Source organism: Kitasatospora sp. MBT63 (assembly GCF_000710465.2).
GTDB lineage: Bacteria > Actinomycetota > Actinomycetes > Streptomycetales > Streptomycetaceae > Kitasatospora.
Genome location: NZ_JAIZ01000132.1, coordinates 1 through 40,568 on the forward strand (window position 1 = coordinate 1; position 40,568 = coordinate 40,568).

The 40,568-nt window shown below is 69.2% G+C and carries 30 protein-coding genes and 1 pseudogene; 12 read left to right on the forward strand and 19 right to left on the reverse strand.

Going from position 1 to position 40,568, the window contains the following annotated elements; translation table 11 throughout:
• Window positions 1-206: pseudogene (locus tag AA75_RS51400) on the forward strand (hypothetical protein); the annotation flags it as partial.
• A 211-nt stretch (window positions 207-417) separates the two neighbouring features.
• On the opposite strand, the gene htpG reads toward AA75_RS51400, so the two are convergent.
• The 6 genes from htpG to AA75_RS08770 form a co-directional block, all read right to left on the reverse strand.
• Window positions 418-2,334 (reverse strand): molecular chaperone HtpG, encoded by a 1,917-nt coding sequence (gene htpG / locus AA75_RS08745; RefSeq protein ID WP_033819263.1) that lies wholly within the window; start codon window positions 2,332-2,334, stop codon window positions 418-420.
• A 55-nt stretch (window positions 2,335-2,389) separates the two neighbouring features.
• Window positions 2,390-3,466: a branched-chain amino acid ABC transporter permease gene (locus AA75_RS08750; RefSeq protein ID WP_199520289.1), complete on the reverse strand. Its 1,077-nt coding sequence runs from the start codon at window positions 3,464-3,466 to the stop codon at window positions 2,390-2,392.
• Window positions 3,463-4,341 (reverse strand): branched-chain amino acid ABC transporter permease, encoded by an 879-nt coding sequence (locus AA75_RS08755; RefSeq protein ID WP_033819264.1) that lies wholly within the window; start codon window positions 4,339-4,341, stop codon window positions 3,463-3,465. The genes AA75_RS08750 and AA75_RS08755 overlap by 4 nt, the downstream gene beginning before the upstream one ends.
• Window positions 4,341-5,063 (reverse strand): ABC transporter ATP-binding protein, encoded by a 723-nt coding sequence (locus AA75_RS08760; protein WP_051812022.1) that lies wholly within the window; start codon window positions 5,061-5,063, stop codon window positions 4,341-4,343. Before AA75_RS08760 ends, AA75_RS08755 begins: the two co-directional genes overlap by 1 nt.
• On the reverse strand, window positions 5,056-5,826 hold the full coding sequence (locus AA75_RS08765) for an ABC transporter ATP-binding protein (RefSeq protein WP_206743434.1): 771 nt from the start codon (window positions 5,824-5,826) through the stop codon (window positions 5,056-5,058). Before AA75_RS08765 ends, AA75_RS08760 begins: the two co-directional genes overlap by 8 nt.
• A gap of 248 nt (window positions 5,827-6,074) precedes the next feature.
• Window positions 6,075-8,276: a hypothetical protein gene (locus tag AA75_RS08770; protein ID WP_149038025.1), complete on the reverse strand. Its 2,202-nt coding sequence runs from the start codon at window positions 8,274-8,276 to the stop codon at window positions 6,075-6,077.
• 402 nt (window positions 8,277-8,678) lie between these two features.
• On the opposite strand from AA75_RS08770, the gene AA75_RS08775 reads away from it, so the two are divergent.
• Window positions 8,679-9,167 carry a carboxymuconolactone decarboxylase family protein gene (locus AA75_RS08775; protein ID WP_033819268.1) on the forward strand — a complete coding sequence of 163 codons (489 nt, stop codon included), beginning with the start codon at window positions 8,679-8,681 and terminating at the stop codon, window positions 9,165-9,167.
• 103 nt (window positions 9,168-9,270) lie between these two features.
• Window positions 9,271-9,780, forward strand: coding sequence for an SRPBCC family protein (locus tag AA75_RS08780; protein ID WP_033819269.1), 510 nt, complete (start codon window positions 9,271-9,273; stop codon window positions 9,778-9,780).
• Between the two features lie 19 nt (window positions 9,781-9,799).
• On the opposite strand, the gene AA75_RS08785 is transcribed toward AA75_RS08780, so the two are convergent.
• Window positions 9,800-11,869, reverse strand: a complete 2,070-nt coding sequence (locus AA75_RS08785; protein ID WP_149038026.1) for an ATP-binding protein — start codon at window positions 11,867-11,869, stop codon at window positions 9,800-9,802.
• A 399-nt stretch (window positions 11,870-12,268) separates the two neighbouring features.
• On the opposite strand from AA75_RS08785, the gene AA75_RS08790 reads away from it, so the two are divergent.
• Window positions 12,269-12,679, forward strand: coding sequence for a hypothetical protein (locus tag AA75_RS08790; RefSeq protein ID WP_033819270.1), 411 nt, complete (start codon window positions 12,269-12,271; stop codon window positions 12,677-12,679).
• Between the two features lie 136 nt (window positions 12,680-12,815).
• Here AA75_RS08790 and AA75_RS08795 read toward each other — a convergent pair whose 3' ends face one another.
• Window positions 12,816-13,043 (reverse strand): DUF6296 family protein, encoded by a 228-nt coding sequence (locus AA75_RS08795; RefSeq protein WP_033819271.1) that lies wholly within the window; start codon window positions 13,041-13,043, stop codon window positions 12,816-12,818.
• 347 nt (window positions 13,044-13,390) lie between these two features.
• Here AA75_RS08795 and AA75_RS45330 point away from each other — a divergent pair, with 347 nt between their 5' ends.
• Window positions 13,391-15,283 (forward strand): lamin tail domain-containing protein, encoded by a 1,893-nt coding sequence (locus AA75_RS45330; protein ID WP_082526357.1) that lies wholly within the window; start codon window positions 13,391-13,393, stop codon window positions 15,281-15,283.
• A 152-nt stretch (window positions 15,284-15,435) separates the two neighbouring features.
• Here the strand turns inward: AA75_RS45330 and AA75_RS45335 are convergent, their stop codons facing one another.
• Entirely contained in the window at window positions 15,436-15,834 is a 399-nt protein-coding gene (locus AA75_RS45335) for an Hpt domain-containing protein (protein ID WP_051812024.1), read from the reverse strand.
• 413 nt (window positions 15,835-16,247) lie between these two features.
• Here AA75_RS45335 and AA75_RS08810 point away from each other — a divergent pair, with 413 nt between their 5' ends.
• From AA75_RS08810 to AA75_RS08825, 4 genes are all read left to right on the forward strand, one after another.
• Window positions 16,248-17,273: a substrate-binding domain-containing protein gene (locus tag AA75_RS08810; RefSeq protein ID WP_149038028.1), complete on the forward strand. Its 1,026-nt coding sequence runs from the start codon at window positions 16,248-16,250 to the stop codon at window positions 17,271-17,273.
• Window positions 17,273-18,844, forward strand: a complete 1,572-nt coding sequence (locus AA75_RS08815) for an ATP-binding cassette domain-containing protein (RefSeq protein ID WP_033819273.1) — start codon at window positions 17,273-17,275, stop codon at window positions 18,842-18,844. The genes AA75_RS08810 and AA75_RS08815 overlap by 1 nt, the downstream gene beginning before the upstream one ends.
• Window positions 18,844-19,890 carry an ABC transporter permease gene (locus AA75_RS08820; protein WP_051812026.1) on the forward strand — a complete coding sequence of 349 codons (1,047 nt, stop codon included), beginning with the start codon at window positions 18,844-18,846 and terminating at the stop codon, window positions 19,888-19,890. The genes AA75_RS08815 and AA75_RS08820 overlap by 1 nt, the downstream gene beginning before the upstream one ends.
• Before the next feature lie 175 nt (window positions 19,891-20,065).
• Window positions 20,066-20,695 carry a hypothetical protein gene (locus tag AA75_RS08825; RefSeq protein WP_149038029.1) on the forward strand — a complete coding sequence of 210 codons (630 nt, stop codon included), beginning with the start codon at window positions 20,066-20,068 and terminating at the stop codon, window positions 20,693-20,695.
• 68 nt (window positions 20,696-20,763) lie between these two features.
• Here the strand turns inward: AA75_RS08825 and AA75_RS08830 are convergent, their stop codons facing one another.
• From AA75_RS08830 to AA75_RS08855, 6 genes are all read right to left on the reverse strand, one after another.
• On the reverse strand, window positions 20,764-23,877 hold the full coding sequence (locus tag AA75_RS08830) for a peptidase domain-containing ABC transporter (RefSeq protein WP_033819275.1): 3,114 nt from the start codon (window positions 23,875-23,877) through the stop codon (window positions 20,764-20,766).
• Window positions 23,864-24,820, reverse strand: coding sequence for a hypothetical protein (locus AA75_RS49140; RefSeq protein ID WP_158515468.1), 957 nt, complete (start codon window positions 24,818-24,820; stop codon window positions 23,864-23,866). The genes AA75_RS08830 and AA75_RS49140 overlap by 14 nt, the downstream gene beginning before the upstream one ends.
• A 613-nt stretch (window positions 24,821-25,433) precedes the next feature.
• The gene (locus tag AA75_RS08840) at window positions 25,434-25,880 is read right to left on the reverse strand and encodes a HEAT repeat domain-containing protein (RefSeq protein WP_033819277.1); all 447 of its coding nucleotides are present in this window, start codon (window positions 25,878-25,880) and stop codon (window positions 25,434-25,436) included.
• The gene (locus AA75_RS08845; RefSeq protein ID WP_033819278.1) at window positions 25,880-27,685 is read right to left on the reverse strand and encodes a glycoside hydrolase family 15 protein; all 1,806 of its coding nucleotides are present in this window, start codon (window positions 27,683-27,685) and stop codon (window positions 25,880-25,882) included. The genes AA75_RS08840 and AA75_RS08845 overlap by 1 nt, the downstream gene beginning before the upstream one ends.
• A gap of 213 nt (window positions 27,686-27,898) precedes the next feature.
• Window positions 27,899-28,957 (reverse strand): adenylate/guanylate cyclase domain-containing protein, encoded by a 1,059-nt coding sequence (locus tag AA75_RS08850; RefSeq protein ID WP_033819279.1) that lies wholly within the window; start codon window positions 28,955-28,957, stop codon window positions 27,899-27,901.
• 31 nt (window positions 28,958-28,988) lie between these two features.
• A complete protein-coding gene (locus AA75_RS08855) occupies window positions 28,989-31,010 on the reverse strand; it encodes a cyclic nucleotide-binding domain-containing protein (protein ID WP_033819280.1) in 2,022 nt (673 codons plus the stop codon).
• Between the two features lie 258 nt (window positions 31,011-31,268).
• Here AA75_RS08855 and AA75_RS08860 point away from each other — a divergent pair, with 258 nt between their 5' ends.
• The 3 genes from AA75_RS08860 to AA75_RS08870 are packed head-to-tail and all read left to right on the forward strand — an operon-like array spanning window position 31,269 to window position 35,733.
• Entirely contained in the window at window positions 31,269-31,814 is a 546-nt protein-coding gene (locus tag AA75_RS08860; RefSeq protein ID WP_033819281.1) for a heme NO-binding domain-containing protein, read from the forward strand.
• 47 nt (window positions 31,815-31,861) lie between these two features.
• Window positions 31,862-34,123 (forward strand): response regulator, encoded by a 2,262-nt coding sequence (locus AA75_RS08865; RefSeq protein ID WP_051812027.1) that lies wholly within the window; start codon window positions 31,862-31,864, stop codon window positions 34,121-34,123.
• A complete protein-coding gene (locus tag AA75_RS08870) occupies window positions 34,120-35,733 on the forward strand; it encodes a cyclic nucleotide-binding and patatin-like phospholipase domain-containing protein (RefSeq protein ID WP_033819282.1) in 1,614 nt (537 codons plus the stop codon). Before AA75_RS08865 ends, AA75_RS08870 begins: the two co-directional genes overlap by 4 nt.
• A 10-nt stretch (window positions 35,734-35,743) precedes the next feature.
• Here the strand turns inward: AA75_RS08870 and AA75_RS08875 are convergent, their stop codons facing one another.
• From AA75_RS08875 to AA75_RS08890, 4 genes are all read right to left on the reverse strand, one after another.
• Window positions 35,744-37,768: a hypothetical protein gene (locus tag AA75_RS08875; RefSeq protein ID WP_033819283.1), complete on the reverse strand. Its 2,025-nt coding sequence runs from the start codon at window positions 37,766-37,768 to the stop codon at window positions 35,744-35,746.
• A 48-nt stretch (window positions 37,769-37,816) separates the two neighbouring features.
• Entirely contained in the window at window positions 37,817-38,743 is a 927-nt protein-coding gene (locus tag AA75_RS08880) for a hypothetical protein (RefSeq protein ID WP_033819284.1), read from the reverse strand.
• Window positions 38,744-38,961: 218 nt separating this feature from the next.
• On the reverse strand, window positions 38,962-39,189 hold the full coding sequence (locus tag AA75_RS08885) for a hypothetical protein (RefSeq protein WP_033819285.1): 228 nt from the start codon (window positions 39,187-39,189) through the stop codon (window positions 38,962-38,964).
• Window positions 39,190-39,291: 102 nt separating this feature from the next.
• On the reverse strand, window positions 39,292-40,332 hold the full coding sequence (locus AA75_RS08890) for a GlxA family transcriptional regulator (protein ID WP_051812030.1): 1,041 nt from the start codon (window positions 40,330-40,332) through the stop codon (window positions 39,292-39,294).
• Between the last annotated feature and the right edge of the window lie 236 nt (window positions 40,333-40,568).

A 40,568-nucleotide genomic window follows, 5' to 3' on the forward strand; every position in this document is an offset into this window, starting at 1 on the left:
TGGGCATGTCCCTGCGTACCACCCGCCGCCACATCGCGGACATCATGGAAGAACTCGACGCCGCCAGCCGCTTCCAGGCCGGATACCGGTTCGCCGTTCAGGGCGGCGGCGGTGCCGACAGCCCCGGACAGGCGACAGAGACCCGGCCGGCACCGGTGCCGGTCCCTTCGCGAGCCGGTGCCCCGGCGGGTTCCCGCTCCACCTGAACCGCCCCGCGCCGCCCGACTCCCGCCCCGCCGTCCTTCGACGCTGCCGGCTCGAGCGCCTTCTTCCCGGGGACGTAAGGACGGATTTTCACCGGGCTGAGCGCACCGGCCGGGGACCTCGTCGCGGCAGGCCTGGTCACGCGCGGCAGGTCCGATGGGTCGGGGTGCGGCACGCCGGGTGGTCCGGATCGCGCGGGCCGCACCCCGGCCGTCACAGGGAACGAGTCAGGCGGTCGGTGAGGAGACGGGTGAAACGGGCGGGATCGGGGAGCTCGCCGCCCTCGGCGAGCAGCGCGCCGCCGTAGACCAGTTCGGCGATCTCGGCGAGCGCGGGGTCGTCGGCGTCGGCCTCGTGGGCCGAACGCAGCGCGGTGATCAGCGGGTGCGTCGGGTTGAGCTCCAGGATCCGCTTGACCGGGGGCATCTGCTGCCCCATCGCCCGGTACATCTTCTCCAGTGTCGGGGTCATGTCGTGCGCGTCGCCGACGATGCACGCCGCGGAGGTGGTCAGCCGCGTGGACAGGCGGACCTCCTTGACCTGCTCGGACAGCGCGGTGGTCAGCCACGGCAGCAGGGCCGCGAAGTCCGCTTCGCGCCTGGCCTTCTCGGAGTCGGCGTCCTGGCCGCCGTCATCGCTCCCGTCAAGGTCGACCTGGCCCTTGGCGATGGACTGCAGACGGTGGCCGTCGTACGCCGGGACCTGCTCGACCCAGACCTCGTCGACCGGATCGGTGAGGAGCAGGACCTCGTACCCCTTGGCGGCGAAGGCCTCCATGTGCGGAGAGTTCTCCACCATCTGGCGGGTCTCGCCGGTCAGGTAGTAGATCGCGTCCTGGCCGTCCTTCATACGCCCGACGTACTCGCGCAGGGTGGTGGTCTTCTCCGGGTCGTGGGTCGAGGCCGCCGAGACGAGGTCCAGCAGCGCCTCGGTGTTGTCGCGGTCCTCGATCAGGCCTTCCTTCAACGCCCGGCCGAACTGGTCCCACAGCTTCGTGTAACGCTCGGTGTCCTTGGCCTGCATGTCCTTGACCGCGCCGAGGACCTTCTTGACCAGGCGCCGGCGTACGCCGCGGATCTGACGGTCGTGCTGCAGGATCTCGCGGGAGATGTTCAGCGACAGGTCGTGGGCGTCCACGACTCCCTTGACGAAGCGCAGGTAGTTCGGCATCAGCGCTTCGCAGTCGTCCATGATGAACACCCGCTTGACGTACAGCTGCACACCGCGCTTGGTCTCCCGGGAGAACAGGTCGAACGGTGCCTGGGAGGGGATGAACAGCAGCGCCTCGTACTCGAAGGTGCCTTCGGCGCGCATGTGGATGGTCTCGGCCGGGTCGAGCCAGTCGTGGCTGACCTGCTTGTAGAACTCGTGGTACTCGTCCTCGGTCACCTCGGTGCGCGGCCTGGCCCAGAGCGCCTTCATGGAGTTGAGCGTGTCGACTCCGTGGGTGGTGGCGCCGTCGGCGTCGGTGCGCTCGGACTTCATCCGGATGGGCCAGCGGATGAAGTCCGAGTACTGCTTGACGATCTGGCGGATCTTCCACTCGGCCAGGTAGTCGGCCAGGCCGTCCTCGGTGTCGGCGGGCTTGAGGTGCAGGGTGACCGCGGTGCCCTGCGGCAGACCGTCGACAGCCTGGACGGTGTAGGTGCCCGCGCCGTCGGACTCCCACCGGGTGCCCGCGTCGGTTCCGGCCCGCCGGGTGTCCACGCTGACCTTGTCCGCGACCATGAAAGCGGAGTAGAAGCCGACGCCGAACTGCCCGATCAGGCTCTCCGCGGTCGCGGCGTCCTGGGACTCCTTGATCTTCTCCAGCAGCCCGGCGGTGCCGGACTTGGCGATCGTGCCGATCAGCTCCACGAGGTCGTCGCGGCTCATGCCGATCCCGTTGTCACGGACGGTCAGCGTGCGGGCGTCCGGGTCGGCCTCCAACGTGATGTGCAGGTCGGAGGTGTCGGCCCCGAGCTGGGAGTCGGTCAGCGACTGCAGCCGTAGCTTGTCCAGCGCGTCCGAGGCGTTCGAGATCAGCTCGCGCAGGAAGATGTCCTTGTTCGAGTAGATCGAGTGAATCACCAACCTGAGCAACTGCCGGGTCTCGGCCTGGAATTCAAGCGTTTCGACACTGCTGCCCACCCTGGGGTCTCCCTCTTCTGGTCGGGACGTCGGGACGTGATGAAGGATAGGCCCGTCAGCGGCCGGATCCCCGACCGGCCCCGTCACCCGGTGGACGGGACCGGCGGACGAGTGCGGGGATGCGCGAGGAGATCCACCGGTAACCCTGGTGGAGGCCGCCCGGGAACGTCATCATCACGACGATGAGGACCACGCCGTAGACGGCCCCCGGCAGGTTGTTGGCCACGTCGATCGGCAGACGGCTGCCGGACGACAGGTCCGACGTCACGGACGAGACCACGACGAGCAGCAGCGACCCCCACACCGCGCCTGCCAGACTGCCGAGCCCGCCCAGGATGGCGGCGGCGAGCAGCCCGAACGACAGGTTCAGGCTGAAGGCTCCCGGTGATGCGAGCGAGGTGACCCATGCCAGCAGACCGCCGCCGAGCCCGCCGCACGCCGCGGCGACGACGAAGGCCAGCAGCCGTACCCGGGCGACGTTGACCCCGCTGAGAGCCGCGGCCGCCTCGTCGTCGCGGGCGGCCCGCATCGACCGGCCGTATCTGCTGCGACCCAGGTTGGCCAGGAACCAGAGCGTGACGACGGCGCAGAAGCCCGTGACCCATGCCTGCCATCGGGGGGTCGAGAAGTCGGCCCCCAGCACCGCCGGTGGCGGCGAAGCGAGCACCGACAGCCCGTTCGAGCCCTCCAGGATCCCGCTCAGGCCCCGGACGTTGACCAGCGCGGGAAGCGCGACCGCCAGGGCCAGGGTCAAGGTGGCGAGATACAGACCGCGCAGGCGGGCGGTCGCGAGCCCGAGAAGCAGCCCCACACAGGCGGCCACCACCAGTGCGGACAGCAGTGCTGCGGCCAGGTTCCAGTGCTGATGATTGATCACCAGCGCGGTGGTGTAGGCGCCGATCGCCATGAAGGCGCCCTGACCGACCGAGATCTGGCCGCCCGGCCCGGCCAGGAAGGTGAGTCCCGCGGTCGCGCACACCAGGTAGGACAGCTCCGCCAGTTGGAAGTTGCGGTAGGACGGGAGGACGGCGCTGACCACGAGGACCAGCGCCAGGCCGGCGAGGGCGGCCAGGCCGTGGCGGACCACCGTGAGGCGCAGCGCGCGTGCGGCCGTGACCCGGAGGCGTTTCACACTCTCCTCCCGGTCGCCGGTCCGAAGAGTCCCGACGGGCGGGCCATCAGGGCCACCAGCAGTACGGCGCATGCCCCGAGCGAGGTGACCTCGGAGCCCGCGTAACCGGACACGTAGCTGAGGGTGCAGCCCAGCAGCAGCCCGCCGACGACGGAGCCGACCGGGCTCTCCAGCCCGCCGATGATGGCGGCGGTGAACCCGTAGACCAGCACGGTGTCGAATTGATCCGGCCCCAGGAAGACCACGGGGGCGATCAGCACGCCGGCCAGCGCGCCGATCAGTCCGGCGAGCGCCCAGCCGATGGTCAGGGTCGCCCCGACCCGTACGCCGAGCAGGCGGGCGAGCTCGGGGGAGTAGGCGCCGGCCCGCATGCGCAGCCCCAGGGCGGTACGGCGGAACAGCAGCACCAGGGCGGTCATCGTGAAAGCCACCATGCCGATCGTGAACAGGTCGTTGGGTGAGAGCAGGAGCCGGACGCCGCCGACGGAGTAGCCCCGGAGACTGAAGGGCACGGGGTAGGCGCGGGGTGTGCTGCCCCAGATCATCGATGCCAGTGCGTTGATCAGGACGATCAGCCCCAGGGCGACGACGGCGGCGTTCAGTTCGGGCCCGTTCTCCACCGGCCGGATGAAGACCCGCTCGACGAGGGTTCCCAGGACCAGTCCCGCCGCCAGGGCGCAGCCCAGTGCGAGCCAGTACGACCCGGTGCGGTCCTGGACCGTCCAGCCCACGAAGGTCGTGAGCATCATCATGGCGCCCTGGGCGAAGTTGATGACCCGGGTGGCTCGGAAGATCATGACCAGGGCCAGGGCGATGGTCGCAAAGATCATTCCATCGGTGATTCCGGCGAGTGTGAGGTTGAGGAACCTGACCATCAGAACCCCAGGTAGGCGTGGCGGAGCCGCTGCATCGACCGGGGGTCGGCGGCCAGGGCGGAGGCGTCCTCGTCGATGACGACCCTTCCTAGATTGAGCACCACGACCCGGTCCGCGATGGACAGCGCGCTCCGGGCGTTCTGTTCGACCAGCAGCACGGTGCGTCCGGAGTCCTCGTGGATCCGGCGCAGGACGGCCATGATGTGGGCCACCGCGCGGGGAGCCAGGCCGAGGGACGGCTCGTCGAGGAGGATGAGCCGTGGACGGCTCATCAGGGCCGTTCCGATGGCGAGCAGTTGGCGCTCACCGCCGGAGAGCGAGGCGGCGACGTCACGGCGGCGCTGCGACAGAACCGGGAACATGTCGTACACCTGGTCGAGGTCTTCCTTGCGTCCGGCCGGTGGCTTCGGGGAGATCAGTGAGCCGAGCCGGAGATTCTCGGCCACGGTCAGCTCGACGATGACGCCCTGACCCGACGGGAGGTGTGCGATGCCGAGGCCGGCGATGTCCTCGACCCGGCGTCGGTCGATCCGGTGGCCCGCGAAGGAGATGGATCCGGAGGCGGGGCGCGCCAGTCCGCTGACGGCGCGCAGTAACGTGGTCTTGCCCGCTCCGTTGGCACCGAGGACGGTCGTGATGGAGCCCAGCGGCGCCCGGAGGGTGACGTGGTCGAGGGCCCGGACCGACCCGTAGTCCACCGTCAGGTCGTCGATCTCAAGCATCCGGGCCGGTCTCCCCACCGAGGTAGGCCGCGATCACCGCGGGGTTGCTGCGGATCTCGTCCGGGGTGCCCCGGGCGATCTCCCGGCCGAAGTCGAGAACCACCACGTCCTGGCAGACCGACATGACAAAGTCCATGTGGTGCTCGACCAGGACGATCGAGATGGCCAACTCGGGCAGAATTTCGGCGAGTTCGCTGATCTCGCGAGCGGAGAGCCCGGCCGCCGGCTCGTCGAGCAGCAGTAGTTCCGGCCGGTTCAGCAGGGCGCGGGCCAGTACCGTGCGTTTCCGGGAGCCGTGGTCCACGGCGTGGACGGGCCGGTCGGCCAGTTCGGCGATGCCGAAGGCCTCGAGGCGTTCCATCGCCCTTTCCCGCTGCGTCTGCTCCTCGTGATCGGCCCGGGGCAGGGCGAGGAAAGCGGAGAGCAGACCGGTCCGGGCCTGTGTGGTGGCGCCGACGAGCACGTTCTCCAGAACGGTGAGCTCGGGGAACAGGCCGAGACCCTGGAGCGTACGGGCGATGCCGAGTTCGGCCACCTGGTGCGGGCGGTGGCTGCGCAGTACCCGCCCTTTCCACCGGACCGTGCCCGCCTCCGGCCGGACGAAGCCGCAGACCACGTTGAACAGGGTGGTCTTGCCTGCGCCGTTCGGGCCGATCACCCCCATCACCCGGCCTGCGGGCACGGACAGGTCCACCCCGTCGAGGGCGACGACACCGCCGAACCGTACGGTCACTCCGGAGATCTCCATGAGCGGATCGGCCACGGCCGTACCCCCGAACCCCTGCGCGATGACATGGCCTGCTCCGATCCGCTCACCTGCGAAGCCGATCGGGCCGGCGGGACAGTAGCAGTAAGGATTGCACCTTCAATGCGTATTTGTGGTGACTTGGTGGCTCGGAGTGCTTCCGTGCCGTTCGCCGGGATCCGGGTGGCGCCTGGCATCGGTGGGGCTCGGCTCCCGCCGACGGCTCGGGGCTCACCGGGATCGAGCGGTGAAGGAAGGCACCGAGTTCAGGACCGTGCCAGCTCTGCGGCCGCTACGACCCTTCCGCGAAGAGGCGCAAGGCCCGCCTGGCCTATTTCGATATGGCGCCTGGTGTTCGTGAGGTCGGTTCCCAGGCCCGCGATCAACATGAGTGAGGTTTCCAGGGCGAATCTGTACGGACTGTGGGGCCCATTGTAGTCGCCGATTATCTCGGTAGAGGCATCGCATTCACTCTGGGCCCTGGTGAGTTCGCCTGCGGCCTTGGCCAGCCTTTTCAGGGATTGATCGAGCAGGTTTTCAATTTCTCTCGGAAGGTCGGGCGGAAAGCCCCCGTCGCCGGGCGCGGGGTGCCCGATCTTGGAAATCTTGGATGTCATCCTCGCGCAAAATCGAAGATGGCCCGAGGCGGCCGTCAGCGCGTTCCTGATGAAGTTCAGTCGATCCGTGATGTCCGCTCGAATGCTGTCGCTTCCGATCCCGTCGACAGACTGGTAGATCTTGTCCAGTGAGCCCAGGAGCGTGGCCGGACCGGGGTTACCTCCCTCGCTGCTCCCGATACCCTTGCGAGCAGAGAGCAGGGCTTCTTTGTACAAGGCGTTGAATTGCTTCAGATCTCCCAGCACTGCTTCGGAGAAACGCCGCTGCCGATCCATTGCAATCTCCGTGGCCGACCCCGCCGGATCCTTGGACCCGACGTCCTGATGGGTGCCTCCCGGACTCTTTTTCTCGGGATCCGCATATCCGTCGGAGATCGGCGGAAGGGGGGCTTCGCTCCGGACGGTCTGCTTTTTTGTGCCCGCGTCTGAAAGTGCCTGGCCGACCGCGGCGGCGTTGATCCCGTCGCCCCATAGCTCGATGTTCTCCTTGTTGATACGGATCCTCCCGAGAGGTGCTACGGAGAGGATGGTGCGGAGTTCATCCCACGGCGGCTCCGTCGAATCGTCCGGGAAGGCCTCATTTATGATGACCAATCCCTGGAACTGGCGTACCGCCATGGTGGTCGGCTTCGGCGCCATGGCGAGCACTCTGCGGTTCACCCGCGTGGTCTCCTTGAGCATGTCCTTGATATTTTTGTGCTCTTTTGCGTAATCCGCATCGAAGATCTTGTCCTGGTCGCGCTCAGGGGCCAGCCGGATATCCAACGTAAGAAGCCCTTCGAGGAGCCTGAGGTTCTTCGGGCCGAACCCGTATGGAACTTCGAGCCACGACCTGGACTTTCCGGGCAATTTTCCCTTCTTCTTCATCCTGCGGATCTGAAAATCGTGGGCGACGCCAGAAGTCCCTGCGGCCAACTGGAGCATACCGAGGTACGGGGACATTCTCGATCCCTTGATGCATGCGATTCCCAGGCCGACATATAGCCACCCGATGAGCGGTGAATCACCGGGCTTCAGCTCTGCTATGACCCGACGGCTCTCGCTATTGAACGCCTCGTCAGCGAGAATGATTTCCGCTCGATATGAGAGTGTCAATTCCGACCGGGCAGGGTTCTGGACGGAGCAGCTCACGGTCGCCGTGAAGTAGCTGTTTCTGGAACTCTTCTCGACCTCACGCCGGAAGGCGACTTTTCCCTCGCTCACGCCCGCTTCGACGATCATCGAACACATCTGGCGGCGCACGGCCGCCAGTGTTTTCATCAGAAATGGAATTTCATCGCCCCTGAATGATCTCGCAAGTGACCCGTTGCCTGTGCTTATGGAGCAGTTGATGACAGGTTCCTGCTTGGAAATCCTCTGCTCTACGTCATCCAGCGTCAAATACTCGGTTTCCGATCCGGAATCGTCATCCATCCGTCCGCCCGTCATGGCGTCAGCTTCAAGTGAATACGGTGGATCCGGGTCGGGCGACCGGTGGAAGTCGGAGCCGTTCGGTCTCCGGTAGGCCGAGCAGGCCGCTTTCCACCAGATCTCATCGGTCGGAAGTCCGCTCAGTCTGCTGTCGGAGTTCATGAGACCGTGGATGGTCGTCGATCGCATTTGCGCCAGCTGCAACCAATGGTACATTCCCATTCCGCGCTGTCTGCCTGCAAGGAATCCGGCAAGGTCGGAAATGGATGCCTCGCTCGCCTTTCCCCCATATTCTAGAAAGTCGCGGATAATGGCCTCGTCGTCGTCGGTCCAGGTGCGCCAGTGGGTTGTTGCAGCCAGTACTTCGTGCCACCATTGATGACACTCGACTCCCGTCCAGGGCGCAGCGTCGAGATCTTTTCCCAGCTGCATGTCCTGCACTGTCCGAGATTCCTTCGCAGCGCACCAGAGCCAGTTCCGGGCATCTGGGGAGTCCGGCCAGTCCGGCTGCTTGACGGCAGGGTCATCCGCACTCGTCAGGACTGTTGTCAGTCCGCGCTCGTCGTCAACCGTCCAAGTCATTTTTCAGCTCCAGCGGAGGGGCAGCCGTGGCACTGGAATCCTGCCGGTGGCACGGCGTCCGGTACCGCCCGATCGGACAGGAAATGGTGAAGACTCGGGCCGCCATCGGGCACCGCCGACCTCGTTCCGTCGACGGCCGGCCTTCGGACGGGGCGGTGCCGGGGCGGCCCTTCGCCGGGGCCGGAGGTGATAAAACAGTTTTCCTTTAAACCACTATGATGGGGGCGTGGCGCGTCACAGCACACAGTCGAGGGAGTTCAGGTGACCGAAGCGGCGACAACCCCGTCCGGCAGACGTGTCAACATCGACAAGCAGGCCCCGCAGGCCTTCCGAGCCCTGCTCGCCACCGCCGAGACCGTCCGCAGGATCGCAGCCGAGGCCGGGATCGACCGGCGGCTGACCGAACTCGTCAATCTGAGGGTCTCCCAGCTCAACGGCTGCGCCTACTGCCTGGACGTGCACACCGGAGCCGCCCTGAAGGCCGGCGAGAGCGCCCGGCGGCTCGGAGTGCTGGCGGCCTGGCGCGAGACGGAGGTGTTCACGGTCCGCGAGCGGGCGGCCCTCGCGCTGGCCGAGGCGACCACCCACCCCGCCGACGCGGTGGCGCAGGAGGCCGCGTACGGCGCCGCCCGGCAGGTGTTCACGGCGGACGAGATCTCCGCGGTGATCTGGGTGGCCATCGCCATCAACGCGTTCAACCGGGTCTCCATCCTCAGCAGGCACCCGGTCCGGCCGGGTGCCACCCGCTGAGGCCGGGCGGCCTCCGACCGGCCCGGCACCGAGCCGTGGGGCCGCCGACGACAGGCCGGGTCCGGGCAGTGGCCCCGGCGGCCGGGACAAGGAGATCCAGTTGATGCCTCGTAGATTCACGGTGTCCGACAGTGTTGTCATCCGGGTCGGCCCGCACGAGGTCTACCGCCATGTCGCGGATCCTTCCCGGATGCGCGAATGGAGCCCCGAGAACACCGGGGCCACCGTCCACGGGAATGCCGAACGCATCGGTGTCGGCACCGTGTTCGACGGCACGAACAGGCGTGGGCCCGTCCGCTGGACCACGCGCTGCATCGTCACGGCGGCGGAGCAGGACCGGTTGTTCGGCTTCCGGGTGTGTGCGATCGGTATCCGCAAGCCGCGCCTGCCCGTTCGGATGGCCGGCTGGGAGTACCGTTTCGAGGCGGTCCCGGAGGGCACCCGGGTGACCGAGACCTGGACCGACGAGCGGCGCAGGTGGCCCGGAGCCGTCGTCCAGGTGTACGACCGGATCGCCACACGGGGATCCACCTTCGCGGAATTCCAGGTGGGAAACATCCGCAGCACCCTGCACAACCTCAAGGCCGCCCTTGAGCGGTCCGACGTCGCTTGAAAGCCTCCCGCCGGAGGGGTCAGCCCACCTCGCTCTCCTGTCGCCACAGGAGTTCCGTCAGTCTCTCCAGCCCGGCCGCCAGATGGCGGCGGTAGGTGCTCATCGGCAGCCCGAGCAGGTCGGCGGCGCGCTGCTGGCTCCCGGCGGGCTGGAGATAGGTGTGGTGCAGCGCCCGGTAGGCACGTCGGTCCAAGGGGGAGGCCTCCAGTTGCGCAGCTGCCCCCAGGATCACACGGCGCAGCGTCGCGGCGGTGTTCCCTCCGTCGTCGCCTGCCGTTCGGGTGACGACCAGGCGTGAGCGCAGCAGATCGGCGCGGGCGAGACCGTCGGCGCGTCCCAGCCCCCGCAGAGCCTGCCGGATACCGGCGGCGAATTCCTCGTGGGACAACAGGCGGGTGGCCTGCGGGGGCGGTGGGGCGGTCACCGACCAGGGGTCGGCTGCGGACTGGCGGGGGCTGAGCAGGTTCAGCCAGCTGAGCGGCGGGGTCCGCCGCCAGTCGTGGACGAACACGCCGAAGTGGCGGCCGCCCACGGTGAAGTCGGCCGCGGGCGCCCGGGCGAAGTCGACGTAGGCGCAGGCCTCCTCCCACCGCTGCGGGTCGGCGAACGGGAGAAGGGTCAGCGCGGGCGGCCGGTGGACGAGATAGTCGTGGGTCAGCCGCAGCGTGATCAGGAGTTGGACCTCGGATGCGTCCTGGTAGTGCTCCGCACTCATCCAGTACCGCACCAGCAGGGCCTTCTCACCCTCGCGCAGGTCGCCGCCGGATCCGTCGAGCAGCCAGGCCCTGGCGGCGGCGGCCGCCGGGTCGGCGGGTTCGGCCGGGCCGGCTTCGCGGCCGAGGGTGAGGGTGGTGCTGTACCCGGCCGGTGGACCGCCCGGTTCACGTACCACGCTGGTGGTGGCGGCCGGATCGGTGCTCCAGGCGGTGAGCAGGTCGGCCGAGGGAACGCCTTCGTGGCGCCGGGTCATCGCGTACAGCGCCGGCAGGTCCCGCTCGGCGGCGGGTAGTACGGTCAGCCGTTCCCAGCCCAGGGGCTGGAGGCTGCGGCGGGCGGCGGTGCCGTCGAGCAGCGGGGCCAGCAGCGCTGCGACGGATTGGTTCTCGCGGTGGAGGAAGGCGAAGTCGGTGAGCACCGACCGCTGCCGGGTGGTGTCCCCGCGGTCGAAGAACTGCTGGTAGTAGGCGGCCGCGCGCTTGTTGAGCGCGGCTCGTCGGTCGGGGTCGCGCCAGCGCAGTTCGGCGTCCAGGGCGCGGCGGACGAGGTCGTGCGGGGACAGGCCCCGCGAGCCGCAGTGGACGGCGGACAGACCGCGGAGCCAGTCGAACAGATCACGTGCGTCGGGCACGTCGAGCAGCTCGGCGAGCAGCGGCTCGGTGGTCACCAGAACCTGGGCACAGGCCTCCAGCGCGCCCCGGTGCGCCGCGGAGGGCACGGTCTCCAGCAGTCGTGCCAGCAGCCCGTGCACCACGCTGGGCGAGTCCGTCAGCCGGAGCAGGCCACTGCCGGTCTGCCGCCACAGGTCGGCGGCCAGCGCCAGCGCGAGGGGATGCCCGCCGGTGGCCTCCACCACGGGGCCGTGGTTCCGGTCGGGTACACCGTGCCGCCGCAGCAGTTCGCCGCTCTCGGTCCGGTCGAAGTGGCCCAGCCGCACCGGGTGCAGCAGTCCGTGCCAGGCCGGATCGGTACGCCATTCCAGGGGCGGTTCGGCCCGGCTGGCGAGCACCACCAGGGCGTCCGGCCGCAGAGCGGGCAGCAGGTGCTCGCTGATGATCGCGGGATCCTCGACGACCGGGTCGGCGGCGTCCAGGAGAAGAAGGAGGGCCGGTGTCCCGGCCAGCGAGGCCAGGTACCCGTCGTCGCCGAGTTCGCGGGGCAGCGGCCACGCGGTGGTGCGTCCGGCGGCGGCACCCTGCCGGGCGAAGTGGTGCAGGAGCGTGCTCTTGCCGACCCCGCCCGGTCCGTGGATGTGGACGACCGCTCCGGCCGGCCGCCCGAGCAGCTCCGCGAAGACCGCGTTCTCGGTCCGTCGGCCCACGAACCCCCGGTCACGCCCGTTCACCAGCCGGTCGGCCAGCCGTTCCGCCAACACCTCACCCCGCCCCATCCGGCACATGACCGCAGCTCCGGCAAAGACCGCAGCCAGTCTCCGGGGGCGCGCGGAGGGGAGTCAACCGGCGCGCGGGCGCACACCCGCCCTCGTGGGCCTCGGAGGTTCCGGCCGTTGCACGGGGGACCCGCCGGCGGCCGCCGGGGCCGGCGCGGCGGCTCCGCGATCTTGTCCCGGGTGGTCGGCCGGTGAGCGCCGTGAGCGGGAAACGGCCTGGAACCGGGCAGATGATGGACTGTCAGGTGGATGGAGCCCGTCGATACCTTCAGGACGTCGCAAGGCCCACGGGCCGACCGGCACCGGACAGGCCCGACGATCTCGCGCCGACAGGCCGCGCGCGGAGTTCCAGGGTCACGGAAGCATCGGAGAGGACATCTCATGGCACTCACCCACGCCCGCCGGCGCAGCACGCGCATCGCCACCGCACTCACCGTGGCGGCGGCCAGCTCGCTGGCCCTGCTGGCCACCGCCGGTACCGCCTCCGCCAACCAGTTCTACGGCGGCACCCTCCACCCCGGTGAGCAGCGCTGCGTGCAGCAGTACGCGGGGTACCAGGTCCGCGGGGACGGGCAGGCCACTGGACAGGGCGCCAAGTTCAAGATCCAGTACAACGGTGTCACGGTGCCCGGAACCGGATCGACCGGTCTGGTCAGCGCCTGGGCCGCCGAACTGCGCAGCAGCTACGGCACCTTCCCCGGCCCCGGCTACTACACGGCCTGCGTCACCAACAACGGCACGGCCGACACCAACGTCCGGCTGCAGCTGCGGACCGACGGCGAGTTCAGCTGAGACACGCCCGTCCGCGTCGCCGGCCGGCGACGCGGACGGGCATCGGCAGGGCCGCCACCCGCCGCGGTCCCGCCGATCGCGCACCGATCCTGCGTCAGACCGGGGCCTGCCACCGCGACTCCACCGCGCGGGCCGGTCAGGGCAGGAGTACGGCATGCAGGCACCGGTGCTGACCGCCGGAGGGCGTCAGGACCAGCGCTGTCTCTCCGGTGATCTCCACCGTCAGGCTCCCGGCGGCATCCGCGCAGATGAGTCCGCCCCCGTCGCCGAGGGCACCGGTGGTGTGGACGGTGATCACTTCCGGGGCGGCATGGGTTCCGGGGGCGCTGGGGACGGTGATTGCGAAGCGCTGGACGTCGGCCATGTGGATCGGCCTCCTCCGTGAGCCGGACCCGGCCCGGATCCATGCTGCGGATCGCCCGGTGGCTCCATGGTAACCACCGGGCCGGGTGACGGCGGAGGCGGCCGGACGGGTCCGAAGGTGCAGACACCACCCGGTGTGCCGCGGCGACTTCGAGGGTGCCCACGCGCTGCATGGTGGTGACGTACGCCCGGCGTTCCGGTGGCCAGCAGGTCGCATTCAGCCGCCGTACACGCCGTTTCAAGGTCTCACCAGCAGAGTTGCGCTCCGTGCCTACCTCACTCTCGCGTACCGGCGTCGCCTCGGTGTGCGCCGGGGCTCTGACGTTCTCAGGGCTCGTCCTCACAGGGATGGTCGCCGCACAGCCCGCGGCCGCCGCAAACCCCACCGGCTACCAGAACGTTCGGATCAACGAGGTCACCTCCTCGAACAACGACACCGTCGAGCTGTACAACGCCGGCTCGACCGCGGTGAGCATCAGCGGCTGGAAGATGTCCGACGACGGCTTCTCACCCCAGTCGTTCAGCCCGTCCGCCACCACGATCCCGGCCGGCGGCTTCGTCACCTTCAACTCGCCCAAAGGCCTCGGCGACGCGGACAAGCTGGTGATCTACACCGCCGGCGGCACACTGGTCGACCGCGTCGAGTGGGCCACCGACAAGGCGAAGCCGGCGATGGCGCGCTGCGGCGGCGACGGCACGGGGACATGGGTGACCACCACCGCGGCGACCACCTTCGGCGCCCCGAACAGCGCCGGCTGCCCGGCGTCGCCACCGGCGGCGAGCCGGGTGCGGATCAACGAGGTCACCTCGAACGGCGCCGACACCGTGGAGCTGTACAACGGCGGTACGAGCGCGGTCGGCATCGGGTCGTGGAAGTACGTCGACGGCGACACCGGCCACTCCCCGGTCTCGATCTCCTCCTCCTCACCGAGCGCCGGCAGCATCCCCGCGGGCGGCTACCTCACGTTCGACTCCACCCTCGGCCTGGGCGACAACGACTCGCTCCTGCTCCTCGACGGCAGCGGCAACACCGTCGACTCGGTGACCTGGACGACCGACGGTGCCAAGCCGTCGGACGAGCGCTGTGCCGACGGCACCGGCTGGTTCCGGACCTCCGTGACCGCGACGCCCGGCAGCGCGAACTCCTGCTCGGGCAGCGGCGGTGGCGGTGGCGGGCAGACCGGCCACCTGCTGGGCGGCGGCGGCTCGCTCACCGGCGGCTGCACCCCCGAGGCCGCCACCGGTACCGGTAGCGCCCCGGCGGGCACGGCGGCGTGGCCGGGCGGCCTGGACGTCACCATCGCCGACGACGTCTGCGCCTTCACCACGTCCACCGGCCCCGAGGGACGCGACGTGAGTGGCCTGGCATTCGACCCGGCGACCCCGTCGGTGCTGTGGGCCGCCAAGAACAAGAACTGGCTCTACAAGCTGGTCAAGAGCGGCAGCACATGGATCCCGGACCCCTCCTGGAGTGCGACCGGCAAGCAGATCCGCTTCGCGGGCGGCTCCGGCCAGCCCGACGCCGAAGGACTGACGGTCGGCGGCAACGGCCACATCTACGTGACCTCCGAGCGGGACAACACCGACAACACGGCGCCCAAGGACACCGTCATGGAGTTCGACCCGGCTGCCACCGGATCGACCCTCACTCCGGTCCGCCAGTGGGACATGACCTCGCAGTTCCCCCAGCTCGACACCGGTAGCAAGGACGACGCCAACCTGGGCTTCGAGGGCGTCGGCTACGTGCCCGACGGCTGGCTGACCGCGAACCACTGGACCGACCCGCTCACCGGCGCCGCCTACGACCCGGCCGCCTACCCGCTGCACGGATCGGGCCTGTTCTTCGCAGGCCTGGAGTGGGACGGCACCCTGCACGTGTACGGCCTGAACTCCGACGGCACGTTCACCACCTTCGGCGCGATCGCGACCGGCAAGGTCTCCGTGACGGACGTGATGTTCGACGCCGGCACCCAGCGCCTCGTCGCGAGCTGCGACAACACCTGCGGCGAGACGCACACCTTCATGAAGATCAACGCCGCCGGTGCGATCGTCCCGGACGTCACCTACACCAACCCGGCCGTCATGCCGGCCGACAACCTGGAGGGATTCGCGCTCGCGCCGACCTCGACCTGTGCCGACGGCTCCCGCGAGGCGGTCTGGTCCGACGACGGCATCTACGGCTTCGGCCCCGGGAGCACCTCCTACGGGCACGCCCTCTACAGCGGCACCTTCCCCTGCTGAGCCCGCCACCGCACGGCTACGAGGCTCCCGGCAGCCGAGGTCACGACCGACCTCGCCGACTGCCGGGAGCCTCGTCGTGCTCGGCCCGGGCCGCAGCCGTACACGCCGACCCGGTGCGGAGGCCGTGAGGTCCGGCAGACGACCAGCCTGCGTCAAGCGCCTCCACGGGCAGGCGGGCCGAGCTCTGCGGCCAGGGCGGCTCGCTGCTCCTCGAGAGCGGACCTGGCGGTCGGACGGTACGCCAGGATCTGCCGGGCCAGCGCACCCACACGTGGCTGGGCCACATCCCCGGACGTGGCGAGCATCTCCAGCTCCGCGCACAGCGAGGCCAGTTGCTCCAGCCCGAAGGTGCGGCAGTTGGATTTCAGGGTGTGGGCGGCCCGGCGCGCGGAGTCCGCATCCGCATGCCGGACACCCTGCTGGATCTCTTCGACGAGAGTGGTGAGCTCGCCCAGGAAGGCGTCCACCAGGTCGATGGCGGACTCGGTGTCGAGTGCGTCGGCGAGCATTCTGATCGCTTCGGGGGCGATGACGGGTTGCGGGGTGGCCATGGATTCTCCACGAGGTCGTCGGCGGGCCCGGGCCGACCTCGGGTTCCGGTGGCTCGGCGCGCCACCGCGCCGTTCTGCTGCCCCCAAGTCTGAGGTGCGGGCCCCGGGTCCGCATTCACCGGTCGGGTAGTTCGTGGTCCCCCCAGACACTGCCCCCCCGGGTGCACGATCGCGCCGAACTCGCGGGGTGATGTGCGTCACAGTACTCATCACCCCTTGATAACGCGGGGGAAGCACAAGAGGCGTGGAGAGTGACGATGCGGCGGCTCCTTCGGACCAATGGCAGACACGGCAAGATGCTTCTCCCGGCCGGCGTTCTCTGCGCCCTCCTCGCCGTCGGCGGATGCCAGAGCGGGGGTTCCGGCCAGGCGGGAGGATCCGGCTCGGCCGGCACGAGCCTGTCGGCCGCCGAGATGACCGCAGACCTGGCCCGCAACGCCAAATCCATCACGGAGTACCCGGCCGTCCCGCCGCTGGACGGCGGAGTCGCGGCCCTGAAAGGCAAATCCGTCTGGTACATCCCCATCGGATCCAGCATCCCGATCGCGAACGCCGTCGGCTCCGCGATGGATTCGGCGCTCGCCACCGCCGGCGTCGAGATGCACGTCTGCGACGGACGACTGCTGCCCGACACGATATCCGCGTGCATGTCCCAGGCCGTCGCCCAGCACGCCGACGCCGTGGTCACGGGCTTCATCGACTACTCACTCGTACCGACGGCCTTCGACGGCCTGGTGTCCAACAACATCAAGGTGCTGGTCGCAGGCGAAGCCCCGAGCGGAGGACGCACGTCATCCCCGCAGCTGGCCTTCTACGACGCGACGCCGTCCTTCGTGCACGCGGAACACCTCGCGCTGGAATCGGTCGTCTCCGGCAGCGCCGGCAAGGCCAAGATCCTCTACATCGGGATCACCAACTCCTCGCTGACCCGGAACATCGCCAAGGACGCCAAGGACTACCTCGCCCGGCAATGCGCGGGCTGCACCGTCAACTCGGTCGACTACGCCACCGCCGAGATCGCCAAACTGCCCTCACGGGTCAGCGCCGCGCTCCTGCAGTACCCGGACACCGACCACGTGGTGGTCGAACTCGACTCGGGCGCCAACGCCACCATCCAGGGCATCCAGGCCGCGGGCTTCTCGGACAAGGTCCAACTGGTCTCGGTCAGCGGCAACCTCGACGCACTCCAGCGGGTGAAGGCCGGGGACCAGCCGATCGACGTGGGCCTGAGCCCCGTCCACATCGGCTGGTCCTACGCCGACGGAGTCCTGCGGATGCTGGCCGGAAAGCCGGTGGCAGCGGTATCGACCCCGCCACGGGTCTTCACCAAGGACAACATCAACACGCTGACACTGACCGACCAGGCGTACGCGACCAACGTCTGGTACGGCACGGACGCCTACCAGGACACCTTCCACCGGGCCTGGGGACTGTCCTGATGGCCGCTGCTCCCGGCGCCCCCGCCCCGAGACTCGAAGTGCGCGGCCTGTCCAAGACCTTCGCCTCGGTGCGGGTCCTGCAGGACGTCCACCTCGACATCGCACCCGGTGAGATCCACGGGCTCGCCGGACACAACGGGTCCGGCAAGTCGACACTGGTGAAGATCCTCGCCGGCGTCCACGCGCCGGACCCCGGCGCCTGCATCAAGCTCGACGGCCACCCACTCCGCCTCCCGGTCCGTCCCGGCCAGGCCCACGCGGCCGGCCTCGGCGTCGTGCACCAGGACCTCGGACTGCTGGACGAACTGAGCGTCGCCGACAACATCTGTGTCGGAGGCTTCCCGGTCCGGCGCTGGACCAGAAGCATCGACCGCGCTGCCCGCGACCGTCTTGCCGAGCAGGCCCTGGCCCGCCTCGGCGTCCGCGCCGACCCGTGCCGGCGGGTCGCTTCGCTGCCCGCCGCACACCAGGCCGCGGTCGCGACGGCACGAGCGGTCCGCGACCACCGCCCCGGCAGCGGCCTGCTGGTCCTGGACGAGTCCACCCGGGCCTTCACCGGACCCGACCGGGAGCACATCCACGCCTTCCTCCACAGGATCTCCGAGGAAGGCGGCTCGGTGCTGCTGGTGAGCCACAGCCTGCCCGAACTGCTGCGCACGGCGGACCGTATCAGCGTGCTGCGCGACGGCCGGCTCGTCGCGACCGGCCGGCCGACGGCCGGTCTGACGGAAGCCGAGCTCGCGCACTTGATGCTGGGGCGGCGCGACGTCCTGGCCACCGATCCGCCGGAGCGGACCGTGGCGCCCGGCACACCCGGGGCCGCACAGGTCCGGGTGGCTGCGCTCGACGGCGGCCGGATCCACGGGGTCGCACTGACGGTGGGCCGGGGAGAGATCGTCGGGGTCGGCGGGGTGCCCGGAAGCGGGTTCGAGGACATCCCGCGTCTGCTGGCAGGGGCGATCAGGGCGCGCAGCGGCGAACTGACCGTCGGGGACCGGCGACTGGACCTGACCCGGGCGAACGTGCGGGCCTGCCTGCGAGCGGGCGTGGTCCTCGTCCCGGAGCGCCGCGACCTCGAAGGACTGGCCTATGACATCGACGTCCGCGACAACATCTGCCTTCCCTCACTGCACGGCCGCGGCCGCCCGGGATTCTTCAGCCTCAAGCGGCAGAGCGACCTCAGTACGCAGGCCCTGCAGGGGCTCGACATCCGCCCGGCGAACCCCGACCGCTTCACGGTCGGCATGCTCAGCGGCGGCAACCAGCAGAAGGTGCTGCTCGCAAAGTGGTTCGCCACGACGCCCGAGCTGCTGATCCTCCACGAGCCGAGCCAGGGCGTCGACGTGGGGGCGCGCAGCGACATCCTGCGGGCCCTGCGCAAGGTGGCCGACGCCGGGACCTCCGTACTGGTCGTCAGCGGCGAGCCCGAGATCCTGGCGAGGCTCTGCGACCGGGTGCTGGTCCACCGTCCCGATGACGGCGGGCTGACCCAGCTCGACGCGCCCGGTGACGTCGAGGCCGCCCTGGAACGGCTGCACTCCACCGGATCCACGGCACAGGAGACCACCTGATGGCGCGCAGCCCCCGCGCCGCGGACCGCGTCGACGGCGCCGCCCGGTCCGGACCGGACCGGGGTCCGGCCGCGAACGGGCTGTCGATCAAGATGGGCGGTCTCGCGGCACGCTACGGCCTGCTGGCCATCTGGGCTCTCATGATCATCGTTTACGGCTGTCTTATCCCCGACCGGTTCCTCGCCCTCTCGACCCTGCAGACCATCGTGGGCACGCAGTCGTCGCTGCTGTTCCTCTCCGTCGCGGTCCTGTGCCCGCTGCTGGTCGGCGAGTTCGACCTGTCCTCCGCCTCCGTGATGGGCCTCGCCGCGACGCTCGTCCCGGTGGTGGCCGAGCGGACCGACGTCTGGACGGCCTGCGCGGTCGCCATCGCGGCGAGCGGACTGTGCGGTGTGCTCAACGCCCTCCTCGTCGTCCGCCTCGGCGTCCCGTCGTTGATCGTCACACTCGGCAGCGGAAGCCTCTACCTCGGGCTCGCCGAAGCCCTGTCACCGTCCGGTGCGGTGTCCCTCCAGGACAAGCGGCTGTCCCACCTCGTGACGACGAAGATCGCGGGACTGCCGCTGTCGTTCTTCTACTGCCTCGTCCTGTGCGCGGCCATGACCTATGTGCTGACCTGGACCCCGCTGGGACGCAGCATCGTGTTCGTCAGATCGAACCGGGAGGTGGCCCGGCTGGCCGGCGTCAACGTGGGGGCGCTGCGCGCCACGGGCTACACGCTCGGCAGCGTGATCGCCGGCCTGTCCGGTGTCGTCCTGGTCGGCACGGTGGGCGGCTTCGACCCCAGTGGCAGCCCCGCGTACCTGCTGCCGGCGTTCGCGGCCGCGTTCCTGGGTACCGCCGTGGTCGATCCCGGCAGGTTCAATCCCATGGGTACGCTCCTGGGCGTCTACTTCATGGCGACCGGAATCATCGGGCTGCAGCTTCTCGGCTACACCGGCTGGGTCCAGGAGGCCTTCTACGGAGCGGGCCTCATGGTCGCCGCCGTGTTCACCACTCTGCTCAACCGCACCGGCGGCGGCCCGGCCCGGTCGCTGACGGCCTGATTCCGGCGCACATCACGGCCGGGAATGTGCCCGAGCGGGCAGCCCATCGAGGCAATGGAACTGCTCGATAGGATACGCGCCGACGATGATCCCGGGTCACGCGGGAGCGATAGTCGGTGTCGAACGTGGATTATCCGAGAATTTGACCCCAAGGGAAAGCGTGCAGGTGGCGTCGGTGGAAATTGACTACGTTGGCATGTATAAGATAATGGATGACCTGGTCACCGAGAGGCGGTCGCTCCAGCTGGCTCGCGACAAGCTGAACTCGGTGACATCTGTCCGGGAGAACATCGAGGAAGACCTGTGGTCGGCGTTCGGCATGCCCGAGAGCGGTAATGACAGAATCACGCGCCAAGGGTCGCCCGAGGTCCTCGAAGCGGCCAGTGTTCTGGGGTACATGTACGAGTCCATCGATGAGGTCGTCGACAGGGTCGAGACCGCGCTGGGAATGCTCGAAGAGGCTACCCTCGAATATGAGAACCTGAAGAACATCGGCAGGTCTATGAATGTTCGAACCGTCTGGCTGGAGTTCATCCTCAGTGGTGCATCCAGCGGAGGGGCCGGATCGTTCTGGGGGTTTCTGGCGATGGCGTCGAGCCTCATCGACCCGGCTGTCAACAATGCTTCGTCGATATATTCAATGGCTGCCAAGGCTCCTAATGGCGGCACTTTCGCCGAGTCCCGGGCAAGGGATATCTGGAACAAGCTGACCGGCCAGAAGGCGGAGATCGAACGAATCTCCGCCAGGGTTGAGGCCGTCTACCTCGCGCTGAGGGACTGGGAGGAGAAGAACCCGAAGCACTGACTCGTCCCGGGCCGGTGCCCGCCGCCGTCACCTGCCGTCGTGAAGACCGTGAGCCGGCCCGGGTGCCGCTACAGCCCCAGTTGCTGGCTCAGGAGGTAGTAGTAGAGCCCCTGATTGGCCATCAGTTCGTCATGGGTGCCCTGCTCGACCACGCGGCCCTGTTCGAGCACGACGATCCGATCGGCATTGCGTACCGTCGAGAGCCGGTGGGCGATGACGATCGAGGCGCGGCCCTCGAACAGCCTGGCCATGTTGTCCTGGACGGCGTGCTCGGACTCGCTGTCGAGCGAGCTGGTCGCCTCATCGAAGATCAACACCGGTGGGCGCGGGTAGACCGCGCGAGCGATCGCGATGCGCTGGCGCTGACCGCCGGAGAGCAGCAGACCGCTCTCCCCGATCTTCGTCTCGTAGCCGAGCGGCAGCCGTTGGATGAAGTCGTGGGCGGCCGCGATGCGTGCCGCCCAGGCGACCCGATCCATGTCCGGCTCGTCCTGGCCGAAGGCGATGTTCCGGGCGATCGTGTCCTCGAACAGGTGGTTCTCCTGGAGTACGAAGCCGATGTGGCGCCGTAGGTCGCGGTGGTCCAGCTCGTACAGGTCGGTCTCGTCGTAGGTGATCGTGCCGCTCGTCGGTTCGAGGAGACCGGCGAGGCACTTGATCAGGGTCGTCTTGCCGGAACCGCTGCGACCGACGATCGCGACGGTCTGACCGGGCCTGACGTCGAGATCGACGTGCTCCAGGATCGGCGGACCCCCCGGCCCGCCGTAGCTGAAGCCGACGTCGTGGAACCTGATCCGCCCGTCCAGCACCGGCACCGCCCGCAGGCGGCTGTGGTCCTCGCCCTGTTCGGGCTCGTGTTCGGTGATGTCGGTCAGACGACCGAGCAGGATGCCCGAGTACTGCAGCTGGTCCCACAGCGCCACCAGGAACACGATCGGCCCGTTGGCGAGCAGCACGAGCGAGTTGAAGGACACCAGGCCGCCGATGGTGAGGCCGCCGTTGAGCACCTCGAGTGCGCCGATCCACAGGAACAGCGCCAGCGAGACGAACGACACGAGCTGGACCGAGCCCTCGTAGAGCATCATCGTGAAATCGGCCCTGAACAGCCGGCGCGCCAACTCCTTGAACTGCGTGAGCATCAGCCCCCGCAGCGCCTGTTCGGCGCCCATCGCCTTGACGGTCTCGATGCCCCTGATCGCGTCGATCTGGCGTGACTGGTAGCGGCCGTACGACTCCTCGAGGCTGTCGAACAGGGGCTTGATACGGCGGGTGGAGTACCGCATCAGACCGGCGTACACGGGCACACCGGCGGCGTAGACGAGCGCCAGCACAGGGTTGAACACGAACATCAGCGCCAGGGCCGCGATGACCTGGGTCGCCGCGGTCAGGGCCTCCACGCCGGTTTGGACGATCAGCTGCCGCACCTGCCGCACGCCGTCCAGACGCCTCCCGATGTCCCCGATCCGGCGCGAATTGAAGTAGCTCATCGGCAGCGCCAGCAGCCGCCCGGTCAGGAAGTCGAGCGCGGCCGTGTCGATCCGGACGGTCATCCGACTCAGGATGTAGCGCTGGACGACCGTGGCGGCGGTCGCGACCACGATCGCCGCGAGCATCCCGAGGACGATCATGTTCAGCAACCCGTAGTCCCGGTCGGCGAGCACACGGTCGACGACCACCGCCGACAGGACGGGGATGAACAACCGCGTCGCGGCACCGACGAACGACAGGCCCAGCGCCCGCAGCAGGGTCCCCCGGTGCGGCCCGAACAACTGCAGGAACCAGCGCGCGCTCGGTTGCGCCTCCGGCTGCTCCCGGAACCCCTCGCCGGGCGCGAACAGTGCGGCGAACCCCGACCAGTTCTCGAGGAACTCCTCCATCCGGACCCGGCGGAGACCGACCGCGGGGTCGGCGATCCGGGCGTACTTGGCGTTGCTGTCGTACAGCACGACCCAGTGGTTGCCCCGGTAGTGGACGACCGCCGGCAGCGGCAGCTGATCCAGGCGGGTCTTGGAGGCCTTCAGGGTGGCGCTCGTCAGCCCCAGGGCCTCGGCGCCGTGCGCGAGGCCGTTCAGGCTGGTGCCGTCGGGCCCGGTCCGGACCGCGTCGCGCACGGCGCCGAGGCGCACCTTGCGCCCGAAGTACCGGCAGACCATGGCGAGACAGGCGGCCCCGCAGTCGGCCTCGTCGATCTGCCAGACATGCGGGAAGCGCCTGATCCGCCGCTCGGGCCGGGTGAACCGGTCCTCCAGGTCATGCTGCTCGTCCACCTCGACATCCGGCCCGGAGCCCTCGGCCCGCTGCCGCTGTTCCGTCGTCCCGGCCGGCAGCAACTCCTCCGAGAAGTCGGGCGGCACCCTCGCCCGGTCGCGATAGTGACGGCCGGCGACCTGCTCGGCGACCCGCTCCCGGAACTCGGGCAACTCCACGAGCAACTCGCCGAACACGGCGGGTTCGAGTTCGAGCAGCTCGACGTCGCCGGTCGCCTCCACGGTCGCGGTACGGGGGACCGAATCGAACAGCGAGACCTCTCCGAAGACGTCCCCCGTCCGCAGCAGGCCCGCCTCGCGCTCCTCGCCGGACTGCTCCATCCGCACGCGCAGCACGCCGTCGAGGACGACGTACATCCCGCCGGGCGGGTCACCCTGCCTGACGACGGCCTCACCCGCGGAGAACCTCAGCGGACGGAGCCTCGCTATCAGGCGGCCGAGCGCGGTGACGGAGAGGTCGGCGAACACGTGGTGGACGCGCAGCAGGTCGCGCACGCGGTGCTCGCGAACCTGCTGTTCGAGCCCGGTCCGCACCGACGGATGGGCACGCACCAGCGCGGCGAACACCGAACTGTCGAGCCGCAGAGCGCTGACCTCGCTGCTCGCCCTGATCGTCGAGGAGCGCGTGGTGTTCTCCAGCAGTGAGACCTCGCCGAACGAATCACCCGGCCCGAGGGTGTTCAACGGCACCTCTTCACCGTGCTCGCCCCGCTTGACCGCGCGGGCGGTCCCCTCGGCGAGCACCCAGTAGCCGTCGGCCGGGTCACCCTCGCGCACGATCACGGCTCCGAACCCGAACCTGACCGGCTCGAAGCTGTCCGCCACGAGTTCGCGCACCTCCGGTGCCAGGTTCGCGAGCAGCGGGATCCCACCCAGCGGCCCGCGTGCGGCACGCGCCTCGCTAGGGGAGCTCATCGAAGACCACCCGCTCGGCGACCTCGCCCAGCCGGGCGCGCTCCAGAGCGCACTCGCGAGCGCGCTGCGCCAGCTCCGGGTCGTCGAACGAGGGCGGATGCTTCTCGAGCACCTCGACGAGCAGGTGATCCGGCCCGTACGGAAGCGGCCCGAGCAGCTGCCCCACACGCGCGCCGAGCAGCTTCGAGCGCAGTGGCTCATCGACGTGCCGGAGCTCGACCCGCCGACGCTCGATCGAGGCTCCCGCTTCGATCGCCACGTCTTCGAGGGGCCGTCCGTCCATCCTCACGCACAGAGCCGCCTCCCGGGCGACGTGCTCGCCCTTGCACGTCAGCTGCCGCACGTGCACCCGGGTCCACTCCACCTGGCGCCGTTCGAGCTCACGCCGGGCCTCGGTGTCGTCGATGCGGGACGAGAACCGCGCGTACGCGAGCTCGAGCGGGGCCAGTACATCCCCGCGCAGCGGGGCCTGCACCGCAGGAAGGCCGACTACGTCCGCCACCGCCAGGTACGCGGCCAGCCGCCGTCCCACCCGCTCGAGCGCGCCGGAGCACACGGCATGGGTCCAGGTCGCCCGCCGGATCTCATCGGGACCGGCGTCCGTCTCCCTGGCCGCCCGCTCGTCGGACAGCACCGTGCCGCGGATGTAGTCGAGCCAGCTCGGCACGTCCAGCCCGCGAAGCGCGAGCCAGCCGTGGAGCTCGTCGGCGGAGAGCAGCCGGCGCTCGTAGCGGAACCGGCGTGCTCCTTCGTCGAACCTCGCCTCCCCGAGGCTCACACCGACCGCACGAGCGTGCCCGACCGCCCGCAACGCCGCACCCGCCGCTCCTTCCGCCTCGCCCCACTCGCCCCAGACCTGCGCGGCCGCGACGAGGTCGGCCCAGGTGAACGTCCGGCCGTCGATGATCGTGAATGCCCTGTGGCGGAGTACTTCAGGTCCCACGTGCGCCCCTCTCAGCCACGGACCCGTTCCATCCCCCCAGACACGCATGCCCCCCAACGGCACCATGCCCTCCGGACTTCGGGGAGGGCACGGTCGAGCCGTCGAACGAACCATCGTCCGGCTCACCGGCCGCCGACGGCGCCACTGCTGTTGGAGCTACGGCAGATGAGGGAAGGGTCCCTTCGGCAGCTTAGGGATTGACCCCGGCGAGTCCACCGCCCTATTACTGCCACCCTTCACATCCTCAGCAGATCCTTCCTCCGGCGCGAGATCCGGCTGCATATCGACAGACTTCTGGATTTCCTTGCTCTCTTCGCGATCCTTCATGGTTCGACCCCAATCTAGGGAGGAAGTTGATGAGCTCCAGTCTCTCCCGGCCGATCTGCAATGGCAATTGACAACATGCCAAGCGTTCGTCGGCCTGACCCAGCCGGAACTGCCAACTTGAGCGGGGCTTTGAGGAGTTCCGGTCGAACGGGAATATCGATCGGGCGAATACGGCGGCAGCCGTGCAGCAGAACAGGCCCTACCGGCCGCTCGAACGGGCATTGTGTGACGGCATCACAGTCCCGGGTCGGGGCCCATTTCGGCCATTCTCGCGGGTGACTGTGGTTCACCGGTTCTGCCGAGAAGAATCTGCGGCGAGCCGGTCGCAGGCTATCGCGGCTTCCGCCCGCACACTGGGGGCGCTGTCGTCCAGCAGACGACGGACGACCGCGTCGACCTCGCCGTCGGCGGTGGGCAGGTCGAGCCGTCCCAGCATCCACACGGCCAGGCTCCTGACGAAGTCCGCGGGATCGCCGCACTCCCGGAGGAGGGCGCTCCGCGCGGTTCCGTCACCCGGATCGTGCCGGGCCAGCGATGCGGCGGCCCAGACCCTGACGTAGCCCTCGGGGTCGTCCGCCGCGGTCGCGCGCAGTGTGGCTACCACGTCCTCGCCGAGGGCCCCGCACTGGCCCAGGGCGTGGCAGGCCAGTCTGCGGGCGAGGGGGTCGGGGCTCGACAGCAGCTCGTTCCAGTGACGCGCCGGTCTCCCGAGGTATCTGCCGGATCCCGCCATCACACATCACCACCCAGCGCCTCGTTGAGGGCGAACGCCGCATTGATCAGACTGAGATGGGTGAAGGCCTGCGGGTAGTTCCCGGCGACCTCGCCGGACGGGGAGGTCTCCTCGCCGAAGAGGCCGACGTGGTTGGCGTAGGTGAGCATCTTCTCGAAGATGAACCGTGCCTCCTCCACCTCACCGGCTCTCGCCAGCGCCTCGACCAGCCAGAAGGTGCAGATGTTGAACGTCCCCTCGCCGCAGTCGATGCCGTCGGCGGCGGCGTGCCGCACGCTGTAGCGGTAGACCAGGCTGTCCGAGGACAGTTCGCGGCGGATCCGTGCGAGGGTGCCCAGCATGCGTGGGTCGCTCGGTGCGACGAATCCCACGATGGGCAGTGTGAGGATGCTGGCGTCCAGGGCGTCGGTGGCGAAGTGCTGGACGAAGGATCCCCGGTCGGGCCGGTAGCCCTCCTGCATGACCGCTTCGAAGATGAGATCCCGTTCCCGCTGGATCCTGCTCCGGTCGAGGGGGAAGCTTCTGCGGTCGGCGATCCGCAGGCCCCGGTCGAGGGCCACCCAGCACTGGACCTTGGAGTAGACGAAGTGATGGCGTCCGCCGCGGATCTCCCAGATGCCTTCGTCGGACCGGCGCCAGTTGTCGGCGACCCAGTCGAGCATCCGGACGAGGTGCGTCCACAGGTCGTAGGAGATCTTCTTGGCATCGCGGTCGTAGATCTCGACGGCTGCGAGGAGCTCACCGTAGATGTCCAGCTGGAGCTGGTCGACCGCGAGGTTCCCGACACGCACCGGCCGCGAGCCGCGGTACCCGTCGAGGTGGTCCAGGTGCGTCTCGGTCAGGTCCCGTGTCCCGTCCACCCGGTACATCAGCTGCAGCGGCGCCTTCGAGGTGGCGTCCTCGACGGCCCGCTCCTCCAGCCAGGCCATGAACTTCTCCGCCTCACCGGTGAAGCCCAGCTGCATGAACGCGATGAGGGTCAGGGCCGCGTCCCGCATCCAGGTGTAGCGGTAGTCCCAGTTGCGGGGCCCGCCGAGCTCCTCCGGCAGGCTGGTGGTGGGCGCCGCCACGATCGCGCCGGTGGGATCGTAGGTGAGGAGCTTCAGGGTGAGGATCGACCGGTTGACCATCTCGCGCCAGCGCCCCCGGTAGGTGCACTGCCCGAGCCACCTCTTCCAGAACGTCACCGTCTCACGCAACAGGTCGTCGCCGACGATCCTGGACTCGGCGGCCGTCTGTTGCAGGTCGGCGCCTTCACCCAGGAGGAAGGTCGTCGATTCCCCCTCCCCGAGGGTGAAGGAAGCCGAGACGCCGTTCAGATGACGGGCCAGCGGGAACCTGCTGCGCAGGGTGAAGGACATGCCGTCGGAGCGGAACAGCGCCCCCGGGCCGCTGATCTCGACGGTGTGCGGGTCACGCGCGAAGTTGAAGGCCGGCATGCAGTCGAGGCGGAACTCGGTGCTTCCCCTGATCGACTTCGCGACACGGACGATCTGGTGGGATCCGGGGCCGGCGCGGCCCGGGTCCACCGGCATGAAGTCGATCACCTCCCCGACGCCGGAGTCACTCAGGAACCGCGTGACCAGGACGCAGGTGTCCGGCAGGTACATCTGCTGCCGACGGAGGCAGCCGGGGACGGAGATCCTGAAGTAGCCCCCCTTCTCGTCGTCGAGGATCCTGGCGAAGACGCTGGGCGAGTCGAATCTGGGGAGGCAGTACCAGTCGATCGATCCGTCCGTCCCGACGAGTGCCGCCGAGTGCATGTCCCCGATGATCCCGTACTCCTCCACGGGCCGGTACGTCACCGGCCACCCCCTACCCGGTGTGCCGCCCCGCGCGGACGGGATCCGATCCCGGCGGCCGGGACGACGGCCCTGCGAACTGATGTGGCCATGGGTCCCTCTCCTGCGGAGGCCGTGAGTGGGACTTCATGGTGCGGTGCCGTCCGCCGGAGCGGAAAGGACTGAGAGGGCAGCCATCCGTGCCTCGATCCCCCGAGGTGCCGACCGGTCCGGCTCCTACCCGACCGTCCACAGCGTCGTCGGATTGGCCTTGCCGCGCAGCGTGATCTCGCCGACGGGCTCCAGATCCGGCGGCATGGCGGCGAGCGCCGCACGGGTGGCGTCCGAGATGAGGATGGCGCGGCTGTGGTCCTTCGTCGCCTGCTCGATCCGCGCCGCCGTGTTGACGGTGTCGCCGACCACCGTGTATTCGATGCGCCGCTGCGACCCGACGTTGCCCGCCATGACCAGACCGGAGTTGAGGCCGATGCCCATCCTGAACCCCGGGCCGTAACCGCTCTGCGTCACCCAGCGGTTGAACTCGCCGAGGGCGTCGCAGGCCATGCTGCGCGCCGCGGCCAGGGCGAGGTCGGCATGGTGGTCGTTGGTGACCGGGGCGCCGAAGACGGCCATGAACCCGTCCCCCATGTAGCTCACCAGTGTCCCGCCGTAGTCCAGGATGACGTCGCTCATCGCCCCGAGGTAGGTGTTCAGGACTCCGGTCACCGCTTCCGGCGTGCTCTGCTCGGCCCAGGTCGTGAACGAGCGCAGGTCGCCGAACATGACCGTCACGACGCCTTTGCGGCCCTCCAGCCACTGTGAGCCGTCGGGATCGGCCAGCAGGTCGTCGGCGACCTTCTCGGGCACGAATCGGCAGAGCATCGACCGCATCCTCGCGAACTCCCGGTCCCGCAAGTACTTGCGCTCCAGGATGGCGCGGCTCCTGGCCTGCAGGAGCGTCCGGCTGATCGGCTTGGTGACGTAGTCGTCGGCACCGAGCTCGATGGCCCGGACGACACTGTCCATGTCGTCGAGTCCCGAGACCATCACGACCGGCAGGTCGGCCGTCCGCGGCGTGGACCGGATGCCCCGGAGAACGTCGAAGCCGGTCGCTTCCGGCATCTCGATGTCCAGGAAGACCATGTCGACGGCCGACGTCTCCAGGTACGCCAACCCCTCCCTGCCGTTCACGGCTTCGACGGTCGTGTAGCCCTCCCGCTGCATCATCCGGCTGAGCAGCATGCGGTTGACGGGGTCGTCGTCGACGATCAGGACCTGGGGACGTCTGTCCTGCATGTGCTGTGCCTCCTGTCCCGGGCCGGTCGCCCTATTCGTGGCCCGGTGGGCCGGTGAGGGCCCGCTGAAGGTCGGTACGGATGTAGCTTTCCGCCTGGTGGACGACTCTGCGGGCCACCTTCGGCTGGGCGCGCAGGACCTCCATGAAGGTCGTCTTGTCGAGGCGGAAGAGTTCGCAGCGGGTCTGCGCCGTCACCGTCGCGGACCGGGGTTCGTCGAGGAACAGGCTGCGCTCGCCGAAGAAGCTCCCTTCCTGCAGACTCCTGATCCGCTGCCGGCCGTTGCTGACGGCGACCTCGCCTTCGGCCACCAGGTACAGGGCGTGGCCGGGTTCGCCCTTGGTGATGATCGTCGCGCCCGCCGGGTAGGAGACGGGTTCCAGCGCGAGCGCCAGGTTGTGCTGGAACTTCGCGTTGGTCCCGTGGAACAGCGGAACCTTGTCGAGCACGGAGTTGCGGAGCATGAAGCCGTCGATCCCGGTGCCTTCCAGCGTGCCTCCCGGTGAGCGCGCCTGGCGGCCGTAGACGAGCACGCACAGCAGCAGGTTGACGGCGATGAACAGGGTCGGCGCGAACGAGAGCAGACCACCGGCGGAGAAGCCGGTCCGGACGCCCCAGCTGACCAGACAACCGATGAGGATGACCAGGCCGACGGCAGCGACGAAGGTGTTGTCCCGAAGCGCCTGCCCCATGCTGGGCCGGGTCTCGAAGCCCTTTGCCGTGACCCGCCAGCCCTGCTTGACGCCGAACAGGAAGTTCATTGCGGACCGCATGCCCACCAGCAGGGTGAAGGTCCTGACGGCGAAGACTCCCGCGTAGAGGTCGAAGAGCCGGCTGGCCAGCGGTGATCTGAGCCGTCTCGTATAGCGGACGTAGACGAGCCATGCGGAGGCGAGCGGCGGGGCGAGCAGCATGAACCAGGTGAGGGCCGCGGCATGGCCGACCGGGAAGCAGAAGAACCAGAGCACGCTCAGCGGGAAGAAGACGGCGCCCGTCACGTAGCCGACCATGGACAGCACCAGATCGACCTTCTCCAGGACGGTGAAGCCCCTGGTGGTGAGGATCCGGTGGAAGCGCTTGAAGAGGACCTGGAAGGTGCCGTAGGCCCAGCGCCGGTACATGGTCTCCAGTGAGCGCAGGGAGCTGGGGACCCACTCGCCGGTGGCCATGTCCAGGTAGCGGCTGGTGTGGCCGTTGGCGTAGGCGCCGACCGTCTTCAGCAGGTCCTCGGAGAGCATCACGGTGCCCCGGTAGTGATCCAGCCAGGGGCCGCTGGCCTCCAGGACCGACCGCCGCCACATGGCGTTGTGACCGTAGAAGATCGCGAATCCGCCGGAGCCCCGGATCAGCTGCGAGACGTGCATGGCGCTCTGAACGACGGTCACGGGGCCGGTCAGGCCGTTGAAGTGATCGTTGGTCGCCATGGTGTCGAACTGGAGGACTCCGAGTCTCTCGTCGCACTCGAACTCGTTGACCGCGGTTTCGAGGAGCGGTCCGTGGAGCGGCAGCGACGAGTCGATGTCCAGCAGGACCACGTACTCGGCCTCGGCGATCAGGGACTGCGCCAGGTCGACGTTGCCGGGTTTGAGACCGCCCTTCTTCTCGTTGTAGCGGAAGAGGACGCGCAGCTGCGGGTCTCGGCCGTCGTGCGATTCCACGTAGGACTTCCAGCGCCGGTAGTCCTCCGAGTCGGTGTCGCCCGAGTTGTCGACGACGATGATTTCGCGGGGTCCGCCGTACTGCGCGTCCCGGGCGCAGTCGAACGTCATCTTCGCGACGTCGAAGGGCTCCTGGTAGGAGGCGATCAGGAAGGCTATCCCCGGAGACCGCTCGGCGCGGCGCCGCGGCCGGAGCGGCTGCGTCCAGTGCCGGTGGAACAGCGCGGCCTTGAACAGGAAACCGACTTCGTAGACCGTCGCGTAGAGCGGGATGACGGACAGCACCAGAACGATCCAGGCCAGGGCGGTGTGGGCGTGCGAGGCCAGTTCGAAGCAGAAGAGGCCGGTCACGACAAGGGTCGCCCCGAAGAAGGGCCAGTCGATGACTCTGCGCATATCGCTCCTTTCCGTTCGGACGCCGCGTTCGGGCGGGGCGCGTCCATACGGGCCAGGTCAAGCCTTTGCCGTTCGGCGCTGCGGTGCCATCCCACCGGGGCAGTCGCCAGGGCAACACCCGGCCGTCGGTGAGGCCCGGTGCCCGGCCCGTTCCCCGCGGTCCGGACCGGCCACCCGAAAGGCCGTCCCAAGGGGCATCGCGCTCCCGCCCGGCCATGACACTGTGGCTCCTCGGAGGAGTGAGGGAGCAGGTCGCCGATGAAGGGTCTGTGGATCTGGGCTTTCGAGGAAGCCGTCAACGGCCGCTACGGAGAACGGGTCTGGGACAGCATGCTCGAGACCGCCGGGATGGACGGCGTCTACACCCCCATGGGCAACTATCCGCCCGAGGACCTGTTGAGGCTCGGGGAGGCGGGGGCCGAGGTCGTCGGCCGTCCGGCAGCGGAGTTGTTGGACTGGCAGGGCACGGAGGCCGTCGGCCTCATCGCCGAGAGGTACCCGTACTTCGTGGAATCCCATCACTCGCCGCAGTCGCTGATCCGGGCGATCGACTCGTTCATCGACCCCGGATTCTGGCGGCACCACAATCCGTACGTGCCGGTCTTCGACTTCGAGCAGGCGGCGCCGGACCGGCTGTCCGTCCTCTACCGTCCGCGTCCGTCGGCGATCCTGTGCGCGACCATCGGAGGAGCGATCAAGGGCATGGTGCTGGTCTTCGGCGAGGAGCCCGACGTCCGGCAGAGCTCGTGCATGTGGGACGGAGCGGGCCACTGTGTCTTCGAGGTCGGGCTCGGCCGGCGATGACGGAACGGCGGCCCGCGCGGGCGGGGGAGGAGGAGCTACGACGGCTCATGCGCCGCGTCGAACGGGAGCGGCTGATCCGTCTGGAGGCGGAGCGGGTCGCCGAGGCGGTGGTCCACGATCTGTACAACAGCACCAACCAGCTGAAGCTGATGGTCGACATCGCCGAGCTGTCGAACCGCAGTTCATCCTTCTTCAAGGTCCTCGAGCTGGCGGTCGAGCGACTGTGTGCCTACACCGGGTGGCCTCTCGGCCATGTGCTCGTCGTCGACCACGACACCGGTGATGCCCGCAGTTCCGGGATATGGGGTCAGGCCGAGGCGGACGCCGACTTCTCGGCCTTCCGGGCCGCCCATGAGGAGCTCCGTTTCGGGCCGCGGGACGGACTGCCCGGCCGGGTGCTGGCGACCGGCGCCCCGGCCTGGAGCACCGGGGAGACGACCGGGCCCACGCCCGGGGAGCGGGCCGCGGCGGGTCCGCCCGGCCTCGGGTCCTCCTTCGCCTTCCCCGTGCTGACGAAGGATCGGGTCGACGTGGTCGTCCAGTTCTTCGCCGCCTTCACCGACCCGCCCAGCCGGGCGCTGCTGGAGCTGGTGTCGCACGTCGGGATCCAGATCGGCTGGTCGATCATGCGCGAGCGGGACAAGGAGAAGCTGAGAGCAGCCAGACTCGCCGCCGAGGAGTCCGCCCGGAGCAAGAGCTCCTTCCTGGCCACCATGAGCCACGAGATCCGCACCCCGATGAACGCGGTCATCGGGATGACTGAGCTGCTGCAGGGGACCCGCCTGACCGACGAGCAGCGCGGCTTCGTGGAGGTCATCGCGTCCAGCGGTGAGCTCCTCCTGACGATCATCAACGACGTCCTCGACTACTCCAAGATCGCGGCGGGCCGGCTGGAACTCGAACTGCAACCCATGGGGGTACAGGACTGCGTGGAGTCGGCCCTCGACCTGGTGGCCCCGCGCGGGGCGGAGAAGTCCCTGGAACTGGCCTGCCTGGTGGACCCGGGCGTGCCGCACGCCGTCGTCGGCGATCGCTCACGGCTGCGGCAGATCCTGTCGAACCTGCTCAGCAACGCCGTCAAGTTCACCGAGTCGGGCCAGGTCGTGGTCTCGGTCGAGTCGGCGGGACCCGCCCCCGACGGCAGGTACGAACTGCTCTTCTCGGTGGCCGACACCGGCATCGGCATCCCCGCCGACCGGATGGACCGGCTCTTCCGCGAGTTCAGCCAGGTGGACGCCTCCACGACTCGCCGTTACGGCGGAACCGGCCTGGGCCTGGCGATCAGCAAACGGCTCGCCGAGCTGATGGGCGGAACCATGTGGGTCGACAGCGAGACGGACGTCGGCTCCACCTTCCACTTCACCATCCAGGCTGTGCCGGCCGAGCTGCCCGAGGCCAGGCCGGTCGTTCAGGGGTCGCTCATCGGACGCCGTGTGCTGGTGGTCGACGACAACGCGGTGAACCTCGAGGTCATCCGACGCCATGTCACCGCATGGGGCATGGTCGCACAGGTGACCGACCGGCCCGCCGAGGCGCTGGGCTGGATCAGCGACGGCCGGCCGTTCGACATCGCGATCCTGGACATGATGATGCCCGACACGGACGGGGTCACACTGGCCGGCCTGATCCGCCGGCAACGCACGGCCAAGGACCTGCCCCTGGTGCTGCTCTCGTCCCTCTCCTACACGAAGAGCGGGCTTGCCGGAGCCGACTTCGCCGCCTGCCTCAACAAGCCCGTCAAAGCGTCCCAACTCCACAACGCACTGGTCAACAGCCTCGCCTCGGTGGAGGAGGGACCGGAGCCGGGCCCGCCCCCGGTCCAGGACCGGCCCGACGGCGAACGGTCCCACCGGATCCTCCTCGTCGAGGACAACCAGGTGAACCAGCGCCTCGCGGTGCTGATGCTGAAGAAGCTCGGATATCGCGAACCCGTTCTGGCCGAGAACGGCATCGAGGCACTCGAGGCGCTGGACCGCGGACGCTTCGACGTCGTCCTCATGGACGTGGAGATGCCCGAGATGGACGGTCTGGAGGCGACCCGCCGGATCCACCGCGCCTGGGCGGACGACGTCCGTCCGCGCATCGTCGGCATGACCGCCAACGCCATGGCGGGCGACAAGGAACTGTGCCTGGAGGCGGGCATGGACGGCTACATCGCCAAACCGATCCGCCTCGACACGCTGGCCGAGGAACTGCGGCAGGTGCGGGCCACGGCCGGCGGCCCGGCGGCGGGCACGGACGTCCCACCCCGACCGGAGCACGGTCCGGCGGCCCCGAAGCCAGGGAAGAAGGAAGAGCTGAGACCTTGATCGAACAGCAGCTGCGAATGGTTCCGTTCTTCAAGAACCTTTCCATGAAAGCCATCGAGGCGATCGCCGGACGAATAGAGGTGGAGCAGCACGTCCGAGGGGATGTCGTGTTCCGCGAAGGCGACCCGGCCCACACCATGTATCTCGTGGCCTCGGGCCGGGTGGACGTGCTGGCCGGCCTCAACGAAGAACCGCTCGCCTCGCTGGGGCCGGGCAGTTTCGTCGGAGAACTGTCCCTCCTGCTGCGCGAGCCGCGTTCGGCCACCTTGCGGGTGTCGGCGGACGCCGTGCTCCTTGCCCTGCACCAGCGGGATCTCGACGACCTGCTCGACCGCTATCCGTCCATCGGCATCGAGCTCTCCAGAGAGCTCGGCCGACGCCTGGTGGCGACCAACCGGCAGCTGGTGTCCGCACCGGCGACCCGGATCACCGCGGTCGTCGGCGACGGTCTGCCGGACCTCGCGGCAGCCGTGCTCGCCCGGGCGGGAAGCGCGAAGACCGGTGTACTGATGCTCCCCGGGGCACGGGACGCCGGCCCGTTCCCCGAAGGCGTGATCCGGCGCGAAGGCTCCGGACTCCAGATCAGGGACCTGGCGGCGATGGCCGGAAGAGACGTGGACGGCATCGTCCACCTGCTCGTCGGGCTTCCCCCGGTGGCGACCGAACTGGCACAGGTGGCGATGGACGTCTCCGAGCACGTCGTCGCCCTGAGCGCCCCTCCGGCCTGGGTCGGGCATCGTGAACGGCTGATCGTCATGCGCGGGCGCAAGGACCACGACCGGATCGCCCGGTGGGTGACGGGCCAGACCGTCGGACTGGCGCTGTCCAGCGGAGGTTCCAAGACCGTGGCCCATCTGGGCGTCCTGCGGGTGCTACGGCAGGCCGGCATCCCCATCGACGCGGTGGCCGGCACCAGTGGCGGGGCCCTGGTGGCGATGTCGGTCGCCCTCGGGCACCCGGACCACGTGCTGTTGGACGTGTTCCGCGAGGTGGCCCGTGCCGTCCGTCTGCGCCGCATGGGTCTGGACCTGAACCTGGTTCCCCACGCGGGGCTCTTCAAGGGCGCCCACCTCCGCCACCGGCTCTCGGCCTGGACGTCCGACCGGCAGTTCGCGGACACGGAGATCCCCTGCTGGATGGTGGCCACCGATGTCACGACCGGAGCAGAGGTCGTCATCAACCAAGGGCTGCTGGCCGACGCCGTGCGCGCCTCGGCCAGCATCCCCGGCGTCGTGACCCCCTGGCCCATCGGACACCGACGCTGCATCGACGGGGCGGTGGTCAACCCGTTGCCGGCCAACGCCCTGCGGAACGCGGGGGTGGGGCACGTCATCGGCTCCAATGTCGCGGGTCAGGAACTGGCGGTCAAGAGGGCCTCCGATCCCAATCTGATGCAGATCATGGGGCGTGTGCTCAACTCGATGGAACGAGAAATGATCAAGTTTCAGTTGCCGCTGGTGGACACGCTGATCAGACCGAACATCGGTCCTACCGCCAGCCTCGACTTCAGCTGTATCGACGCGTTCATCGTCGAAGGCGAGCGGGCGGCCCGCGCAGCGCTGCCGGACCTCGCGGCAGCGCTGGCCAACCTCCGTCCGGCCCCGTCCTGACCCGGCCCGCTCACGAGCCGTCGGAGGGGCCGACCAGCCCCGGAGGGAGGTAGCCGCCGCTGACGGCCCGGAGGTGGGGGACCCCGATCTGCCGGGCGAAGCCGGGGTTGTCGGTGAACACCTCCACGACGAGTTTGGCCGGGGAGGCCCCCGTCCGGTCCGAACCGCGGACGTAGTAGAGGCGGTCGGTGCCGGTGGCCTTCAGGACGAACGTGTTCGCGTAGTGGGGGAACGGGCGGTACCACACGCCCTTGAGGTCCTTGGCCCGGTCCCTGCGGTGCTCTGCACCGTCCGCCCTGATGATGTACTCGCTCCACATCGCGGGGTCCTCCGTGAATGCGTCCGGATCCGGTTCGAGGAGGGTGAAACCGTGGGGTGTGGCGTACCCCCACACCCGCTGGCCCTTCCCCTTCCCGGCGGACTCGATCGCGACCAGGTGCCCGAGGTTGCCGGGTTGGGGGCCGCGGTCGTCGACGATGGCGTAGCCGTTCTCGCCGCCGATCCATCCGCCGGTGAGGCTCACATTCTCGGGGAGCGGTGTGCGGGCCGTTCCTCCGGTGGGCCCGGAGGCCTTGAAGTACTCCTTGGGCCATGCTCCGGTGAGTGCTGACAGCGACTTCTCGAGCTCTTCCGGAGTCACGATCTGCGCTTCGGGGATGTCGAGGCAGGAAACGATCGCGCCGGCGATCGGTGCGAGGAGCACGGAGCCGACGATCTGGGCGACCGATCCCTTGAACGCGTCCGCTGCGACGTCCTCGTCGATTCCCGGGGCCACCCGGACGCCGACGGCCGTCGCCGCCGCCGTCCACTGCCCCGGGTCCTTCAGGGCGTCCTTGACGTTCGATTCCTCCACTTCTCGGAAGTCGCTGAAAGCGCTCACCAGCTGACCGGTTCCGTGGTTCTCCGCGGCTCGGATCACCGCTATGGCTCGCTTTGCCGCGGTGTCGAACCACGCGTTGGCGACGCTGGTGACGACGGACTGCACCAGGGGCCACGCCGGTCCGGCGAACGAGCCACCGATGCCCACATATCCCATGAGCACCTTGATGTTGTCCTGGGACCGCACCCTGAAAGCCTCGATGAAGGCGTCCGGGTCGGCCCTGAGCCGATCGATGACGTTCAGGCCCTCCTTCTGACGCCGCTCGGCCTCCCGGGTGTACAGCGTTCGCTGGTGTTCGACCATGGCGTGGCCCTCCAACGCCCCCGCGAGAGCGAAGGCCCAGCCGTACAGCGGGGCGAGCGCCGCAGCGACGCCCAATCCGGCCTGGGCGTACTGGTCGGCCTTCTTGCACTCGTCGACCAGGGCGCGCAGGTCCTTCGCCACCGCGTCGTCGCCCTGGGCCTCCTTGACGACCAAGGCCTCCACCGCGCTGTCGACGACCACCCGTTCGGCTCTGACGGCCGCCGTGATCCGCCGAGCGCACTCCTCGACCGCCTCCGCGGCGTCGGGCAGGGCCCGGTCGAACAGATCCGCTGCCTGCCGGCGCACGCTCTCGTCCTGACCCTGCGCCCAGGAGGGGCCGATGAGCTGCTCGGCCTCCTCCAGCTGCCGCACCAGTTTCGCCCGGGCGTTGACGAGTATGTGCAGGCCGTCCTCCAGCCCGGTGCACGTTCGGGTGAGCGCGCTCTTGTTCGAGCCGTTGATGAACTTGTACGAGCTCACGGTGGTGAGGGCCGGGAGCAGGGCACGTATCCAGGCGTCCTGAAGATCCAGCCTCTGCAGCATGCCCCTGCCGGTGCCGATCACCTGCTCCAGGCCGAGCTTCAACTCGTCGGCGACGACGGCCTCGACGTTCGAATCGGCCTGCTGCCCGGGCAGATCGCTCCTGGCCACCCGCAGCTGCGAGACGAGGTGGGGGAGGTTGTGTTCGTAGAATTCCCTGAGCCCGGCCTTGGTGAAGCCCTTGCTCAGCATGGACTCGACCATGGCCTTGGCGAGCGCCCGGATCTCCTGGTCGGTCGCACCCCGCCGGACGGGTTCCCGGCCGGCGGGCCCCCGTTGGAGAGGCGTGAGCTCGATGGACTGCTCGCTCATCTCAATTCCCCCTGACGTTCAAGTCGGTCACATCTCGGCCGGTTGCGGTCATCGCTGGTCCTCGAGCAGCTTCAGGAACTCCGCAGCCAGCAGCTCCTCCCCGCCCGCCGGCAGGCCCGGTCCGCTCGCCACCGCGTCCAGGAAGGCCTCGCGGGTGGCTTGGTCGGCCGTGTCCTGCGCGTCACGCAGGAGGACCTGTTCGTGGCTGAGCCAGATCTCGCCCGGACCGCTGGAGCGCTCACCCCGCGCCACGGCGTCGGCGAACTCGTACACGCCGCCGGGGCCGATGCGGTAGAACATCTGCCAGTTCTCGTCCCACAGGGCCTCGGCGTGCTCGACGGGCGTCTGTGAGCCCGGGTCATGCCGGCGGGCCGCGTACAGGTCGGCCCACGTCTGGTCGTTCCAGGTCTGCGACTCCTCGTCGTACCACTCGTAGGCCTCGTCCCGGCGGTCGTACCGGTAGTCGAGGCCGTACGCGTCGTCCCTGACGGGCTCGGCGTACCGGCGCCGGTCGTAGGTGGTCCAGTCGTCCGCGTCCGTGCCCGCGGCGTACAGGTACTGCCCCGTCCCCTCCTCGATCCGGTAGAACTCGGTGCCGGGAGTGCCGTCGTGGTTCGGGTTGGGCCAGCAGTCGGTGCCGTCACCCCCGCCGGTCCCGTCCTGAGCGGTCCGTTCCCGCTCCCATCCGAGGACCACCGGGAGGAACCAGTCGACGAACACGCCCGGATCGGCTCCCGGACCGGTCAGCTCCACGAACCGGCTCTCGCCCGCGCCGTCGCGTGCGAGCCGGCCGCGGAGTGCATCCAGGTAGGTGTCGACCCGGTCGGTGCACTCCGGCCACGCCCACTCGTCCTGGAACACCAGCGCGGCCAGTCTCTCCACCAAGATCCCGGCAGCCGGGTTCGCACCCCGCTGCGGACTTCCCTCGGCCAGCCATTCCTGCAGCTGCTCGACGTTCTCCCGCTCCACGGCCATCAGCAAGCCCCCTGTACAAGCGCTGTCGTGAGCCCACGATAGAAACCGCTGCGGGCCGGGGCCTGCGTCATCCGGCAGACAATCCCGCACGGCGGCCGGGCACGGCCGCCGTGCGGGCGTGCGTCATCGAGGAGCCGGGTGCCGTTCGCGAGGTGTCTCTGCGGGTCGCAGGGCGGAGCCGGCCGTCGTCACCGTGACGGCCGCAGCACCCGAACGCGTCAAGGCTGTCTCGTCGTGCCGGTGAAGTCCGCGTGGATCCCGGTGAACCTCAGCTCCGGGGAACCTCGCTCGGCGGCCGCCGTGGCGGATGCCTTGGCCACGGCGTCGTAGCTGTTGCTCGCGTCCGAGGCCGGTATGTGCACGGTCACCGGCTCGCCGTCGCACACGAGCGAGACGGTCCATCCGCCGACCGGCGGGCGCCGCAGGGTCTTCTCGGCACTGTCCACTTCGGGGAACCTCCGTCGGTCGTGGCAGGCAGCAACAGCAACGTAACGCCAGCCTGGCACGCTGCCCACGGCCTTCCGGGCAACGCCGGGGGCAGGCAGGGATCAGGTGTCCGCGCCGACGTGGTCGTTGGGGTTGAAGGTGCGGCGGTAGGCGGCGGGCGGGACCCCGAAGGCCGTTCGCATGTGGGTGCGCAGGGAGTTGGCGGTGCCGAAGCCGGCCCGGTGGGCGACCAGGTCGATCGACAGGTCGGTGGTCTCCAGCAACTGCTTGGCCAGTTCCAGGCGCTGCGCGGTGAGCCACTGCACCGGGGTCAGGCCGACCTCGTCACGGAACCGCCGGGTGAAGGAACGCAGGCTCATCCGGGCGTGCTCGGCGAGCCGGGCCAGGGAGAGCGGCTCGCCCAGGTGCTCCAGCGCCCAGGCACGGGTGGCGGTGGTGCTGGCGAGGGTGGGCTCGGGGACCGGGCGGTCGATGTACTGGGCCTGTCCGCCGTCCCGCCAGGGCGGGACGACGCACATCCGGGCGGCCCGGTTGGCGGCGGCCGCGCCGTGGTCGCGGCGGATCATGTGCAGGCACAGGTCGACGCCGGCGGCCACGCCCGCGGAGGTGAGCACGTCGCCGTCGTCGACGAAGAGGACGTCCTCGTCGACCTTGACCATGGGGTAGACGCGGCGGAACTCGCGGGCGAGGTTCCAGTGGGTGGTGGCCGGTCGGCCGTCGAGCAGTCCGGCGGCGGCCAGCACGTAGGAGCCGGTGCAGATGGACACCAGCCGGGTGCCGGGCCGGATGCCGGCGATGGCCGCGGTGACCTCGGGCGGCAGCGGACCGCCGCGGCTCAGCTCGGGCATGGCGTGGGTGGGCGGGATGATCACGGTGTCCGCGGCGCGCATGGCCTCGGGGCCGGCGGCGGGCTGCACGGTGAACCCGGCGTCGCTGAGCACCGGGGCGCCGTCGGCGGTGCAGACGGTGACCTCGTACAGGGGGCGGCCCTCGGCGTCCTCCACGCTGCCGAAGACGCGGGACGGGATGCCGAGCTCGAAGGGCGGCACTCCGGGCAGAGCGAGCACCGCGATCCGGTGCCCCCGCGGTATCCGGCCGTGGCCCTCCTGGTCCGTCCCGCCCGTAGGCGGGGCCTGCTGCATCTCGCTCATGGCCAGATTCTGTCACATAGTGGCCAGACGGCCAACACTCTGAGGAGTCGGGCAGGTGCACTGTTGAACGCATCGCGCCGGGGACCTCCCGGTCGTGCACCGCTGCCGGGCAGGTCCCGGCGGTGAGGATCGGAAGCGGAACGAGGCGGACAGCATGCGTGCGGTGGTCGTGGAGCAGTGGGGCGGACCCGAGACCCTGGTCGAGCGCGAGGTCGAGCGTCCGGTAC

Excerpts from the sequence above, each read along its gene's own strand:
- AA75_RS45335 (WP_051812024.1), bottom strand. The coding sequence starts at position 15,834 with ATGGCCACCCCGCAACCCGTCATCGCCCCCGAAGCGATCAGAATGCTC.
- AA75_RS08795 (WP_033819271.1), bottom strand. The coding sequence starts at position 13,043 with ATGGCCGACGTCCAGCGCTTCGCAATCACCGTCCCCAGCGCCCCCGGA.
- AA75_RS08855 (WP_033819280.1), bottom strand. The coding sequence starts at position 31,010 with ATGCGCAGAGTCATCGACTGGCCCTTCTTCGGGGCGACCCTTGTCGTG.
- AA75_RS08860 (WP_033819281.1), top strand. The coding sequence starts at position 31,269 with ATGAAGGGTCTGTGGATCTGGGCTTTCGAGGAAGCCGTCAACGGCCGC.
- AA75_RS08840 (WP_033819277.1), bottom strand. The coding sequence starts at position 25,880 with ATGGCGGGATCCGGCAGATACCTCGGGAGACCGGCGCGTCACTGGAAC.
- AA75_RS08875 (WP_033819283.1), bottom strand. The coding sequence starts at position 37,768 with ATGAGCGAGCAGTCCATCGAGCTCACGCCTCTCCAACGGGGGCCCGCC.
- AA75_RS08790 (WP_033819270.1), top strand. The coding sequence starts at position 12,269 with ATGGCACTCACCCACGCCCGCCGGCGCAGCACGCGCATCGCCACCGCA.
- AA75_RS08850 (WP_033819279.1), bottom strand. The coding sequence starts at position 28,957 with ATGCAGGACAGACGTCCCCAGGTCCTGATCGTCGACGACGACCCCGTC.
- AA75_RS08760 (WP_051812022.1), bottom strand. The coding sequence starts at position 5,063 with ATGCTTGAGATCGACGACCTGACGGTGGACTACGGGTCGGTCCGGGCC.
- AA75_RS08810 (WP_149038028.1), top strand. The coding sequence starts at position 16,248 with ATGACCGCAGACCTGGCCCGCAACGCCAAATCCATCACGGAGTACCCG.
- AA75_RS08780 (WP_033819269.1), top strand. The coding sequence starts at position 9,271 with ATGCCTCGTAGATTCACGGTGTCCGACAGTGTTGTCATCCGGGTCGGC.
- AA75_RS08880 (WP_033819284.1), bottom strand. The coding sequence starts at position 38,743 with ATGGCCGTGGAGCGGGAGAACGTCGAGCAGCTGCAGGAATGGCTGGCC.
- AA75_RS08755 (WP_033819264.1), bottom strand. The coding sequence starts at position 4,341 with ATGGTCAGGTTCCTCAACCTCACACTCGCCGGAATCACCGATGGAATG.
- AA75_RS08815 (WP_033819273.1), top strand. The coding sequence starts at position 17,273 with ATGGCCGCTGCTCCCGGCGCCCCCGCCCCGAGACTCGAAGTGCGCGGC.
- AA75_RS08865 (WP_051812027.1), top strand. The coding sequence starts at position 31,862 with ATGCGCCGCGTCGAACGGGAGCGGCTGATCCGTCTGGAGGCGGAGCGG.
- AA75_RS45330 (WP_082526357.1), top strand. The coding sequence starts at position 13,391 with ATGGTCGCCGCACAGCCCGCGGCCGCCGCAAACCCCACCGGCTACCAG.
- AA75_RS08830 (WP_033819275.1), bottom strand. The coding sequence starts at position 23,877 with ATGAGCTCCCCTAGCGAGGCGCGTGCCGCACGCGGGCCGCTGGGTGGG.
- AA75_RS08890 (WP_051812030.1), bottom strand. The coding sequence starts at position 40,332 with ATGCAGCAGGCCCCGCCTACGGGCGGGACGGACCAGGAGGGCCACGGC.
- AA75_RS08820 (WP_051812026.1), top strand. The coding sequence starts at position 18,844 with ATGGCGCGCAGCCCCCGCGCCGCGGACCGCGTCGACGGCGCCGCCCGG.